Source organism: Pseudoalteromonas sp. MMG013 (genome assembly GCF_018100885.1).
In the GTDB taxonomy this organism is placed as follows: Bacteria; Pseudomonadota; Gammaproteobacteria; order Enterobacterales; family Alteromonadaceae; genus Pseudoalteromonas; species Pseudoalteromonas aurantia.
Genome location: NZ_JAGJEE010000003.1, coordinates 173,015 through 230,685 on the forward strand (window position 1 = coordinate 173,015; position 57,671 = coordinate 230,685).

Genomic DNA, 57,671 nt, shown 5'->3' on the forward strand with positions numbered 1-57,671 from the left:
CATGTTAGTGACGCCTTTAAGCGCTGCCCAGTGACCAAATATAAAGGATGTTTTTGACTTTTTAAAGCGTTTGCAGTCAAACCATGGAACTAATGTTGGGCAATCGTTAGTACCACCTTTATTTAGTAAGTCTAGCTCACCTTGCGTAGATAGATATCGCATTCGTGTAAACGTATTCACGATTGCTGTGAATCGAGCGTGCTTAGAGAGTATACTTAATTCGCCTACAGGATGCTTTGCATACATATTTAGGTAGTATTCTTTGGCATCTTTTCCGCGATAACATTGCTCCACAAAGTGTGCATACTCTAGTGCATCTTGAATTGACCAAGTCGGATGAATGCCGGCATGAGAAATAAAAGAGTTATAATTTGGTAGGTGGACAGCAATAGGTTGAGCGCACAATAAGTCTAAATATTGGGGAAGTTTAGGGCTATCAAAAACCGCTTGTAGTTTATCTTTTGGATTCGGCGAGCGATTTAACGTCGTACAAGCGAGCAAGTGCAGGTCATGGTTACCTAATGTAATAGTGATTGCATCACGATGGTGATATAAAAATTCTAAACAAGCAAGAGAATCAGGACCTCTTGCTACAACATCTCCAACGAGATAAAGGTGATCTTTACTCGGATTAAAAGCCACCATATCCAATAGTCGAGAAAGAGGCGCAAAGCACCCTTGTAAATCACCTACTGCGTATAATGCCATAAGATATCAATGTAACGCTGTTAAACAGGTCAGTCTAAACACAGGAATGGGAGCTTCAAATTCAGTCCCAAATTCATTCCGCATTAAGTAATGCCCTTGCATTGTTCCTAGAGGCGTATCAAGGACAGCACCACTGGTATATTTATAACTGTCGCCAGGGGCAATAGATGGTTTCTCTCCGATAACGCCTTCACCATCGATTTCAGACTCTTTACCATTAGCATCGGTTATAAGCCAGTGGCGGCTCTCAAGTTTCGCACTGCACAAGCTATGGTTTTTAATGGTAACCGTATAGGCGAACACATACTTATTTTTTTCAGGTTGTGATTGAGCTTCCACATAAAAGGTTTCAACAGAAACCTTTATGGGAGAGCCTAGATTACTGCTTATTGTCATAAATCCAGTTTGCTATATCAATAAATTGAGAAAGGGACAGGTTTTCTGCACGTTTAGTCGCATCAATACCAATTTCAGCCATTTCGTCACTTGTTAACAAGTTTGATAGACTGTTTCTTAATGTTTTTCGACGTTGGTTAAACGCTTCTAAACATACCGTGTTTAGAACTTTTGTACTTTTTGCAGATCTTTGCTCTGGTTTTTTAGGTATGAGACGGATCACCGCAGAGTCAACCTTTGGCGCGGGTTTGAAACACTCTGGTGGTACATCTATAACAGGCATGGCGTGACAGTAATATTGTGTCATCACACTCAATCTGCCAAAAGCTTTAGAGTCAGGGCTTGCGACCATGCGCTTTACAACTTCTTTTTGAAGCATGAAGTGCATGTGCTCCACATGGTCCGCAAATTCAAATAAATGAAAAAGTAAAGGAGTTGAAACGTTGTATGGTAAATTACCAAATATTTTCAGTTTTTCACCATCTTGAATAAGCGAAGAAAAATCAAACTTCATAGCATCGCCTTGATGGACTGTTAGCTTGTCACTCATAAATGGATGTTTTATGAGACGCTCAGCTAAATCCTTATCAAGTTCAACAACGGTAAGTTTGTCACTTAATTCCACCACTGGCTCAGTAATAGCACCAAGGCCTGGACCAATTTCGACTAGGTTGTCTGTTGGCTTAGGGTCAATGGCTGTTACTATTTTGTCGATGATCATGTCATCGTTTAAAAAGTTTTGGCCAAAACGTTTTCGGGCACGATGCCCTAAATGTACTTTATCAGTCATTAATTCTGTGCTTTTTTATGGGCGAGCTTAATTGCTTCGCGGATAGCTAAATCAAAACTACCTACCTCAATGTTACCTGTAGCGGCTAAATCTAACGCGGTACCATGGTCAACAGAGGTTCTTATAAAGGGTAGTCCAAGGGTAATATTAACCGAATTACCAAATCCTTTATATTTTAACACAGGTAAGCCTTGATCGTGATACATTGCAAGCACAGCGTCGGCATTATCTAAATATTTTGCTTGAAATAAGGTATCAGCAGGCAGTGGTCCTATGAGGTTCATTCCTTGTGTATTTAATTCTGTGAGGGCTGGAGTAATCGTCTCTATTTCCTCTCGCCCTAAATGACCATCTTCACCAGCATGCGGGTTTAAACCACAAACTAAGACTCGTGGATTATTAATACCAAACTTACTTTTGAGATCATCGTGTAAGATGTTGATAACTTTAGTCAGTCGTTCTGTCGTAACAGCTCTCGATACATATGCTAGGGGTATGTGGGTGGTGACTAACGCAACTCTAAGGCCCTCAGTTGCCAACATCATTACCACATCGGAAGTATTGGATTGCAATGCGAAATATTCAGTATGGCCACTAAAAGAAATGCCTGCACGGTTAATAATGCCTTTATGAACAGGTCCTGTAACCACTGCATCAAATGTACCATCCATATTTTTTTCAGATGCAACTTTTAATGTTTCCAGTACATAATTACCATTTTTTTCATCAAGGACACCCGCTTGTACATTACAGCCTTTTTCTACTTGTAAATAATACAAACAGCCTGCTGGTGCAGGCTGTGCCTCTTCATTCGCATCGAATGGCAGCAATGTGATAGGGATACCTAGCTCAATCGCGCGCTTTTCAATGATAGTACGATCGACGACGGCAATAATTTGCGCGGACCATACTTTTTGAGCCAGTTTAATAACCAGATCGGGTCCAATACCAGCAGGTTCCCCTGGCGTAATTGCAATTCTGAGGCACATATTTATATCCATTTTATTCTGTAGGGAATACATCAATATGTGCTTGTTCCCGAATTTCACGCTGCCACTTAAAGCTTTCTTCTTTGAATTTCCTGTTAAATAGTAGTCCGTGAGCACGGCTTAGCTTCGCTTGGTCTGTTTTGTCAGCTGTGCGTGTATCTAACAATTGAACAATGTGCCAACCAAATGTACTTCTAAATGGTTCACTGATCTCATTTTTATTTAGTGAAAGAAGGGTGTTTTTAAATGCGGGCACGTAAGTTGTTGGATCTGTCCAATCATATTCACCGCCTTTGAGTGCCGAACCTGGATCTTCTGAGTGCTCTTTTGCTAGTTCTGCAAAGTCAGCCTCACCTGCGCGAAGCTTAGTCGCAAAATCAGAAAGCATATCACGGGCTTTTTCTTCACTGAGGATAATCGAAGGCTTAATGAGAATATGACGTGAGCGTACTTCGGTTGTTTCTACAACTTCACGCCCGCGAATATCTTGTACTTTTAGAATGTGGAAACCGGCACCAGAGCGAACGGGCCCAACGATGGCATCTTTTTTCTGGCCTTTAATTGCCTCTGCGAATAACGATGGCATTTCATTAATGCTCATCCAGCCTAATTGTCCGCCTTCAAGCGCTTTTGGACCACTTGAAGAAGCGATTGCAATACGCTTAAACTCTTTACCATCGTTTAAAAACTCCATTACGTTATCAGCACGTTCACGCGCATCTTGAATCTCTTCTGGGGAGGCTTTATTTGGAATTTTAACAAGAATATGACCAACGTCGTACTCTTCAGGGTTTCCTGTTTGTTGCTCTAGAATTTTTTGTAAATTAGCAACTTCTTGTGTACTAATATAAATGCGTCGGTCGACATTTGCTCGGCGAACTTGACCAATGGTGATTTCTTTTCGAAGCTCCTCTCTGTAAGCTTGGAAGCTTTCTCCACTGGCTTCTACTGAGCGTCTGAGATCAGCTATAGTTACATTTTGATCCTTGGCGATATTTGATATCGTTTGATCCAGTTGAGAGTCTGAGATCTCCATACCCATGCGCTCAGCAAGTTGTAGCATTAAGGATTGGTCGACTAGTCGGTCAATAGCTTGTACTCGAAGCGTTTTATCGGAGGGTAATTCCGTACTCTGCTGTTTAGCTTGCTCTTTAACCCGAGCAATAATTTGATTGACCTCACTTTGTAATATGACACCTTCGTTTACAGTGGCAACAATCTTATCCATCTGAACACGTTGAGCCAGTGTTGTGTGACTTATACTGATACCTAATAGGGTAACTAACAATAACTTTTTAAAATTCATAGTATTCTAATATTTATTAATTATTTAAAAAATAAGGTCGACGGTAGCCGAAGATACCTTGTTGTAATCGCTGACTTACAGCATTATTTGATTTGCCACCCAATCCATTTAATACAAAATTAAACCCAATGCTGGTGTCGAATTGTGCATCATCATGTGTAATCGTTTGGTTTAAATCTGTTTCTATGTGTCTTCCACCCGTTATTTGAATAGCCCAACAGCAACTTTCGTATTGTATACCGGCGAAGACTTCGACACTCCGAGAGGCATTTAAGTCTCGGTGATAGCTTGCTATAAATTGCCAATTATCATTGATTGGTAGGCTGCTAAACAGACCAACTTGATCAATTTCATATCCTGAGACACTATTTGCATAACGATGGTTCAATTGTACTAGCTTATTATTGTCTCCTCGGTAGTCTAGTGTCGTATGAGACTGAATTAGCTCTTTAGAGTCTGCGTCATATTGTATTCCAGCCGAGAAATACCAACGACGATGCCAATGTACCATGGTTTCCGCTGCAAACAATGCATTGTAGTTGGTTTCTGAATTATTGGCTTGTTCAGTAGGCTTTACATCGTCACTGAGGTAAATTATTTGGCCGATACTGAAATTGAATCTTTCTGTGTTTTTAGTATCAAAAAGGCGTGTTGTGGCACCTAGAGTAAATTGGTTCGCTTGCGCTATCCTATCAACACCTGAGAATCGTTGTTCACGAAATAAGCCAGCAAAGTCATCTTGCATTTTGGTTGTATCAAAAAGACCTATGCTGTCTTGCTCTCTTTTTGGTGTGTACAAATATTGAATTTGCGGTTCTAAAGTTTGCGTGCCACCTTCACTAAAAAATAGCGTGTCTCTTTCCAAATTCAGCTGTGCATGCATTCTTAATTTTGGCATGGTTCGAGTAACAGTATCTTCATACGGTGTATTGTGTAAATCACCATGCTGCTCGTATCGTGTATGTAATAAGCTAGATTCAGCTAAGAAAGACCAGGCGTACTCTTCAAATGATAGGCTAACTTTTGGTTCTAAGTGCAACCGAGAAGCTTCTGTTATTGTTAGTTCGCCGTTCCGAAAATGACTGAACTCACCCAATATAGATAGTTGCAAGTTATGCCACTGAAAAGGTACTCTGTTTTTCCAAGTTATTTGTGGTAAAGCAGCGTATGACTCTGTGTGGTCGCCTAGTACCTCAAAGCTTTGTAATTTTATATCAGTGATCCAGTCATCGCCGAGGTAGCTGATGATACCAGTACGATACAGTTGAGTATCGGTTTCGTTGGCGTATTTTGAGCCTAAATCGGTTAGATATGCATCATCACTGACATTGGTAATATCAATATTTAGGCGCCATTGGTCGGTTAAGTAACTCTGTTGCTGCCAATGGACTAAATAACGGCTTTCTAGCTGGGGGTCTGCATCGTCTTTATCTATATACTCAACACCTAAAAGGCCTTGATGTTGTTTGGTTAGGTACCTAAATTCAGAAGTAACTTGGAGCCCTTTGTTTGACATATACCTAGGAGTGAAGGTCGCATCATAATTGGGTGCTATATTCCAATAGTAGGGGGTTGCCATTTCAAACCCGTATCGACCAGAACTGGTCAAAGTCGGAGTTAGTAGGCCAGATTTTCGTCGTTCATCTATGGGAAATGTGAAATAGGGAATATAGATGATAGGTGTATCAAGAATCTTCAAAACTGCGTTGTAAGACTCCCCCCACCCATTGTGCTTAGATAATGTGATAGTACTTGCTTCGATTTGCCAAAAAGGAGCTTCGACTGGGCAAGTGGTAAAAGTTGAATTATATAAACTAATTTCAGATTCTGATGCATATAGCTTTTCAGCACCACCACGACCAATTTGTTGTGTTAATTGATAGTCAGCGCCGAGTAAGCTGATATCATTATTATTTAAATCTGCGTATAAACCGGTGCTATTAACGAGAGTAAAAGCATCTTGATAGACAAGTGGGCCTGTTGCATTGAGCAAACCTCGTTCTTTGTCGATTAAGGCTGAGCTTGCTGATAGACGCATTTTCTGGGTGTTGACATCGACGTTACCTGAAAACTCAGCACTGGCTGTGCCTTGCATTTCAACGTCATCTGCCTGAATATCTATAGCATTGGAAGGCAAAGATTTAAGAGGTTGCCAGTTTGTCGGTTGAAAGTACTGACTGCACTGCATCGGTGTAGAATTTGATATTGCTAACGCTGGTGCGCTACTGAGTGTCAGTGCGACGACCCCCCAAGTTTTACTCATTTATTAACCTTGTTGGCCTAGTATAATTATCTAAGCAAGACATAATAAAGTAAAACTCAGTTAAATACAGTAATTAAGAATGGAATTTTGTGACAAATAATAAAGAAAGACAAACCTATATCGAGCAGTTTCTAGTTGGGTTTTTTAATGATGAAGCATATCGCTGTGAAGTTGTAACCGCAGATGCGAGTTTTCGTCGCTATTTAAGGGTATATCATGGTGAGAAAAGCTACATTTTGATGGACTCAGAGCCCAATAAAGTGGATAACCAGCCGTTTGTAGATCTTAATGCAAATTTTGCCCTCGCAGGCATAAAAGTACCTCAAATTTTAGCACAAAATATGCCGCATGGCATATTACTGCTAGAAGACTTAGGCACAGAGCATTTGGCTGATCATATCAGTGGTCCGAGCAGGTTGGAGCACTATATGGCCATTTTAGATATTTTACCATCAATAGCGACAGTCACTAAATCAACGTCTATGAAACCGTATGATGATGGTTTTATAACTCAAGAGTTGGAAATATTTGAAAATTGGTTATTAAATTCTTGGCTTGATTATGAACTCGAAGGCACTGTTAAAGAGCGATGGCAAGAAACGAAACTGTCATTGGTAAATAGCATAGTAGAGCAGCCAAAAGTCACTATGCATCGTGATTTTCACAGTCGTAATATTATGCGATATGATCATCAATGGGCTGTGATAGATTACCAAGATGCTGTTCAAGGGCCTATAACATATGATGCTGTATCCTTATTGCGAGATTGTTATTTTAAGTTACCAGCAGATGACTTTTTAATACTTCAGAAATACAGTTATAAAACACTGAAAAAAGCACAGCTATTGGGAGAAATGACATATCTCGAATATCAGTATTATTTTGATTTAACTGGGTTGCAACGGCATTTGAAAGCCGCTGGTATTTTTGCCCGGTTATTATTAAGAGATAATAAAGCGGGCTATTTGGACAATATAGTACCTACATTACAGTATGTTGTAGAAGTAGCTAAGCGATATGACAATTATCAATGGCTTGCAACTTGGTTAGTGAGTGAGATAATACCTTTAATTAACAGTCAGCTGAATAAGTTTAAATGAAAGCAATGATCCTCGCAGCCGGACGTGGCCAACGAATGATGCCGTTGACAGAAAGTACGCCAAAACCAATGTTGCAAGTCAATGGGCAGCCTTTACTGACTTATCATATCAATAGGTTAAAACTCGCAGGCATTAGTGATATTGTCATTAATTTAGCGTGGTGTGGCGAGGTAATCGAACAGTATTATGGAGATGGAAGTGAGTTTGGGGTCAAGGTCACTTATTGCTATGAACCCGCTGGAGGCTTGGAAACAGCTGGTGGCATTATAAATGCGTTGCCCTTGCTAACGGAGAGTGAGGAGGCATTTATTGTTGTGAATGGCGATGTTTTCACTGATTATGATGTGGCTGCGTTAACACAATTACAGCTATACGCAGGGGAAGCGCATATTGTGTTGGTAGAAAACCCAGAACATAATCTAGATGGGGATTTCTGTTTGACAAATCAAATAATAAATACTCAAAAGTACACCTTTTCAGGTATTGGTTTATATACGCGTGACTTCTTCTCATCCTTGTCGGTAGGTGTTCTTCCTTTAGGTCCATTGTTGAGACGAAATATTGAGACCGGTCGAGTTTCAACGGAGTTATATTTGGGTTTATGGTCGGATATTGGCACTCCGCAGCGGTTAATGGAAATAAATAAAAATCAGGAGCAAAACAGTGTGGGGTAAATTATTAGGGGTTTGTTTCGGGTTTATGTTTGGTCGTTGGCTAGGCGCTATATTCGGTTTCTGGCTTGGGCATATGTTCGATAAAAGCTTAAAGCAGGACTTTGATAAAGTGGGCGGGTTTCAAGGCTTTTTTAAAGGTGATGATTTACACCAGCGTCAAGCATTGTTTTTTTCAAGTTGCTTTGCCGTAATGGGCCATATTGCGAAATCGAATGGGCGAGTGAGCGAAACCCACATTAAAGCTGCAACATTATTTATGGACGAAATGGGACTGCACGGGGAAGATCGTCAAGAAGCCCAAAATGCATTTAGGTATGGCAAAGGTAATGATTTTGAATTAAAAGGCGCGGTTAACGATTTTAAAGAGGTTTTTTCTCGTCGTTACGATTTGCTGCAGCTTTTTTTAGAGATTCAAATTCAAATGGCGTTTTCAGATGGTCATTTAGCGCCTCAGGAAGTGCAATTATTGCAAAAGGTGAGTCAATTACTCGGTATTTCGAATACGCACTTTCGCTTTATTTTGAAACGTTATCAAGCCGAATTTAAGTTTCGAGAACAACGCGCGCAACAAGGTGATTATCAAAGGCAAAAAGGCTCTCAAACAGCTCAGCAGTCAGAAAACATTACTCGAATGCAAGCATTGGCTGTTTTAGGGTTAACTGAACAAGCGACAGATAAAGACGTAAAACGCGCTTATCGAAAATTGATGTCGCAACATCACCCAGATAAGCTGGTATCCCAAGGGTTGCCTCAACATATGATGGAAGTCGCTAAAAAGAAAAGTCAAGATATTCAAGCTGCTTACGAGTTTTTAAAACACCCATCCTAGTGTTAGATAAAAACAAGCAACATAGGTGGTCATAATTGACGAAGAAAACCATCAACTTCTTTTCTCAGCCGCTGATGTTGCCTGGTTTCTGTCGTTAATCCAAAGAGCTGGCGTTGTCGGTAGTCAAATTTACTATTGCGTTTTACCCACCTTATTCTTTCGGGCATGCTGCGAGTGACAGTAGGGTTATCATTGGTATAAAAGATATCAAGTAAAGGTGGGCTGATCACAGATAAGTTTGCAGGTAAATGACGTTGCCTGCTGCTATTTGGTAACTGTGCACTAATGGCCACAAAAGCGTCGAGTTTTATGTTGGGTAAATCAGCAAGGTATTCACTAAACACGCCGGCGCTAGTACCTTGTGCAATGACGACAAGCTGTTCTTTCTCTAACATCGTTAATTGTGAATATAGTGCTTTGAAAATGTCTATGAGTTGTGCTTTATAGTCGTCTAGTGAATTCTCAGGGACTCGCTCAGCCAGAAATTTAGCGGGTTTTTGCATTTTTTTTTCAATGCTTTCTTCGCTGGCTGTTTCTGTATTACTGGAATTACTTGTGTCATCTTTTGGTAGTGTATCATTAAATGCAATGTCTGGAATTTGTATGGCGTAGGTATCAAACCCGTCATCGGTTAACGCGTGGTGGAGGTAATTGAATCCATTATATGAAAGGGGAGGGTGGCCAATATCAGGAATCAAAATGACAATGCCACGTTTGGTTGAGGCCATATATGGAGAATAAATAGCAAAACTATTCCCTTTTGATGTTTCAATATCAATCAATGCATTTTCGTCGATAAATTTCGTTAAATCTCGTTTTTCTACCTCTTGCTTTGCCTCTGGCATGACAAAGTCTGCTGATGAGGCGCTTCTGCATAGTACTAGTGCGCATATTAATAAGAAAAGGTTTATAATTCGCTGAGACATAATACTTCGTTGCTGCTAGGGTTTGATAAGTTATCGGCATAAGTACGTTATTGTTTAGCAGAACACACGAAAAAATAATAATGTACATTGTTGTATATAGATTTATTCTGTGTTTCTATAAGCGGTCCTATTGCAGGGTATATAGGCAAGATAGTCATTATATCTGTATTGTTGAGAGAGTATTTTTTATGTTGTCTGGCCGTATTAAGCCTTTAAAAATCAACTACAGGCAAGAGTTATTCATTCTTTTTGTTGTCAATATTCTTTGCTTTTTCATTTTTTCAAGTTATGACACGTTAGAGTGGCTTTATCACTTTTCAAGGTCTCATGAAGATTTAGAGTTAGACGAGTTTATTCCCTTATGCTTTTCACTGACAGTAACCTTCGCCTTATTTTCTTATCGGCGTTGGAAAGAAGCACAATTGTTTTATGTCGAGATTGAATACCTGTCGTTTCATGATAGCTTGACAGGATTATTAAATCGCAGAGGGGCGCAGTTAAAAATGGCACATATGCCACAAATCTACACTGAAGCCGCTGTTGTATTTATCGATTTTGATAATTTTAAACAGATCAATCAATTGTATGGTTATGAAGTGGGGGATGAAATACTAAAGCAAGTTGGTAATGCGTTAATGCGTAATTATAACCACGCAGTACTCGCGCGTTGGGCCGGTGAGGAGTTATTAATTATTGCTCCATGTATTAGCCGTCAAATGCTCCCAAGCTTTGCTGATGAAGTTTATCGACGTATCACTAAAAGCGTTGCTCTTTCGGCCTATTCAGTCTCCGTAAGTATGGGGGTAGTATGGGGAGATGCTCAGTCTGATAGTCAGCATTTACTTACGTTGGTTGATGAAGCGTTATTGCAAGCTAAGCGCCGAGGCGGTGCTCAAGTTAATGTCTTCGATCATTAATGAGTCGCTCACCTAAAAGTTTGATACATAATTACGTATAGCTTCGCTGTTCGTCGTGCCATAATCAGGATAAGATCTAATTATAATAGTATTTTTCTGAGTTACACTTGCATTTCATTTTATACGGAGAGTTCGTCAGTGACAAAACGGTCTGATTCTAAACGAGACTATATTTTTTTATTTTTAAAAGGCGCAGGCATGGGGGCAGCTGATGTTGTACCAGGAGTGTCGGGTGGGACTGTAGCATTTATTACTGGGATCTATGCTCGGTTTTTAAGTGCGATAAAAAGTGTAAATTTCGAAGCCATCGCATTATTGAGACGGCATGGCGTTAAAGCAAGCTGGGACTATATTGATGGTAGTTTCTTGGTAGCAGTTTTTGCTGGTTTAATAACCAGTGCTGTGTCTTTGGCTAAAGTGATTACTTACTTGTTATCAAATCACCAACTGCTAGTGTGGTCATTCTTTTTTGGCTTGATCTTGGCCTCTTTTATATTTATAGCTAAGCAAGTTAAACAATGGCAGTTAGGTACTATTGTAAGCTGTATTACAGGCGCTATTATTGCTGTGATTATCACATCACTGGCTCCTACCGAAGCAGAGCCACATTGGTGGCTTTATTTTATTGCTGGCGCTATTGCTATTTGTGCCATGATTTTACCTGGAATTTCAGGTAGCTTTATTTTGTTACTATTGGGAATGTATGGCCACGTATTATCAGCCATTACTCATCAAGAAATATTACTAATCGCGCTATTTATGATGGGCTGTGTTGTTGGTTTAATATTATTTTCTCGTGTTCTTTCTTGGTTACTCTCATCATACCAAGAGGTAACGTTTGCGTTATTGGCCGGATTCTTACTAGGGTCCTTAAACTTGTTATGGCCATGGAAGGTGGTAGTCTCAACGTATATCAGCTCAAGTGGTGCAGAAAAGCCCTTAAACCAACAGAATATATCTCCACTTGATTACGCAAATTTGGTGGGGCAGGAACCGCAGACATGGTTATGTGTTGGTTTGGCTATATTGGGCTTAATGCTGATTTTAGGTATTGAGAAACTAACTGCCAAATAATGCATTTTAGGGCCCATCCTAATGGGCTCTGACAAACCCCTACCATTAAACGCAACATTCCTCATGAATTCGATAATAAACCAGTAAATTTAGACTTGTGTACAATTGGCACGATTAAAATTTATGCTATCTTCTGAGCTTTAAAATTTAACATTTTTTCAATATAAAATTTAATAGGTATATAAATGAGGATTTGGGGATTAAAGCTTGGGATGATACTGGCTACCATGTTTGGGGTGTCTAATACCGCGTGGGCTGGTGCTGAGAAACTTGATTTAACTACATCAAATGTAGGGATGCTATGTATAGGCATCTTCATTGCTGCGTACACGTTAGTCATGCTTGAAGAAAAATTACACTTACGTAAGTCGAAGCCCGTATTAGTTGCTGCTGGCCTCATCTGGATTTTAATAGGTGGATTTTATGTTAACCATGGCTCCCCCCATATAACTGAAGAAGCTTTTCGCCATAATTTATTAGAATTTGCAGAGTTGATGCTCTTTTTACTCGTTGCGATGACTTATATCAATGCACTGGAAGAGCGTAAGGTTTTTGATTCTCTCAGAGCGTGGATGATTAGAAAAGGCTTTAGCTATAAAAACTTGTTTTGGATTTCAGGGTTTTTAGCATTTTTCATTTCTCCTATCGCAGACAACTTAACAACGGCGCTATTGATGTGTGCCGTGATCATGAAGGTGGCGGAAGGGGACAAGCGGTTTATTAATTTAAGCTGTATAAATATAGTGATAGCGGCAAACGCTGGTGGTGCATTCAGCCCGTTTGGAGATATTACAACATTGATGGTTTGGCAAGCGGGTTTAGTTCATTTCAATGAGTTTTTAGTATTGTTTTTCCCATCTCTTGTTAACTATTTGGTACCCGCCGCAATTATGAGTTTTTATGTTGAAGATAAGCAGCCTAGTGCCGTTTACGAAGAAGTCGAGTTAAAACGAGGGGCATTGCGGATCTTAACGTTGTTTTTACTAACAGTTGCAACCGCAGTTGCATGTCATACCTTTATACATTTACCGCCTGTATTAGGCATGATGATGGGGCTAGGGTACTTACAATTTTTTGGCTATTTTTTAAGGGTGACTTTGCCAGGTTCTTTAGCTCGTAAAAGAGCGCTTGCAGAGCAAAGCGGAGACAAAGAACGATTAGCAAAATTAGGCAGTGTAGTACCGTTTGATGTGTTCAGCAAAGTATCTAGAGCTGAATGGGACACGTTGTTATTCTTTTATGGCATTGTGATGTGTGTTGGAGGCTTAGGGTTCTTAGGTTATTTAAGCCTTATGTCAGAATTACTTTATGGAGGGTGGTCTGCGACATCAGCGAATGTATTTCTGGGGGTTATATCATCTGTTATTGATAATATTCCTGTTATGTTTGCTGTATTGTCGATGCAGCCTGAGATGTCGCATGGGCAATGGCTGCTCATTACATTAACCGCAGGTGTTGGCGGAAGTTTACTGTCAATAGGATCAGCAGCAGGAGTGGCATTAATGGGACAGGCTCGAGGCTACTATACCTTTTTTGGGCATTTAAAATGGGCTCCAGTTATTTCACTTGGTTATATCGCAAGTATTGCAATGCATTTGTGGCTTAATGCAGATCTTTTCTAATACGCAATTGAATATGGGCTTTGAGGGCCCATCTTTGACTTTTTTATACACGCCAATACTTGATAGCAATAATACGCAGAACTGCATCGACTCTATGTGATTGTTGTATCACACATAAAGAACAACGTTCGTTTTTCCATCGCTTCTTTTAAAAATAATTATGATTTGAAATAAAAAAGTCATTTTTACGGTTAATACTCAAGACACTTATAAAATAAATAGGTTGTTTCAAATGATCTATTTGCCTTTGCATAAGCGTATTTTTGTCGCTAGTTAAGAATAGTGAGTAGGAGAGTATGGAGATTGCCAATTCAAAGATGCAGATATATCAGGATTATGAGTGCGCTATAAATCATGCGCCAACCGTTCAATTAACAAGTGAGATAGAGGTAACGCCCCAGCACTTCTTAAAGTATAATCATACACTAGATAGTGTGCAGACATTATTGTCTGAGATAACTTTTGATCCAAGTTATCGTTTAGTCGCGAGTGAAAATAATGGGCATCTACAAATACAAGTAGCAATGCTCAGCAGCGATAATTATCAAAAAAAGAGTAAAAAGTTATTATTTGGGCGCAGTTGGCCAGTAGAAGTGAACCTTCCGACATCTGAGCTATTACAAACCGCATTCTTGGCTTTATATGTTGCGAGAGAGCATGAGATCAGAGAGCGTTTAACTTTACAGTGTGACGGCGCAACGACTACGCCTTTGAATAATCACCAAGATATGCCTTTAATTACGCAAGCTGCTTACTTGCTGCGCGACACCGTATCTTCTTTAACCGAAACTAAAGTCAAAGAAATTTTAAAAACACTTCACTTTTTGGGGCAGTCTTTCACCCTTGAAAGTTATATGGTAGTGGATGCTGCAAAAGTATTGATAGTGCTATCTTTGTCTGGGAGTGATGATGAATTACCTGAATTTAATGCATGTCAACTATATTTGGTCACATCAAAGCAAGATGCAAATCAGTTTTACTATGACGTAATGGATGGTTTATTAAAAATTTCCAAGAAATATATAACGGAGCACTTTAAATTTAAAGGCGTAGCACGATTCAGTCATTGTCACGATGTGCTTAAACTTGCTAAATTAAATAGGCATGTCAGAGATCCAAAGTTACTGGCTTTGTGTGAACAAACGAGTATTCATGCAGCTCAGCTGAATTATGAAGTTGATTCGACGAGAATGCCGAATGGGTGTGAGCAGCAGATGGAGAATTTCCTAAGGGATAATGGAAATATCGAAATTGCCAATCGACATTTATATACATTTTAAAGAATGAAAAAATGGCCCTCGCAATAGTTGCGAGGGAAACCACGACGTTATCAAAGATTGCTTTAAGATTGAACCATCTTTAATAACGCTTCTTTTTGAGCTGTTGGTAAATTGTCAACTACAATGTCATATGACGTATCAATCATACGACATATTTCAGCTTCAGGAACAGAACCATCGAGTATAATGGTATTCCAAAGCCGCTTATTCATATGATAACCCGGCACAATTGACGGATATTGATCTCGAAGTAATAGTGCTTCGTCGGGATCACATTTTAAGTTCAACCACCAAACAGGCTCCCCGCTTTCATTTACCTGCCCTTCTTTCCCTTCCGAGAGTGTTGCAAACATCTTATGTTGTACTTTGTAGACATCGACATCTTGCGCAAACGGCTGGGTAATAAATGTTGCAGGCTTGTCCTGCAAGTATTTATGTACGCTCTTTTGATCCATAGCTCGTGTCCTTGAAGTAACTAATTATTTAAAACTACATGGTTTAATTTTAGCAGCTATTGTGAGAATACTGTAATTCAGTATCAGTAAAAACTATCAGATAGTTTAGACCAAAATATACTAAAGCAAATAAATGTCTTCTATCTAGCTCATTGAATTTAAATTATTTCAATGAAAGACTAGGCCTTTGTCAGCTAGGTTTGATAACGAATATCATTTATGTACTATTCTTATTACTAAATTTAATCTCGATGCGCCAAAGCTTTTATTACAGGCCATTTAGCACTTTTTAGCCGCTAAAACGGAGAAATACCTCTTCTCTAACCACAACATTATTATCAACTAGAATTGAAAATCCTTACAAAACAGCAATTACTTTAACATTTTCAATGTGTTAAGGTTGAAATTGCATCAGGTATGTAATCGTTCCCAATTAATTGAGTGGCTATTAAATTAAATAATGCCATATTTTGCAACAATTAAAGTTTTTTTGTACAAAAAAAATACCTAAGGTACACTTCGCAATTCTTTCACTCTGGACGTCAGTATGCTGCTTTTTATCATCTCTCTCATTGGGGCGGGTGCCTTGTTTATTGAAACGACTCGTATGGGAATGCCTATAAGGCGGTGGGTGGTTATCGGGGCAATAATAGGCCCATTGGCATGGTGTTTACTACGAGTGCACTACAGAAGAGCTTTTATGCGTTCACAAGGTAGTGCTATTTGTCAGTGGCTGCCGTGAGCGCTAATTAACAACTTTTAAATTAGGCTGTTCTTTTCTTTGCCGTTGTTTTTGCCCTCGTAAGAATTCGCTGAACTCTTCTGGAGATAAAGGTTTGGAATAGTAATACCCTTGTATGGTTTGGCAGTTCAGTTCTTCTAACAGCACCAGCTGCTCTGCTTGCTCGACGCCTTCTGCGACGACATGAAGGTCTAAGTTATGTGCAATGGTGACTATTGAATCTACCATATTACGGCCTCTATCAGTGTTCATATCATCGACAAACGCTTTGTCTACTTTTAGGGTATTGAGCGGAAATTGCTTTAAATATGCCAAAGAGGAATAGCCAGTACCAAAATCATCAATGGCGAGGTGAATACCTCTGGCACTCAATGAGCGCATAATCGAAATAGCTTCTTGAGGGTCATCCATAACGGTGCCTTCCGTTATCTCAAGTTCAAGGAAATAGGAAGGAAGTTGATTTTTTTGCAAGATGACATCAATACGAGTTGTTAAGTCAGGTAAACTGAATTGTTTTGCGGATAAATTTACAGCAACGCGACCATTGAATAAATCTTGGTCAATCCAGTTTTTGACATCCTTACATGCTTTATCCAAAACCACTTCACCAATTTCTATTATTTGCCCTGTTTCTTCAGCTATGGGTATAAAAACGCCAGGGCTGATAATGCCTTTCTTTGGTGTGATAAAACGCACCAGAGCTTCCATTCCAACTAATTCACCTGTTTTTATATCCATTTTTGGTTGGTAGTAAACCACAAAATGATCTTCTTTCAAGCCATAACGCATTAGGTTTTCAATTTGCAATCGTTTGACTGCTTGCTCATTCATTGAGTCATTGAAAAACAAGTAGTGGTTACCTTTTTGTTTTGCATGATACATCGCTGTGTCTGCATTTTTCAGTAATATCTCTGGTGTTGCCCCATCTTCTGGGAATAGAACGATACCCACGGAGGAAGTGATCACGAGCTCGTGATTGGCCATTTTAAAGGGCGTAGCAATGGCCGCTAAAAATTGCTTTGCTGTGCGAGTGATTGTATGAATATCATTGGTGCCAGACATTACTAAAGCGAACTCATCCCCACCAAGTCGATAAAATATATCTTGTTGACGTGAGAGTTTGTTTAAACGCATCGCTAATTTGGCTAAGAGGCTATCTCCTAGTTGATGTCCTAGGGAATCATTGATTTTTTTAAAGTTATCTAAGTCAAATACCAACAATGCATGATGTGTACCTTGCTGGGCTAGTTTTTTTAGATTAGTAAAGAATAGATTCCGGTTAGGGAGTCCTGTCGTTCGGTCTCGGTTGGACAAATTATGTAGTTGAGATTCGGCTTTTTTTCGTTCTGTTAGATCAGAAAAGACCACAACATAATTGGTTATTTGGCTATGGCTATTTTTTATTTCATCAATTGTGATTTCAATTGGTAATAAAATGTCTTTATGATTGCGCAGTTTAATTTCTTCTTGCCAGTGCTCAGTATCTTTTAAGCACGTTTTGATTTCACTGATATATCTATTGTCATACCCTGATAATGAGAATGCTCGCCCAAGATATTGAGCCCGGACACCGCCAAAGAGTTTTAAATAGCTGGGGTTAAGGTCGACCAAGTTGAAATTTCGGTCATAGATAGCAATTGCATCAGTGAGAGACTCAACGCATTTTGCAAAAAGGTTCAGGCGTTCTTCGGTACTTTTTAAGTGGCTAATATCACGGACTGTACCTGTCATTCTGAGGGGGTTTAGATTACCATCCTTTTCTATTATTTTCCCTCTATCAAGTACCCAATGATAATGGTCTAGGCTGTCTTTTATTCGGTAGCTGGCCTCAAAAAAAGCGGTCTTCTCGGCGAAATGCTGTTTTAATAGTCGGTCGACCACAATAATATCTTGGGGATGAATACGATTAGCATTGGGTATAAATTCTCCAGCTTCGCTTTTGTGCATCATGTATTTGTCATTAATGCGTATTATTTCACCTGTTGCTATATTCCAATCCCAAAGAGTATCTCCACTGCCTTCGACAGTACTTTTTAAGCGGTGCTCTGACAGTGACAGAGTGGTATGTGCACGCTGTAATTTTTTATTGTACAAATACTGTAAAATGATAACCAAAAGGAAGACAGCAGAAATTCCTACCAGAAGAGGGCTTAAGGCATAGGCTTGTTCATCGAAGTTTAATGCAAAAACCGAGCTACTATACACGGTACTTAACAGCATCATGACTACGGATATTTTTGTTATTGGCTTTATCATAGATGCATAATCAGTCATTACCCTCCTAATCTAATAGAAGCGTGCTGTAGAGTCAAAAATATCGTATCACCTGTCGCGAGTTATTTCATTAAGTTCAATTACACATTAAGCGTATTTTTGGATGTTCAGCAGAGAAAATGCGCAGTACAAAATCTGTAAACGCTTGTTTGGTTAAATTATCAAGCTCAGTTATTAGCTTTTTCTGCATACTAAAGCTGTGATCGTCATTGGTTATCGCAACCCAAAACCGCTGTGCTCTTAATCTTAAGTTTTTATCTTTTTCTGCAACTTGTAGTCGTAATGCCGCTTTTGCATTTAGCCATTGTTCATGACTCATGTCTGCAATATTTGTTGTAAACGCTTGAATAAATTCATCATGGTGTTGAATTAGAGCATTAGAAGCGTTGTTAGGTGATTGGATGTAAAATGCAACCCCTGCACGGGTGTTAAATGGTGCATAACCCGACCCTACGAGATAACCCAATTGTAACTCAGTTCGTAATTTGTCAAAGTATTCTTGGTTTATGACCTGATTCATAAGCATTAATGTGACTTTCTCACTTATTTCATTACTTAGAGCTTGAATATATTCAACTATGGCGTGATCGGAATCAGGTTTATTTATTTTTAGTGTTTGTGGTTTTTCAAGTACGTTTAATGGTCTTTTCAAGTCCTCAAGAATTTCACTATTTGAGAATAGCCCTCGAACTTTTTTTTGTAGGGATAAAGCATGCTCTTTTTGCCAGTTGCCATGTAAAAAAGCTTTGATGTAGATAGATTCGAAAAATTGTTGACGAAAGCGCCTGAACTCGTTAAAGCATGTGCCTTTTAACGCTTTGGCTAACGCGATTGGGTCAGGGTTCCATGGCATAAGTCGAGCACCTAATAAACCAAATAACTCACTTACAGGTTTGTTGTGATTATGGTTTTTCCAATGACGGATCAATTGTTTTTTATATTCAGCAAAGCGAGTGGCGCTAATCGGTTGCTCTAAAATGGCGGTTAACAACTCCAATGCCAATGTACTTTGGTTGCCAGATAATCCAGCTGTGTGTAGAGTCAAACCTCCTTGGTGAGAGCTGATATGGTAATTTAAGCCAGCTAATTCAGCAGGGTAGAATTGCTCAGCCATACTATCCATGAGTAAATCAGCAAATAACCTAGTAAGCGCCATACTCTTTACATTCGCAACTGCAATGGGGGAATCAATTTCAATATAAAAGTGACCTTTTGTAACACGAAAGGTGACATCTTGCTTGAACCAGAATGAGAAGCCTGGTTTGTCTTTTAGTAGCTCAGGTATATTGTTAGCAGGTTGAATATCATAGAGCGTATTCTCAACCTGTAAATATGGATTTACTTTTGGCAACATCATCTCAGGAAGTGCAATGTCAATGTCAGTTAATGCATTTAGCCATTCAGAAGACAGCATTTCGACACTATAAGGAGTGTTATACCATTTGGCGGTGTTTTTTGCCGTGATATTTGGATGGATCAAAACCATGCGCATATTGTGAGGGACAAGGAAATGACAAAGTTGTTCAAAAATATGATGATTAAAGTCTGTCATAATGTAGTCACCATATAGGTAGTCTTGTGGCTCATAGTGATGCATGTTGACACTGATACTACTCACCCAGTCCAGTAGTCGACTGGGCTCTTGATTGTCAAAAGCAATATCAAGTAGTGTCTTTTTATCATGATATAAAACGGGCAAGTCGTTTAATTGTGATTTAATCAAGGCAATATATTCAAAGGTCATTTCTACGATGTCTTCATAGTAGCCAATGCCTTCATCGGTTAATGCAAAGCTTATATTAAAGTCTTTAAAGTTACTGCCACTGACTCCACCACCAGCTGAAAGTGCGTTGATCCACCCCTGTGCTTTTAAAATTGAATATAAAGAACCTTCTCCTTCATATCCAATAAGGTGTGCCAAAAAGCTCATACTTTTGTGTTTATAGAGACCTTCAATGCAAGGCATTGCAAAGCTAATAATGAGCTTTTGCATGTGCTTTTTTGGGGTTATTTGTAACAGTAAGCCTAGATCTTGTGTTCGGTATAGTGGTGTAGATATGGTCGGCTTTTTGATACCGTTCCCTACGATAGGACTAAATAAATTAGTAGCCCACTGTTCGAGCTCTTTTAAAGGTTGGGGGCCGACTATGACGAGTGTCATCCACTGAGCTTGATAGTTAAGTTCAAAAAAATTGCGAACTTCTTCTGCAATACATACTGCTCTGTTCGCCAATGTATCTTCGTTGCCGACGGAAAACTTTGTAAATGGGTGCTTTGGATTCGATGTTTCTTTATGTACTTGATAAATTCTTCGACCGTCATCTTTGATTTTCATTTTGAACTCGGCGTCTATGGCATTACGTTCATTTTCTGTTTGAGAAGCGTCTAGTAAAGGAGAGATAAAGAATCCACTGAATAATTTGAGCGCTTGGTATAAATGCTGTTGATGACAATCGAAAAAATAACTACTGTGCTCAGTGCCGGTCCAAGCATTACTTTGTCCGCCTGCTTGGCTAATAAATTGTGAAAAGTGGCCTGGCTCAGGGTATTCAACGGTTCCAAGAAATAGCATGTGTTCAAGGAAGTGTGCCATGCCTTGGCGGTCGCTTGGATCATCAAAGTGACCTGTATTTACTGTGAGTGCAGCAGCAGCCTTATCACTTGTTGCGTCGTTCGCAAGGAGTACTTTTAGACCATTGTTTAATGTCAGGCTTTCATAGGTACGATTATCATTGCTGCTTATTTTCAAGTTGGCGCCGCCGATATATAGAGTTAATACTGTTCAAACATAAGTGTTTGAACGCGAATTCATTTCATGTTTATCTAATGTTTGTTTTAATATAGCGAACAAATGAGGTATTTAGCTACTGCGACGGTAGACAAATTTTTATTGACGATACTCAGGAGTGTTATGAAAACAATATTGATAATGCGTCACGGGGAAGCTGTACCAATGCAAGCCATGGATGAACAGCGAGCATTAACTCAAAGAGGGGTAGCACAAGCTCATGAGATGGGCTGGTGGTTAAAAGCTCATTATTCACCTGATGCTCTATTAGTAAGCCCTTATATACGAGCCCAGCAAACTGCTGAGTGTGTCTTAACATTAAACCAGGTTGGCTTTAATGAAACCTGTAAAGATGTGATACCAAGTGGAGATGCGGCGTTTGCAATCGATTATTTAGAAACATTGATAAGTTTACACCCGCAGTACAATACCTGGTTAATCGTGGCGCACATGCCAATTGTGAGCTACCTTGTGGATCAGCTTTGCCCTGGAAAAATGCCAATTTTTAACACGGCGGCTGTTGCTGTAATAGATTATGATGAGCATGCACATAAAGGGTGCTTACTTAAAATTCAATCACCATTAAAATAATATGCATAAGCGGACAGGTGTCCGCATTGTTATTTATATCTAAATGCTAAACTGCTCATATTCCCTGATCGTTTATTATCAAAAAAAGGGAATGCCTCCTCGTGAGTAAAATTTCCTTCGAATTCAACATAGCCAAAATTGTTCCTAATACCTAGAAAATATGATTTTCCAACCATATTAGCGCGCTTATCGGTAAGGACATATGTCCTGTTTTTTTGGGTTTTTGTTGCTAAATGTTGTAAACGTCTGAATTCGTGTGGCGATAATTGCAAAAAAAGTTCAATATTATTAATGTAATTTACAGCAAACATATAAATTGCTGCTATAATTGTGCTCGTCGCATTCAGCCTCATAAAACCGCTTTGCACTCTCGGACTTGAGGTCCGCGTTTATCGTTAAAACGCGAAAAATTGAATGCACCACGCCACCGTGATACGGCGCCCATACATACCGTTGAACAATAAGAGTGCATATTTAAAGGTTAAAACCCAACATGAAAGCAATGAAAAGATCTACGTTAGCTACTGTGATTAATGCAACGTTGTTCTCTGCTGTAGCAGGTACTTCATTTTCTACTATCGCAGCGGAAGAAGCTTCACAAGCGAAAGGTAATCAATTAGAAGTCATACAAATCACTGCGCGTAAGCGTGTTGAAAATGCACAAGAAGTGCCTGTATCTGTATCAGCTTTACAAGGTGATAATTTAGATGCATACAGCTCTGCGGGTATGGATATTCGTTTTATGAATGCAAAGATCCCGAGTTTATCGGTTGAATCTTCATTTGGTCGTACATTCCCACGCTTTTATGTTCGTGGCTTAGGAAATACTGACTTCGATCTGAATGCATCACAGCCAGTGTCTTTGGTTGTGGATGAAGTTGTGCAAGAAAACCCTATTTTAAAAGGTTTCCCTGTTTTTGATATCGAACGTGTAGAGGTATTGAGGGGCCCGCAAGGTACTTTATTTGGTCGTAATACACCAGCCGGCCTTGTTAAGTTTGATTCAGTGAAGCCAAGTCAAGAATTTGATGCCTATGGTGCTTTGTCTTATGGCAGTAAAGGCTCTACCGATTTTGAAGGCGCATTTGGTACGGGCTTAACAGACCGTATTTCAACTCGCGTATCGGTTTTGTGGCAGGATAAAGAAGATTATATCGATGTTAAAGCGCCTGGTTTTGAAAAAGAAAACTCCTTAGGTGGCTACAGTGAGAAAGCGGCTCGCGTGCAATTCTTGTATGAAGGTGACGATTTTACTGGTTTGCTTAACTATCACGTACGTGACTTAGATGGTCGCCCGATAGCGTTTCGTGCCAACTTAATTGAAAAAGGCTCGAATAACATTAATCCACTTTACGATAATGATGTGGTTTATCATGATGCAGCTTCTCGTTCTACACAAGAAGTAGATACGCAAGGGCTAAGCTTAAAACTTGAGTGGGATTTAAAAGAGCACACCATAACCTCAATTACAGCATGGGAAAGTGCCGAGATTTATTCTCGTGCGGATGTTGATGGTGGTTACGGTAATGCATTTGCACCAGTGATGGGACCAGGTGTCATACCATTCTCTTCAGAAACAGCAGATGTTATTCCTGATCATGACCAACTTACTCAAGAGTTACGTTTGTCAAGTAATTTCTCAGGAGATGTAAATTATCAAGTTGGCGTGTTCTTATTTGATGAAGAGCTGACCATTGAAAGTTATAGCTTTGATACAGGGGCATATGATGCCGCGAACCGCAATTATGGATTACAAAATGGTTATGCAGTGCAAAACCAAGATACGTCTGCGTGGGCCGTGTTTGGTTCTGTAGATTACACGTTTACAGATAAGTTAAAGGTCACAGCAGGCCTTCGTTATTCTGACGATGAAAAAGAATTTTATGCTAAGCGTACTAAAACACCGGTACCATTCACAGGTGCATCAGATTTTAAAGAAGGCAGTGCTAACCCAAGTGATAGCCATGTAAGCTGGGACTTAAGTGCGGCATATAAGTACAGTGATGACATTAACTTGTTTGCACGTATTGCCAACGGTTTCCGTGCGCCAAGTGTTCAGGGCCGTATTTTATTTGGTGACGAAGTGACTGTGGCTGAATCTGAGACGATTAACTCGATTGAGGCTGGTATCAAGTCAGATGTATTAGATGGTCAAGGGCGTGTGAACGCAACAGTATTCTACTTCCAGATGGATGATCAGCAACTTACTGCTGTTGGTGGTGGCGCTAACTTTAACCGTTTGATCAATGCTGATAAAACCACAGGTTATGGCTTTGAGCTTGACACCGAGTGGGTGTTAACAGATGAGTTAAATGCAACATTTAATTTAAGCTACAACAACACGGAGTTGAGCGATAAGAACTTAGCTGTTCAAGTGTGTGCACAATGTACCGTAACTAACCCAGTAAATGATTCAGGATTAGCTGTGTTGGATGGTAACAGTTTACCGCATGCACCTGAGTGGATCAGTAATGCCACACTACGTTATTCAAAAGAGTTAGAAGGCGGTGAGTTCTTCGTATACGGTGATGTTTCGTATCGTAGTGAAATTAACTTTTTCTTATATGAATCGGTAGAGTTTAAAGGCGATGCTTTGTTTGAAACCGGTGTTCGTGCAGGATATGCATGGGCCGAAGGTGATAATGAGTATGAAGCGTCGGTATTCGTTCGTAACTTATTCGATGAGCAAACAGTGATTGGTGGTGTTGATTTTAATAACAATACCGGCATGTTGAATGAAGAGCGTTTTGTGGGTGCTGAGTTTAAAGTGCGCTTTTTTTAAGTTCACTGATGTAATTTAGTACTAATATGATTAGTAAAAAAAGCCCGCGCTTCAGCGGGTTTTTTATTATCCGTAATGAAAAAGTGATACAGAGCTGATAAAGTCACGGATATCGCAATATAGAGAGAAAGAGTATGGCTGGTTTTTGGAATTATCGGGTTATTTTTTGTGATTCAACAAAAGATGAACCTGCGTTATATCAAATTCACGAAGTTGAATATAACGTAAATGGTAAAGTAAGTAATTGGTCAGAAACGGGAGCTGCACCGTTTGGACGCTCATTGGTTGAATTACAAGACGATGCAGAGCGTTTAAAATCCGCATTTGATAAGCCTGTACTTAAAGTTGCGCGTAAAGAGCGAGGCTATGAGCTGGTGGAAGTTGAAACGGGAAATCCGGCAAGTGCAGAACCGCCAGCAGGGTTGGCTCAATAGTGTAAAGTGACGATTATCAAGTGGAGTAAGGAGCATATATGGATATTAAAGTAATATTATTTGATTTTGATGGCACTTTGGTTGATTCGGAGGCGTTGCATTATCATAGCTGGATGAAGGTTCTTGCACCATTTGATATAAATTACAGCGAGTTAGAATTTTGTCGTGAATTTTCAGGAGTCCCTACATTAAATAGTGCGGAAGTTTTGAAGAAAAGGCACAGCTTAGCGCCAAGTAGTACATTTCTTGCTGCGCAAAAAAACCGTCTATTTGTTGAGACGGCTGATGAAATAAAGCCAACACTAATGGCCTATGCTGAACAGGTACTAAAATTGGCCAGTGACAAGTTTCAACTGGCTTTGGTGACGGGCAGCACTCGCTCAGAAGCTTTACCCGTACTTGAACATTATGATTTACTAAAGTATTTTAACGCCATTGTTTGCAAAGATGATATTAGTTACCCAAAACCACACCCAGAGCCATATCTGCATGCATTAACCTTAACTGAGCAATTGGCGAAACAGGCAATCGCAATAGAGGATACAAGTACAGGGCTTTCTTCAGCTTATGCAGCGCAGTTACGTACCATAGTCGTACCAAATAAACATTCTCAAGCGCAGAAATTCGATAAAGCAACCTATGTAGAAAAGGATTTATTCAAAGCCTGGCAGCGTATTGAGCTTTTAACTGCTATATAAAATACACTACACTTCAATTTTATTCTCATAAAGTGCAAGGAGCCTAACATGAGTATTAAAAGGATCTTATGGGTTGTTTTATTTCTATCCTTTTCGAGTTTTTCAGCCAGTGAATTACCCACCTCAGTACAGTTGGCAAAGCGTTACCAAGCTGAACTACCGGTTAGCTTTTACCATATAAGTGAAAAGTATGATGGTGTAAGAGCGATTTGGGATGGGAAACAGCTCAAAACACGTGGTGGTAATATTATTTATGCACCACGATGGTTTACTAATCAACTTCCTGAGCGTTGGCTGGATGGTGAGCTTTGGGCTGGTTACAATAATTTTGCTTATGTAAGCTCACTGGTACGCCGTAGAGTTCCTAATAACGAAAATTGGCGCCAAATTACATACATGGTTTTTGATGCACCAAATATAGAACAGCCATTTAGTCAGCGGTATCAAACGTATAGTGATCTAATAGATAAGATTAAACAGCATCATGTAAAAGCAGTGATACAGCATCGATTTGAAATCCACAGTGAATTAGAGCGTTTTTTTAATAAAGTGATTCGTAATGGAGGGGAGGGGGTGATGCTGCATTTGAGCAGTGCTAAGCATAGCCAAGGCCGTAGTGGTAATTTACTAAAGTATAAACCTTATCAAGATGCCGAAGCCAAAGTAATCGCGCATTTGCCAGGTAAGGGCCGCTATAAAGGGAAAACAGGCGCACTGTTGGTCCAAACTGATTCAGGTATTGAGTTTAAAATAGGCTCAGGGTTGAGCGATAATGAAAGAGCACACCCTCCAAAAATAGGCACTATTGTGACCTTTCGTCATCAAGGTTTTACTAAGTATGGTAAACCGCGATTTGCTGTTTTTATAAGGCCAAAAACGACATTTTAATCAGCATATAAGTGTGTTACTCTGCGCGACCTTTTTGTGTTGTGAGATTGTTATGATAGTTGGTTTTGATTACGGTAGTTCAAATTGTGCGATGGGTATAATGGCCAATCATGATGTTAAATTGGTGAACTTAGAATCAAATCGGACGTACTTGCCATCGACTTTATATGCACAACACAATGCATTGGTTATTGATTACGTTGCAAAGCAATTGCAACAACGCAGTGTTAGTGAGGCTGAGCAGTATTGTTTAGAGCGCGCAAATACTTTACGTTCGGTGCCTGCTATTCGACGTGATCTAGGTTTAACCCAAGCAGAATCGGGTTTGGCCATTGGTTCTGCAGCGATTACTGAGTATATTGATTTTCCTGAAGAGGGTTATTTTGTTAAGTCACCGAAATCATTCTTTGGTGCGGTTGGGTTAAAAGCACAGCAAATTGCATTTTTCGAAGATATTGCTACCGCGATGATAATGCAAATTAAACACCGTGCGGAGCAACAGTTAGGCTATGCTCTGACGCATACAGTGATAGGTCGGCCTGTTAATTTTCAAGCTATCGGTGGAGAGCAAAGCAACCAACAAGCGACGGCTATTTTGACGACCGCAGCAAAGCGCGCCGGTTTTTGTGAGGTTGACTTCTTGTTTGAACCTTTGGCCGCTGGCATCGATTATGAAACCTCTCTTACTGAAGATAAAAAAGTATTGGTCGTGGATATTGGCGGCGGGACGAGTGATTGTTCATTTGTCCAAATGGGACCAAGCTACCGAGGGAAAAGTATTCGTGATCAGGACTTTTTGTCACACAGTGGAAAACGTATTGGCGGCAATGATTTAGATATAGCACTGTCTTATCATACATTAATGCCATTGTGTGGGCTTGGAAGTACGCTTAGATCAGGCTTACCTATGCCTAACCAACCTTTTTGGCAAGCATGTAAAATTAATGATTTACACTTGCAAACTGACTTCTATAGCAACGTTAATGCGCGCTCTTTAGAAGCGATGCTTCGAGATGTATCGGAGCCGGACAAGTTGGCTCGATTAATGTCTGTACAACAGCAAAAGCTGGGACATCAAATTGTTAGGCAAGGAGAGCTGGGGAAAATAGCGTTGTCTGAAACGGATCACTTTGAGGCAAACTTAAGTTTTATAGAGCGTGCACTTAGTCAAAAGATATCGGTTAATGAGTTAGCGGAATCGATTGATGATAGTTTATTGCAGATTTGTACGCTTGCAAAACAAGCAATTCGTGATGCAAATACTCAACCTGATGTAATCTACTTAACTGGCGGCAGTGCACAGTCACCTCTTTTGAAAGCGAAGCTTCAACAAGCATTGGGCAATATTCCTATGCTTAATGGTGATAACTTTGGCAGCGTTACAGCGGGCTTAACTAAGTGGGCGGAGCAAATATATCGCTAATCAAGTTTTTGCTCTTGTTATCGTTTGTATTGCTCGTGCAATATAAGCGATAGCACCTTGCAGGCTTTTATGAAGCAATTAAAATACGCCTTTGTTTTATTCTTTTTATTTATGCAATGCGAAATCGTCACGATTACAGCAATAAATTAATGGCTAACGCGATAAAAATGCCCCCTGATACTCTATCAATCCATAGTGGTGCATTAGGGTGGCGACGAAAGTAGCTCGCAATCTTGTCACCACCATAAATGTAAGCACAGTCAATAGGAAATGCCAAGATGGGGTAGAGCAACCCAAAGATAGCCAATTGTAGTGTTGTGGATGATAATGTAGGGTCAACAAACTGCGGGATGAAGGCAATAAAAAATAGTGCAACTTTGGGGTTGAGCACCTCAGTCATCATTGCTTGCAAGAATACATTCTTTGGCTTTTTAGTACTGACATGGGGTTTCTCGCTGGTGTTATCTGTCTTGAGAAATGAATCTTTAATTGTCATAAAACCTAAATAGCATAGATAGGCTGCACCTAAATATTGCACTGTGGCGTACGCGAAAGGCGATGCTTTTAATACTGCTGAGAGTCCTATCACTGCAAATAATGTGTGTATTACTCCACCCATGGCAAAGCCCAAAGCACTTTGCATTCCTGCAGCCCGCCCATTTGTAAATGTTTGCGCCATGAGAAAAGCATTTGATGGGCCGGGGGCGATTGCGATAACGGAACTTGCAACGATAAATGAAATAAGGAAGTCAGGATTTAACATAAGCGTATCTTATTATTGTTATTACGTCATAGTATAAATATCTAGAGGCGAAAATGCAGCTGCTAGTTAGATAAAGATAAAAGCGGGCATGGTGCCCGCTCATAATTAGGTTGGGTTGGGACTGATCTGAGTGAGTGCAAGTGAAGTTGCGTTGAAACGCCCACATATACATATCTGTCTGACGCAATTAAACAATACAACTATGACAATAATATGAATTATGTACTATTGTGGTGTACTTTTTCTTTTAGTTTGCTCGTTAGGGTGAGTAAAAAAGGTGCAGCTATTAACAAGTGCAATGCTAACTGGACTGGAGCATCAAGTAGCAATTGCTGTGAACTAAACGCTAATACGCCCGCCCCACTCATTTGCATAACACCTATCAATGCGGAGGCGGTGCCCGCTTGTTTGGGAAAACCCGAGAGCGCTTTACCTGCTGCCGCGCCAAGGGTAAATGCAAAGCCAATGGAGGCAATATACATTGGGATCATGATTGCACCAGGGTGACGGATGTGTTGCAAGCCTAACATCAGTAACGCGCCTATAATAAATAAACTCAACCCGATGAACAGGGCACCTCGACTGTTTCGTTTTATAAAGTGGGGGGCAATAAAGCTGACGACAATACTAATGATGGCATTAATCGTAAACCAGAATGTAAAAGTACTGACCGTGCCATTTAACTCGTTCATTATCCAGCCAGGGGTGGTGGTGACAAACACTAACATTGCCGCCATTCCAATCATTGTTAGTGCTGAGTTAAACATGAATTCAGTACTTTTTAGCATGGGAAAAAAGCGTCTAAAATCAAGGAGGTGACCTTCGTAAATGGTACTTTTTGGTTTGGTTTCTTTAAAGAGTATTAATGTTAACAATAAGCCTAAAACAGCAAAACCGCTCAAGAAGATAAAATTACTGCGCCAACCAAATTCCACAGTAAGCCAAGCGCCAAGTAAAGGAGCAAAAGCAGGGATGAAGCAGACAATTCCGTTGAGGTATGTGAGCATCTGTCCAGCACCTTTGTGGCCAAAACTGTCTCTGACTATTGCGAATGCAGCAACGAATGTGGCGCATGCTCCTAGTCCTTGCAGTGCTCTAGCAACCATGATGCCTACCCAGTTGGGAGAGAAAACAGCCAAAATTGCGCCTAGCGTAAAAAGCAGTATGCCTGCAATGGCAATTGGCTTTCGGCCAAATTTATCGGCAAGTGGTCCAGCAATAAGTTGACCGAGCCCAACAGTTAGCATGTATATACTAACCGTTTGTTGTATCTGGCTTTCAGCCACATCAAGGCCTTGTTGCATCGCGACAAATGCGGGCAAATAAATATCTATTCCCAACGGACAAAAAATAACAAGTAGAGCAAGGATGAATATTAGAGATTTACTGGTGGACTGTTTCATTACTACATCTTTTGGTTGAGATCCCTGATGGGCGCTATTGTAATCATCATGAAAAAAAAGAACAGGACATAACACCGATCTGAAAAAATATTTTATTCGATTATATTGATAGTGAATGTTTTATCATCTGGTCTGATGTGTTAGGTTTGATGAATTAATACAACGGGGATCATAAAATGACAACTCCACTTCTCAAAATATATAAAAAAATGAAATGGCTACCTTTTGGTAATTGGTTGTTTAGCAAAGCAGTGTGTAGAAAAGCGCCTTATTTTGGATCAATAAAGCCGACTATAACGCAGTTAGAGCCAGGGGTATGTATGGCTACCATCCCTAAACGCAAAGCGGTGTTTAATCATATTGGCACCATTCATGCAATTGCACAGTGTAACCTTGCCGAATTGTGTGCAGGGGTGATGGTGGATGCAACAGTACCGCACAAGACCCATCGTTGGATCCCTAAAGGAATGACGGTGCAGTATCTAAAAAAAGCTGAAACAGACATTAGTGCGGAGGCTAAAATAACACTACCGAGACAGTGGCTGGATAAAGAGGATTTAATTGTACCTGTAGAGGTTTTTGATGCGCATGGAACAAAGGTATTCCATGCGGATATAAATATGTATGTTACCAAGCGCTAGCTATTGTGCATTTGAGTGCTCTGAAATAGAGGTGATGTTGGTCACCTCTGTTTTATGTGCAAGCTTACCTTCAATTAATGCACCAGCCTCTATACTAAGCGTATCGTGAAGCACATCACCATGCACTCTAGCTGACTCTTCTAGCATGACTTGGTCTGCATTTATGCAGCCATCCACAGTTCCCTTTATAAGTACTTGATGTGCTTTTATATTACCTTCAATAACCCCATGCTGGCCAACAATGAGTATATTAACCATAAGATCACCGGTTACCTTACCATCAATTTGGAGTTCCCCCTCGCAGGTAATATTGCCTTCTACATGGGTGTTTGGAGATATTAGAGCTGGAATACCTGAGGCTGTCTCAAGTTGTTTTTTCTTAATTTTACTGAACACGATTAATTACCTTGGCAAGCTTAACAGGGTTGATCTGCTTATTATTTTGCAGTACTTCATAGTGTAGATGAGTACTTGTACTGCGTCCAGTGCTGCCCATAAGTGCAATTGTGTCAGCTTTGTTGACCGGTTGTCCCTTTTTCACTTTGATAGTATGTAAATGACCGAAGCGTGTCGTGATGCCATTTGGGTGCTGTATCTCAATAAATTTACCATAGCCACCATTATTACCCGCTCTCAAAACGACGCCAGCAGCGGGGGCGATAATGGCTGTTTTATGCCAGCCAGCTAAATCAACGCCTTTATGAAATGCTCGCCTGCCAGTCATTGGGTCTTTACGAAAGCCAAATGGGCTTGATATGTAGTAGTCATCTTTAGCGACTGGCATTTCAGACGGTAACTGCGTGATGAGTTGCTGTAACTCGCTGAGCAAAACGAGTTTATCGATTGTATCAATATAATGACTTGGGAGTTGTTCAAGTGGTAATTTATGATAAGGACCACCTTGGGCGGCATTATCACTATCATGATAAGCGATACCAGCTTCATCTAATAAGTTATTAATTGTATGTGTTCTTGTGTCGATTGTTTGGTTTAAGGAAGTGATGAAGTGCTCTTGTAACCAGTGTACTTGCGTGCTATTTTTTTGAAACTGAGCTTGTGGTGAGGCTTCCGGCTGCGTGGGCTCTTCACTTAGTTTAGGTGGTAACGCTTCCATTAAACTCTGTAGCGCGAGTTGTTTTTCAGTTAACTCATTCAATTTACTTTGCTGTAAATTAAGCTGACTTTCTAATTGCAGCCTCTCTTGTTGCCATTGTTGTTGCTTGGTTTCATTGGATAAATTGAGTGTAGCAATGGTCGTTTTTTGTTCAAAAAAAGCACTGCTTACTATTGCTATCCATACCGTCATCGCAGTAAGTATGATGACTATCGTGAATTGTAACCAGCTAGACAGCGTAACCATTCCCACTTCTCCGTTTTGGCGAAGCAGTAATTGGCGCTTTTGAAATAACAGGTCAAATAGGCGATTGATATAATTTAGCATACACATATAAATTTATAATTAACGCTTCACTTTAACAATTTCTATACAAAAATCCAGTTTAAACATTCAAAAAAAGGCGTGCTTATGCACACCTTTGATTTATATGAATTTTTGGAACTGACTATTTTGCTGGTAGGATTGTGCCTTCAACAGAGCCAAATCCAATGCGATTAAAGCCTTCAGCTTCACACCAACCACGCATGATCACGGTATCACCATCTTCTAAGAACTTACGCTCCTCACCATTGGTAAGCGTGATACTTTCTTTGCCACCACGAGATAGCTCAAGTAATGAGCCTGCTTCTTCATGATCTGGGCCTGATTGAGTACCTGAACCAAGCATATCGCCAGGTAAAAAGTTACAACCATTCACTGTGTGATGAGTCACCATTTGTGCAACTGTCCAATAGCTATGCTTGAAGCTAGATTCAGATACCTTACTTGGCGTATGGTTATCAGCACGCATCTTTTGTGTTTCAATAGACACATCCATTTGAATATCAAAAGAGCCTGACTCGCGGTTTTGCGTTGACTCTAAATACTCAAGTGGCTGCGGATCATTTTCATTACGTGTCCACTGCGTACGATAAGGTGCCAGTGCTTCAGTCGTTACTATCCAAGGAGAGACCGTTGATGCGAAGTTTTTCGCTAAGAATGGACCAAGCGGTTGATATTCCCAAGCTTGTAAATCACGTGCTGACCAGTCATTAAATAAACAGAAACCAAATACATGGTTCTCGGCATTTTCTATTGCAATATGATCGCCAAGTTCGTTGCCTTTACCAAGGTAAATACCAAGTTCTAGTTCGTAGTCTAAACGCTTACATGGTCCAAAAGATGGCATATCTGCGTCTGGCGCTTTAGTTTGGCCTTTCGGACGTGGGAATGCTTGGCCAGATACACCTATTGATGATGAGCGACCGTGGTAACCGATTGGTACCCATTTGTAGTTAGGTAAAAGCGGATTGTCAGGTCTAAATAAACTACCAACCGCGGTTGCGTGATAAATTGATGTGTAAAAGTCTGTGTAATCTCCAATATGACATGGCATTGAATACTCAACGTCAGATTGTGAAACCAGTGCGGATTCAAGCGCACTTTGATGCTCAGACCCTTCACGTAATGCACGAGACAGTGCAAGACGAAGTGCAGACCAATATGATTGGCCCATACCCATGAATTCATTTAATGCAGCGGCATTTGCAGCCGTCACAGCCGAGTGAGCTTCGCCTGAGAAAATACCGGCTTCAGCAACAACTGCCAAATCTAAAACTTGATCACCAATGGCGACGCCGCCACGAAATTCTTCGTTGCTGTTTGTACGGCGAAATACGGCAAAAGGTAAATTTTGAATTGGGAAATCAGTACCAGCTAAGTTGGCGCTTGCTACCCAGCTCATTAAGCTATTATCGTGTGTTTCGTTAATAAAAGACATTATCTTTCCTGTTTAACTATCATTGAGACTATTTTGCCTCAACTTAAATAGAAAAGCAGCCTACTTAAGTATAAGTAAGCTGCTTAGACACTTATTTTTATCAGCGGCGTTAAAGTACGCCGCGACGCTCTTGATCTCGTTCAATTGATTCGAATAGAGCTTGGAAATTACCCTCACCAAAACCACCGTCATCAACACGTTGGATCATTTCGATGAAGATTGGGCCAAATAGGTTCTTTGAGAAAATTTGTAGTAAGTAACAGTTCTCACTTTGGCTATCTACAAGAATTTGATGCTCACGAATTTTATCTTTATCTTCTTTTACCCAAGGAACACGGTCAAAAATGGTATCGTAGTATTCAGGGATGATGTCTAATGTTGCAATGGTTGATTGATCAAGTTGGTCAAGTGAACCTACAAGGTCATCGGTTAAGAATGCTAGGTGTTGTACACCTGGACCATTGTACTCATTTAAATACTCATCAATTTGGTTATTATCGTTGCCTTTCCCTTCGTTGATAGGAATAGAGAAAGTACCACAAGGCGATTTAAGTGCATATGAGATCAGTGCCGTCTTTTGACCTTTAATGTCGAAATAACGCACTTCAGTAAAGCCGAATACGTCTTTATAAAAGTTAGCCCATGTTTCCATCGTGCCTTTATAAACATTGTTAGTAAGGTGATCTATACGGATGAATCCTTTATCTTTAACAATGCGCTGTTCTTCTAAATCAACAAAATCGTTGTTGTAGATAGAGCCTTTGTCACCAAATACGTCGATAAAGTAAATCAGGCTGTCACCAATACCGTAAATTGCAGGGTAAGGTAAGTTTTTGTGTGTTGAATCTGTAGCTGGCTTTGCGCCACGCTCAACAGCCACTTCAAATGCTTTTTGTGCGTCTTCTACTCTCCAGCCCATTGAGCATATCGCTGGACCATGACTTTTTGCAAACTCAGCAGAGAAACCTTCACGTTCGTTATTCAATAAAAAGTGAATGTCGTTTTGGTTGTAGTAAGTGATATCTTTATCTTTAAAAGATTTAAGCTTTGAAAAGCCAAAATCAGTAAAGACTTTGTCCATATAATCTGCATCAGGTGTTGCGTATTCCGTAAACTCAATACCAACTAACTTTAGAGGGTTACTTACTTCACTCATTGTCTTACTCCAGCAATTAAGCACATTAGATTGCTTGTTTAGATGTGTTTCTCATTAACTGAATAATTCACCAAAATGAGACAAAGGGAAAGGTTTGGGGTAGATTTCACAAAGTCGTGATTTGTAAATTTACTTGCACAATGAGTCGATAAAGACGCGTGCATGCTGACAGCAATACACGTGGTAATTTTCTAAGCGGATATTCTCCGGTATTAATCGTGGAGGGAATACTTTTTATATGTGATTTTTATGTTTTACTTATTGTAATGTAAGGCATTTTTTATTTTTTCGGGATTCTACATTTGAAAAGCAATAAGTGGGTATAGGGTGAAGGGTACAGTGTTCTTTGTCTTTAGAGTGTAAACCAGCGTATACAGATGTGGCTTTAGGGGCATGTATGAATGAAAAAAAACCACGCTTTATCGGCGTGGTTTTTTTGTAAAACGAATTAAAACTACGATTTAACCGCTGAGATTTCTAACTCTTCCGCTAAAATGTGCTCTTGAGTGTGTGGTTCATGATGTCCTTCTGCGCCGTGCATCCAATCGACTAAGCGGTCGCTGAGCAAGTACATTGCTGCTGCAGACAATAAAGCCGTTGCCCCAAGGCCAATGAAGATGCCCATCGCGTTGTTCATGGCTTCTTGTCCTTCACCTAAGAATGAGCCAACAAAGCCTGCGATTTTATTTGCGATGGCAGTACATAAGAACCAAATACCCATTAGCAATGATGCTAAACGCAAAGGCGCTAATTTACTCACCATAGATAAACCAATCGGCGACAAGCATAGTTCACCTAAAGTATGGAATAGATAAAACAGTACTAACCACATCATACTGATCTGTAATGAACCTTCACCAGAGCCTTCAGTGATTAATGCTAACATCATGGTAAGAAAGCCAAGGGCTAGGAAAACCAATGCAATCGCAAACTTAACAGGGGAGTTTGGTTCTCGTTTATCAAGCTTTAACCAAATCATCGCGACAATCGGTGCGAAGATAATGATGAAAAGTGAGTTTAGAGACTGAAACCAAGAAGCTGGGATTTCAAAGCCCATCAGCATACGGTCAGTATAATCGTTGGCAAAAAGGTTCATCAAGCCGCCTGCTTGTTCAAAGCCCATCCAAAAGATGATACTAAATACACTCATTGTAAAAATAACCTTGATGCGGTCTTTCTCAACACTCGTTAATGGTTCTTTAGTGCCTGTTGCTGACTGTGATTGTGATAACTTAGCTGAAGGAACAACGCCAATATCACCTAAATACTTTTTACTTAGTATAAGCTGCATAACTACTGAAATAACCATGCCGATACCAGCGGCAATGAAGCCTGCTTGCCAGTTTATGACCGCTGCAACATAACCTGCAACAAGTGGCCCTAACGCACCACCTAAGTTGATACCCATATAGAAAATAGTAAATGCGCCATCACGACGTTTGTCGCCGTCATTATATAAATCACCGACCATAGTTGAAATATTTGGCTTGAATAAACCATTACCAATACACAGTAAGGCTAAACCAAGATAAAACACGTTAACTTCCATGCCAATGACTGCGCTGTGCGGAACCCCCATGATAAAATGGCCTAGCGCCATTAAAATACCACCTATGATAATAGCTTTACGCTGGCCTAATACGTTATCAGCTAACCAACCGCCAAACAGTGGGGTTAAATATACGGCCATGGTAAAAGTACCATATAGGCTAAGAGCGTCGGCATTTGACCAGCCAAACCCTCCGTCTTGGGTCATTGCAACAAGATATAAAACTAAAATGGCACGCATGCCATAATAACCAAAGCGTTCCCACATCTCTGTGCCGAACAGCAAGAATAAGCCTTTAGGATGTCCTAAAAACTCTCCTGCTTTAGGTAATGAACTCATATGTACTTCCTAATAAAATCAAATATGTTGTTAGGCCTTATAATAATCGTGACACATAAAAAATTATGCGTTTGAACGGGTGGCCAATGTTTTTGGTGTTTCTGCTAGTTGTGACGAAATAACTGACTAACTATGCAAAAAGGGTGCGTTAGTATAACTAGCTGCTGCGTGTTGGGGAAGCCTAGAAGCGGCTTGTACCTTAAAAGAGGCAATAAAAAACCAGTCATTTGACTGGCTTTTTTAATAAAAAATGACCTATATACGATTAATTGCAATAATCGTCCACAAAAGTCAAATCATTAACGTGAGGGGCAGCATCCATTACATAGGTTGCGACAGCCGTTGCTGGGTTAACAGAGTATATTTTTGCATTTTCACCAGCTACTCGACCTGAAATATACACAGTTCCATTGTCGCCAATGGCCAAACCTGATGCCCAATTGACGCCATGGTCACCAATTTTGTCTAAACTCATGTCACCATCATCTAGAGTATATAAAGACTTTCCTGTCAGTACATATAACGTATTATTGTCCGCAGAATAGGCGATATCACCATGCTTAAAATCATCTCCTGCAAATGTTAATTTACCTAAGACTGTTTTTGCGCCAGTCTGTAAATTAAAATCATACATGTATGTTTTACTTGTTGACCGTAATGACTGGCCGTCAGGTGTTATAGCAGAGCGGTAAATAGGATATGACGTCGCATCTGCGGCCTCAGTTTCAGCATTACTTGCTAAATCCAAAGTCCACACTTTAGACGCTTTGGTGTTACTGTCTTGCTGTTCCATGAAATACAGCACGCCATCTTTGCTCGCAATATTGGATGCAGTGTGAGATACCCCTGTTAATTTACTATATGTGCCAGTATTTACATCGAAGAAGTAAACATATCCAGCTTGCTCAGAACCAAAATCATTAATACCAAATAGGCCAGTTAAGCAGGCTCTATTTGCAATACCAGTTACTGAGACATTGTCAATAAAAGCACCGTATGAGTCAGAGGTACCGGTGCCTGTAAACTTCAATTCAGTTGAAGCCCCAGAAGCTGTTACGCTGACAGAGATATGCTGCCAGCCTCTTGAAGTGCCATTTAGATTTGCCACTTCAGCACCATCCCAATATACCTTTGCTTGGTTGGTATCGCTGTTATTATCAACGCGTGGAGAATAATAAAAGCTCAAGGTGTAGGTTTGGTTAGCTTGAGTAGAAAGCGTTTGCTTTACACTGTAGTTGGCTGTTGAGTCTAGCTCTATGTATTGATTACCTTCTTGTGGCGTGATGATACCAAGTGTGTTTGTTTGAATTTCAAACTTAGCCCCATCTCTTTGCCAACCGGTCATGTTATCAAGTAGAGTCCATTTTTTAGAAACAACATCCTGTTCAAATGAGCCATTCGTCACTAAATTACTCGCAAAAGCGGTGTTAAGCGAAACAAGAGAAGCTAAGCTCAAAGTTAAAAAAGACAGTTTCATATAGAACTCCTAAAAATAAGAAACAGTGGAAGCAGTTAAGCTCAATAGATAAATTTCTAATCTTATTGTCGTACTTTTTAGTGTCGCGGTCAATTAAACGACAAAAATACGCACGATGCTATTATTCCAAGTGATAAGAATAAAGTATTTATAATCCTTTTGGGTTACTTTTCTTTTGGCAATGATAACCACCCAGGTTTTTGACTACGGTTTAGTTGTGCTAAAACTGTAATGGCCTTTTCCATTGTTATCCGTTGTTCAGCAATATCAATATAGACTTGTTGTGCGGTTTTTTTTCGTTTCACAGCAGCGCCAGCGTCTAAAAATGACTCGATAACTTGCAGTAGAAACATCGTTAATTTGGAGTTTTCCCGAGTTGAGCGATTGGCAGTTATCAATTTACGTGATTTAGTGAGTCTGTCTTTTATATGTGTAATTTCTGCTTGGCTAAACTCATTTTGTGCATGAGCAAGTGCAGCTACATTCATTAAAGCGCTATCTAAATAATCAGTTTCTAAAATACTGAACCTGTCTTGTTGTGCAAATTGTGTGAGGAGTGAGCGAAACTCAGCTTGGCTTACTTGTTCGTTTAACAGTTTTTGGCACACTTGATACGTCTTTTGATACTTTTGCCATGTGTAAACATAATTTAAGCCAGCACCTTTAATATTTTGCATGCCAACAATCAGTTGGTGCTGATGATCGCATGCGAGGTGACTGATTGTGGTTGTTAGAGCATCAGGTGTAACTTGTGCATCATCAATTAACAGACAGCGTTCCGTAAATATCTCAACTAAAGGTTTGAGCATTAAGGTGCTGAGCGAGTGTGATCCTTTGATTGTATCCAAAATTAGCTGTATTTGAGTAAACTGCGTAAAACTTGTTGTGAGCAGTTCAGCTTGTTTGTCATTATTATCGAGACGTTTACTTAAGGCGATGTTTAAGGTGTTAACCTCATTGATATCATCGACGCTTAAGGGGTTGTCTACAAGAGAAACATTAGCTCGTTCTAACCATTCAGCGGTGTTGAATGGTATTTTAAATTGCTTTATTAAGTGTTTAAGATCGTCAAAATCTTGATTGCTAATAATTCGTGCAATCCGTGTGTGCAATGCCTGCTCTAAATATGAATAGAAACCATCAACGTTGCTGCCAACCACGACGACAAAATCATAGCTTAAATCTTCAATTACAATTTGCGCGAAGACTTTTGAGCGCGCAACTCTATCATTGCGATTATTGATCAATGCGATAGTTTGTATATGAGGCAAGTCCCCCATATCAAAAAGACCTAACCTGCGCCAGTTTTCCAATGTAGCTAAACGCTCATTTGCCGACATGCTGTTAACAAAGGATTGCTTTATTTTACCAATCGGAGCGGCTTCAAAGTGTTGTAATACGCCAATGTCAGGCACTATACGCTCAGCAGTTTCCTTAAATACAAAGTCTTTTTCAATGCCAATATATTGTGCCATCTTTGCAACTAACGCGATGTTGTCTGGATGCTCATCATATGGGTAGAGAGCACGTATATCAGGTGTAATTTGAAATCCATCTCCCCAATGAACCTGAATTAAGGTTGTGTTATTTATGGTAGCGGCTTCATTGAGGATCGGCATCATGGTTTGTTCTGATGTAAATACTTGCGTATTTTTGCCAATAAAAGCAGACATTTCTCGCGCAACATCTATACCAGTCGGGCCTAGTATATCTTCATGGTCTGGGTAAGCATTGGTGATTGTGGCGAAGTTGTCTTGCATCCATCGGCGCAATATTTTTACGTATCGTGGTGTTAATCCCATACATTCCCATAGAAAGACATCGGCGTTGACTGATTTGGCAAACGAAAGCACATCACTTTGTTCCCAAATACTGGCTTTATCGAATGGTCTAAAAAGTGGTATTTCACATTGTTCACCAGAGCTTTTGGAATAAATCATCATCGCTTCACAGCCCGTAGTTTTGGTGATCACTCGCAATGCTAGAGCGCTGAACAGAGCCGCTTTAAGCCGCTCAGTTCCCGACTTCCCCCGAGTGCCCCAGCCGCCAATACTGACTGGAATATGTTTACGGTTATGCATGATTTTTCGGCTAACATAAATGTGGCGACTCCAAAAATATCCCATAAAGCCAACAACAAAAAAAACCAATTGAGGCAGGGTATTTTGATAAATTGAATACAGGTACTCTTTAAAACTGAGCCAAATATTAAGTATTGGCGCAGACACAGAGAGTCTTTCGAATAACTTTTTAATGCTAGGCTCTACTGGGAAAGTGGCACTTTCAAGTGCCCCATAAGGCTTAAATTGTAAGATAAACCCCATAGAGTTTAATTGTTCTAAAAAACGACGCTGCTCTAGTTCATTGCCTTTTCTAAGCTTGTCTAACGCTTTGAAGTTAATTGATATACGCCAATAAGCAGCAGTTCTTTTCCACAATGTTGTGGGTTTTGTGATCTCTAGAAACCCATCTGGTGTATAGCTTTTCACTGGGCTTGGCAGGTTATCTTGGCTTAAAATTGAAAGTAGGTAATCAAGTAAAGGCAGATGTGGACGAGTACTTAATTCGGATAAATGATATAGCGGTTCTCCAGGGACGTTGGTTTCACTTATTTCTGCGACGGTGCAGCTAGGGACATGAAGTTGAGCATTGGGCTTTTTGGCTAATACATGGCTAAAGCTTTGTCGTTTATCTGTACTCGGGTGAAAAAATTCGTGCCAAATGCGCCATAACCTGCGACCCATTTTATAACCTACTTGAATGGACCAGGCTCCCTTATGTTGCTTACCATTAAACCCATGTTGCTGTTGTGCTCTAAAGCTGAGCGCTCTGCCTAGCGCTTGATGCTCAGTATCTGCCGATAACTTTATAGTGTGAACTGAGGTTATTTGTGCATCTATATTTGCGACTAACGATTGTTGGTAAAAGCTAGCTAGTTGCTCTCTAGTACGTGAGATACACCGTTTTATAGCAATATCTTGAGCAGTTATTAAAGCGTTATTTAGCTGCTCAATAAATTGAATAAATACAGTATCAGGTTTATCACTATTTAATTGCATATTAAGCATAATACGCGCACTTTGCTCTAACGTAATGCGCTTGATGGCCACACTTTCTTGGCCATCAATCACCTTTTTCCAAATTTCATAAGATAATGCGGCATCACAAAAGCGGGTCGCAGATAGCTGTTTAATAATCGTAAATCGAACCGCGTCACAATTTTCTTCTATAAAACGGCTTTGTAATATTGCTTTAGCCAATGAGTCAGAGAAGTTAGCAATTTGTTCAATGAGTGATTGACGGACCCTCGGATAAGGGTGATGACTGCACTGTTCAATTAAACGTTCATCTTGAGTACTGAGGGTGCTTTGCCGACATAATATTTTTGGAATTGCACTTAATATAAACAGTTGATCATTGTTTTTCGGTTTATGGGGATAGCTATTGACGGATTCGTCTAACAACGCCCACATATGGCTGCGAATAAAGGTAGGTCGTTGGTGAATGAGTATTTCAAGGATATCGATGACAGCAAGATAAGGTGTATCTTGATTTTCTAGTTGCTCAATGAGCTTAGAAGTTAACTCTGAGTCTAGATCAGGGTCAGCATTGCACTCATGAATTAGCGCAACTTGATTAACTAAAGCCCGGATCATGCCATGACGAACATGTGCGTTAGGGCTTGCTTCTAACAGCCTCAAGAAAAAGGGTTGTAAATCTAGTTTTGCCCAAGTGTCCGTTAGTAATGCTTCATTATTTCTTAAGTACCGTTTGGTTATAGCACCTAATTTTGAGATCAGAAATTTAAGGCTTTGTTCAATGTCAGCTACTTGACTTTGATAGCGACCAATAACAGCCCCCTCGTCAAACCAACGTGAAAAAGCGGCTTTGTCGGCTTTTAATTGCTCTGAACTGGCGCCCAGTTCTTCTGCATAATTTAAAATATGTAGCTCTTTTTCAGCATCAAAATCGGCTTTTGCAAACCTTTCAATAAAGTTTTTATAACCCGCTTCAAGCCCTTGTAAATTCACATGTAATTGTTCTATTTTGTGGCGTAAAAATGCAATTGTTTGCAATTGTAGCCAGTCGATTTGTTGTTCAGCCTCAGGCTTGTGTTTGATTAACTCCCAGTTTGCAAGTTCATTAACCAAAGTTTGATATTTATGGTGATATAAATTAAGCCAGAACTTCTCTGTATCGGCAAAAAGTAAGTTTTCTAAGTGTTGTTGTATTTTATCAGTGGCCATAAATATCTTGTTCAGCAAAATGAGAGAGCTGGAGTGATTGAAATAAAATTTCATCGTGTGCAAAAGGGGTAAAGCCGGTATTTTGTAAGTTGCCTAAATTAACTTCAAATCCAATAGCATGTTCATTATTAAACCAATCTTGTGTCCAGCTGAGTTTTACCCAACCAGCGGTATTGTTGCTAAAATCATACAATGTTTGCCAGCTTAATTGCGTTAAATATTGCCATGTATCGTTGGGCCTATTTTCATCTGCAAATTTATAAATGCTTTGCAGTTGTGCAGCAAAGATCTGACCTTGATAATATTGTTGTGTGGTGGCGCTAAAGTAGACATTATCAAAAGAGTGCCAATTCTGGTTCGAGATACCGCCCATTCTAAAGCTGAGTTGGTTGTCTACCCAAGGTTGATATCGATATTCATATTCGGCTTGCCAGCCGTTCATATGATCCTGTCTATAAAACCCGAAAATACTAGGGTTAATTTTTAAGTCATCTAAATAAGTTTGTGTGTCTACACTGGTGTAATAGTAAAAGGGCTGCCACCACCATTGATGCCTATCACTTTTATCGTTTCGCCAACTTTCACCAACTCTAAAACGTGCGAGTCCAGCATACTGACTCTGGGTGATATCACTACTGTCTTGCCAACGGTTAAATAGAGCAGTTTCGCTAAACCAGTGACTATTATCATCTTGCCAATTATGGACCGCGTTCATTACATAGGTATCATAATTATGATTACTGAGTGAATAAGCAATTTCTAACCTATACCAATGCTGCTTATTATTATTGCGTAACCTAATACCAAAATCTAAATTATGATTGGCAGGTAGGGGCTCGTTTGTTTCAAATATACCTGAGCGACCATAACGCATAAATCCTTCCACATGCGTTAAATTACCATCCATTTTAAGCGTATTATTAATAAATTCGTTGGCCGTTGGCTGTTGTATCAATTTCGGCTGTACAATGGCTAATGGTGTGACCGGAGGGGAAACGACTAGTGTATGTTTATTGGGCTTTAGCTGCCATGTAAATACACGAGCGAGTTGGGCATGGGTACTGGGTAACGTTAATGTTCCAGCAGGGTGAAAAACTACTTTTTCAGTGCGTTGCATCGCGTTAATTGTTTCTATTTTTAAGAGTTGATCTCTATTTAATTTCAGCGTTGTGGGCTGCTTTTGTGTCGCATAGTAAAACAGTTGTTTGGTGTCTAAATCTACGTCCTGCCAATAACCCTCTCTAAAGACTAACACACTGACATTGAGTAGTTGTGATACATAAGGGTTTACCCAGTTGAGCATGACTTGACTGTCTGAATGCTCGGTGTTGTTTAAAGCATACTCTACTGGACTGTTTGGTGTTACGGGCCACAGAACATGATTATCACCCGTTTCAATCAAAATATTGGCATATTGATTCGGTAACAGCTCTGTTGGAGCAAACGTAAATTTTAGTTTGATGGGGAGCGTTTTTAGTTCGCTCATATCTAGATATAAAGTGTGATGAGGACGAAGCAATACGCCATCCAGTTGAATGTTTTTACTAGAATGACGATTTACTTGCTCAGCCAAGCTTCGTTTTAAAATAGCATCTGTATCAATTAATTGGGTTCCCGCATAATTGCTATAATGTTTACTCGTTTGCCAATGCCCAAAATGTTTCACGCGGCTCATTAGGGTGGCAAGCTCTGTCGGTAAGGTTTCAATTGCTAACCGAGTAAACAACAAAATAAATTCATGTTCAAGGAGTGATTGAGATTCAAGCCGCCACAGAGCATTCGTTAAGAGAGTTTGCAGCGAAAGGCTTGGGTCATTAATTAAGTCATCAAATGGACGAGAAAACAAAAAGGGCACATTGGCAGTTTTAGGAGGTAAAGTCCCCAAACTTTGCTGATGGAGTGTATTGATGCTCACAGAAGTCGGCATATCACTATGAATATACAACTGCTCACCTGCTTGCAAAGTGACAATACTCTCACTGGCAATAGATAACCTTGTGTTCAATGCCGGAATTTGGGCCGTTGAGGCAATATCTGAAAATATGGGGACAATCGATTGTGTTTTTTGTGAATCAAGATGTAGCCACTGTGTGCCGTTTGAATGCGATTCTTGCCAAGGCGCTCTCGCGCGCAGTTGTAATGTTAAATCTCTTTTTGCGGTTAAGGTTAGCCCTTTACCTTTGGAAATATTAAAGGCGCTATAATGGCTAGTTTCACCGAATATTGTGCTGCTGCCATAATGGGAAATTTGATAGTATGGGGGCTCTTGTAAGTGCGCTTTCGACACGCTGCGATAATTACTGACTTGTAACGGTAAGGGATTCAGATGAAGAATATCTTGTTTGTCATGTACTAACCAAAGTGCGTCTAAGTACTTTTGTTGCGATAAAAGCAGCTGCTCAGCGATCGGAGGACATATTTCTAACGCTGTATTAAATACGGCACATAGCCCTTGAAGCTGAAAACTATTTTTGTTCCTCTTATATATTTCAATCAGTTGTGTCGCGGCAAAAAGTTTTAGTTTTTGATCTGATGACAGTAATAGTCCTTCTAAATAACTTTGTGCCAAGCGTTGTTGGTTTAAGCTCTCAAGTGCCTTTATTCTGAGCTGCCATGCATTTTTTTTCACTTCAAAATGTGGACTTGTAACCAAGTGTTTTAAAATTGGTAATGCTTCTAAGGGGTTGCTTTTTAATAGTTGTAATGCATTACCTAATAGCCGGTGTGAGTGTATGATACTTAATTGCGGATCGGGTTCTGAGACTGTTTCTTGGCTGTGATTTGTATAAGAGGTGAGTCCGTTTATGTAAGCGTCTGCAGTGCGTTGAATCTGAGTATTCATATGCGTATAAAGCGCTGGAAGTTTGTCTTTTAATTTGCCTTTTTGGACATATAACAGTTCGTTATTCGGCAAGGTTAGTAAGTCATCAACTTGCAGTGCTAATTCAATGCTATTTTGATGCTGAGTGCTAAATTCGACGGTGCGTATATCTCGGGGCAGCGGCACTGTAAGCTTAATAAAGTGCTGGCTGGCTTTTAATGCGATGGTAAAGTTTTTGTGTGGAGCCTTCATGTTTAAAGTTGTATCGATAGGCGTACGAACGAATAGGGTAATGTAGCTGCGCACACGACTGAGGTGTGACCAATCAAAAGCGAGTTTACCTTTTAAGCGATGTACTAGGGCATCACGAGTTAGTGAACTTGTATAAAGGTGGTTTAGGACTTTACGTTGACCTTGAACTATCGATATTTCTTGTGTTTCAGAGTAACCGGGTTCATTGTTTAGTGTAGGGAAAACAAAGCGTTGAGTGCTTATTGTTTTCATTAAATCTTGATGGCGCCTTTTTTCAATAGGGTTGGCTTTTGCAAAGTTGAAATGCATAAAGTCATCAAATCGTTCATCAAGATAAATATGAGACAGCGTTGTATTTAGGTTGTTTACCCAGTAAGGATTAAAATTCGCCTCTTGGTATTGTTGTGCTGCGTTTGAATCACGGATCCCTCGGTGCATTTGCTCCATCTTAATAAGGGCAGGCCCATGGCTTTTGATTGTTAGATAGCTGTCTTTGGGGAGTGCGATATAGTCTGTATTCGCTGTACTCACTTTTTGTTGAATATATTCACTGGCCTGTGAATTACCTATAGTGAGTATGCTCACCGGTTGTTGATTGACATAAAGACTGATAGTGCCTCTTTTATCTAGGTTATGAAGGGTTTTCCTCACCGTCACCTTGAGCTTTTTTGCATCCGCAAAGTAGGTAGTTATTTGTTCTTTATCTTCCAAATTGTAGTAAGTTTCATGATCTTGAGCAAGCGTGAGCCGCGTGGTTTTCAGAGGCAATTTCAGACTGCGACGAAATGGAGAGCGATGATGATGATATTGCCCTAACCATATCTCATAGCGCTGACTTTGAGTGGAGGTGTTGGTAAATTTGATAAATTGATTGCTCTGCATTGCCGGTAGCTGACAGCGCTCGTTGCGACAAGTCAGCGAAGAGACGTTGATTTTACGCATTGCTAATACGCTAGACCCTTGCCAAAGGTCTATAGCATTTAATAATTGAGCTGGTACTTCTAGCCAATTACCCTCAGGTACAAATACAGTTTGGCTATAGTTTTCTGCAAGTCGCAAATATTGAGTTGGCATAGTTAAAGAGTTTGGTTTATTTTCGTCTAGCCAAAAAGGCGCATTATACAGCGGTGTCTGTGCCGCATATGCTGGAAAAACCCAAAGGAAAATAAGGAAGCTTAAAGAGTACGGCTTAAACATGAGGTAAACTTTCTTAATAGAGGTTGATCTTGGTGTAAACGTACGCGTGTGACTTTGCTTAATTCAATATGCATGAATGAACGAGGTTTTAACCCGAGTTTATGTACTATATTTTTTGTACCGCCTAACTCTTTAACAGACGTGCCGTATAAATACGCGATAAACCCAATGTTTGTGAAGCAAGCAGTGAGTTGTTGACCAGTCAAGTCGGACGTTTTTCCTTGGCTCACAATGATATCTGCATGTTTTGCTATTTTTGAACGCCTTTTTTTGTTACTAAAACCATGAATTTGGAAGATACGTGCGCTGGGATTGTGAGTTTGATATGCAACTAATGCCGCATTATGAATATTGTATGGCCGTTTTGAAAAATCCATTGGATATTTATCGGGACTGTCGACGTAGCGTTGATGAGAATTACTTAGCATAACCTGACAAAGGTGAGTGTAAATATGTTTGCCGATCATCAGCGTGCCCGTATCATAAAATTGATGCGGAACAGACACGACACAGCGTTGATTAATCGGGTTAAAATAAACGTGTCCGCCGCCCTCTTTCGTGGATGTAGCCAGCAATGCAGATTGCGATTCAATTTGTTGAAATTGCCATGGTGCAATGGCCGTAGGAACTTTAAACCATACAACCATATCGTTGTATAATGGTTGAGAGTAATTACTCAACGCACACTGCGAAAATATTATGCAGATTAGATAGAGTGTCAATTTGCTAATTGGCTTCATATAACCACCATTTTGCTTGTTTTTGTTGTTCTGATGTTTCTTCTAGTACACTAACCCAAACATCTTGATCGGTCTTTATTGTAAATTTCTTTAATAATTCTATATCGTTATTAATCGGTATTGTTATTGAAGGATAGCTGAAAAGTGATGTTTGAGCAGGGTGAAGTAAAAATGCTTTATTCTCATTCGCCTTGACGAGTGCATAACGTTTTTTCGAAATTGTGTACTCGTCGGTGAGCTTTTTAGAAAAATGCCCATGTAAATGGGTATCAACGAATAAAGGTGTGTCTTGCTCATTATTTGAATAGAGTTTGATTACAATCGAATCAGGTCTTTTATCAAAGCTTAACTCAAGTGATTGACCTGCTTTTAATTTAAATAAGCGCTGTTTTGCCCAGCTCCGATTAGAACCTAGATTGGTATAAAAGTATGAACGCTTCGATTGTATCCTTAGGGGGGCATCATCAGGTAAGTCATTTAGTGCATATTCAGTATAAAACGGGGCACTTGATGATAACTCTACGACACGTGATTTAGCGAGTAATATCGGGTCGTTAGGGACTGTAATTTCTGACAGGTTTTTTAGCGGCCTAAAATTAAAGTCTTTAGGGGGATCAATAGGATCGAAGTACTTTGGTTCGGTTTTAATTAACGCTGTATTTGAGCGAGGTAAGATATCGATTAGATTTCGACCGTAATGAAAGGTTTGCTTAACTTCAATTTCAGGGGGAGACTCAAAGAGTCTAACATTCAACATCTTTTGTTGTTCAGTAAAGGTAAAGTCATTCTGCGCTTGTTGAGAAAACCACGCATCTATTTCTGTAAATTCAGGTAAATCGACTTGGCATAGAGCTTCGCATAATACCGTTTGGTAATGAAAGTGTGCTTGTCTCGCTTGCATTTTTGCACTAATTGTTTCTTTACTACTTATCGATAAAAACGCAGCATTGCTTGGAAGGCGCAGGTAAAACCTTTCTGAATCTGTAGTTACGCTTCTGAGTGTGTCGGGAGTGATGATGCGGTCAAACAGTGCTTGTTGTCCTTGTAATTTGACTTGATGAGTTTCGATAAGTTGTTTCTGAGTGTTAAATAAGGAAACAGATATGAGAGCGCCTTGTGCCCCTCTAAATTGAAAGTTTATATCACTATTTGGCGCGACTCGATAGTTGGCAGATAAACTCTCATCAATACCATAATAATAACTGTGCAATGGTGAGATCGGGGTTGTATCAGCTAAAAACCAACTAGATTGTGTTATTGTTTTGGACTGAATGACGATAAGACCTGGTTGAGTATTAAGTAATTGATAGGTATTAGGGTTTTCTAATTTTTCCAGTGTTAATTTTTTAGGCTTTTCTCGTTGTTTAAGGTCGTACCAAGTTATGTTGATATCTGCGATGTTTCCCTTGATATTTGCAGTAATATCACCGCCTTCATACACTCGAAATGAAGCCGATAAGTCTTGATCGGTATAGAAACCGTCAAGATCCAATTGTTGCGCACCAAAATCATATGTCAAAACATGGTAAGGGAGAGTTTCATATAGGGTATCGGCTTTGAAATCAATATCAGGTACACCTTGTGGCGCAAGCTTTAGCCAATCAAATGTCACTGCATTATGAATTTCTCGAGTGGTAATCGCATTGGCGCCAATGGTGTGGTAAGCGATTGTACGTTCGCGCCATTCTACCGGGAGCTTTAACCAGGCGCTATTTATGTCATCTGTATCTGTTGGTGTTTTTGCATGTATGCGAACGACCACGCCTTTGAGACTAGAATCTTCAGGTATTACCCGCAATGCAATCCGGCTTGCATTGGTGAGCTGCTCACTATTTATATAAAAAGATTGTCCAGAAGACACTGATAGTGCTGCTTTATTCTCAATAATTTGTTTAACTTGTTGTTGGTCAGCGTCCAGAGCCAGCTTCGAAGCATGATGATACACTTTTTGCATCAGCTGGTTATTGTCTTGATCAAGTAATGTGTATTCTATGGCATAATTAATAGGCTTATCAAACTCGACCTGTTGAGCAAAAATTGCATTCGATAGAATTCGCAAGTTATATGTTCTCGATGGAGAGAAGTTATAAACAAGGGGTTTATCTGAATGTAGCCAATGTACATTCGACCGAGTTTCTTTATCTGAACGTTGTGCCATAGGCTCTGCTGATTGTAGCCAAAAGTAAAAGCGTACCCCAAACCAGAAAACAATGATAAGCAATACTAACCAAAATGTTATTTTCAACAGCCACTTAATATAATACATGCTGACCCCTTCTTATCGCGGCTTCATATACATGGCGGTCTATTAGCTTGTTTCGGGTTGGTAAGTATAGGGCAATCAAGGTACCCCCGTTTTTAATGGCCAATGCGAGCTCATACTCCGGATCAAGTTTGACAGCTTGTAAAGTACAACGTTTTCCGGCTTTGCAATAGTCAGTGAGTAAAGGTAAGTGTTGAGATATTGCATATTCATCAGTGATGTGGCGCAGCTTTTCAATACTGGCTTTATCTACATTAGCCCAGTCATTTGGTGCGAGCGTCGATAGCATTAAACTGGGTAAGTATGCGACATCTGAAATTGCCAATAATCGTTGCAACAGTGCTTGTTCAGATATAGAAAAGTGTTTTTTAAAATCGGAGGCTAACCATAATGTAGCGAGTTCACTATTTGGGGCAAATAACTGATAACCAGTTTGTGGTGATGTGCCGAGCTCTAAGCCCCTTGTTGCAGTTTGACCTTGTACTATTTGATGCTCAACACCTAGTTTTGTTAACGCTAACCGTAAATCCCTTAATACCGTGCTTTGGAATGTGTGCGGATGCGTAAATTGAAATGCAATTGCACTGGGTCTTATATGTGACGGTGCACTATGACTGCGAATTTGCAAGTTCATGATATTTTTATCGTGATCATGACGCAACACACTTTGATGTACTATGTTAAAAAGTGACTTCACATTTGCAGGGGTCATTACATTAGAAAAAGGGCTTGCGTACGGGTGCGCACCTGCAATAGATAGTACTTTACCTTGAATGTGTGTAAATAATTGTGCTGAAAATTTTAAAGTATTACTTTCGAATAAAGGCCTCGGCACTTGAATATTGAGTGATTTTGCTGGGTTTAGGTTGATAAAGAAAATACCTTGACCCTTTTCATAAAACTGCTGTTTAGGAATGGGGGCTATCATGATGTAACGGCCTTGCTCTGACATCATGAGTGTTAGTTCGTAACCCACCATTTGTGCGATATTGTTAATTTGATTGAGCCTGTTTTGGATATTGGCATTAATCGTTTGATTATTTAAACCATCTACTAAAATGTATAGGGGACGGAGTATCTCAAACTCCCATAGTGCCGCTTCATTATCTGACAATAATGCAAAGTGCTCACTGCCTTTTGCACTAATATGTGGGATGTAATGTTCAATTGCATTTTCTACTGAATCAGTCAAATATGTGATTGGAGCTTGATTAATTTGGCCGTCGGCGAGTGCCACTTTTGACATCAAGGAGGTGTAATTTGCGGTGTCTAAAAAGGTTTCTAAAAACTGACCTGAAAACTCTCCCCCAGGTAGGCTAAATGAGCTTGCTAAACCAAACGAACTATTTTTGCAATTAAGCAGTTCTCTTAATTCTTTTTGGCTAATTGCATTCGGTAGTTGATTATAAGCCCACAGTTGACACTGATGTATAAATGGACTGTTGTTTAAGAGACTTTGGCTACGCGTGTTTATTTCTCGTACTTGTAGGATTTGTTCAGCTGACAGTGCATTAATGAACGCAAGGTAGTACTTACTTTGTTGGCTAGATGAACTGGCACTCAAAGATTGTGTTAGTTGCGTGCCAAAGAGTAAAGCGCCGCTATTTAAATGTGATAATAATAACCCTGCGGCATCACTTGCTAAGCGCTCAGATGAGGGGTGTGGTACTGTGATCAGTAGTTCAGAAGTTGGTTGCTTTGTTAATATAAATAAACCGCGCAGAGAAAGCTTTCTTGCATCTTGAATATAAATATAGTGTTCGTCTTGGCGTAGCAAAAAATCTAGTTTCATTAACATAGCACGGGCTTCATCAAAGAGTTGCGTATTTTGCCTGTCTCGATTTAACAACCTAACAGCGGACTGAAATTGTTGTAATTGTTGCCCCTGTTGATATTGGCTAATCTCAATTTGGTTTTTTTTATCCGTATATAAATAGCTTTTGTACTCACTGATCATATGAGTCAGGCCACTCACGGCTTGATGTGTCTGAAGCTCTTTTATATGTGCTGAGCCAAATATGGATGGTACAAACATGATCACAAAGCCAATCGCGATGGCGATAAAACCGCCAACAACAGAGGTTTGAAATGTGGCTCTGATCACCAGTCCAAGCGCATTTTTTTGATAAATTTTTAATGCGAGTAAAGTTGAGAGCATATAACCGAATGCAAAAGTGTCGGTGACTTTTAAACTTGGATAATATTGAACAACGACGTAATTCAATAAGAGCTTATACACAAAACCAATATTAAAGAAAAATAGTAGGAGTCGAGCGCCTTCGAAATTAGCGTGACGTAATCTAGTAAAGTGCAATAACCCACTGCCAATAATAAGAATTACAGCGGTTTCTGCAAATGATGTGAGTAATTTACTTGGCTGCATTAATTGTAAAGCGAGCAATGCAGGGAGCATGATGCCATTAAACTCCCAGCCGTATTTAATATTTGCACGAGATGCGATAAACGCGGTGATGACCAAGATAATGTACGCTTTCGGCGCCGCTATAATTGATGCTGCAACGGCTTCATACATAATAGCAAGGTTAGCAATACTAAAGTTGCTGTAGGGCATTAAGATAAAACGGACAATGACATAGGTGAGTAACAGCTGGATTAGCGTCACTTTTGCACCGTATCTGAACCCTCCATTCCACATGACATTCGCGGTAAGAGCAATAATAACGAGCCCTAAGCTATATAATTGGGCTGCATAATCAAAGGTAATGTCCCATAAAGAGAACAGCGACGCGATAGAGGGCCAGAATAAGGTGTCCATGGTGACCCTTACTAAAATGCTGATCAAAATTATGGCGAAGAACCTATCTCTGCCAAACATTTCAGCAAACCCAAATCGTTCCATCATAGTTTTGGCTGATAATTTCATCACAATGTAAACAATCACCGCCTCAATTAAAATAACAGTGGCAGAGGTGGGACTTACAATAAAGAGTGGAACTAAATACCCAGGGACAACGAGTCCCGTTAAGGGGAATCCAAAGCGTAAATTGAGAAAGCAAACAACCCCAATGCCTACCCAAACCGTAGTAATAACAGATTGACCCAGGCCGCCCCCATTCGGGAATATATTTAATAACCAGTCCATTAATCAGATATCCACTCAGACTGCTTTTGAATTTCTTGCTGTTGGGTCAAAGTGGATAATTGTGATAATAACAAGCTGGGGTCATCTAGATGTGCGACGAGATCTGAAATATTTATAAATTCGAACAAGATCCCACCGACCTCAAATGGGTCACCCGCGCTATTTTTCACCTCAGAAGCCCCAATGGTACGCACAGAAAGAATGTAAACTTGATCATCGAAAGTCACTGGCTGGTACAACTCACCTCTATGAAGTGTTAAATAACGTAACTTACCCTTAGCTACATCATGTTCGAGCTGGCCCACCTTAGCGAGTAAATCTAAAGCTGTCATGTCAAAAATTGATAAACTCTGCTGTCGGGCGAGGGTTTCTAATGCTTGGTTGGTTTGGATAACTTGTCCAAATAAATTAAATAAAACGGTTGCAGAGCCGACTTGATTAAACACGTGTTCAAGTGTGGATAGTTTCTGTTCCATTTCATTGATTGAGAGCTTTATTTTTTGGCTTAGAGGTTTTTCTAAATTTAATGTTAATGCCCGCGTGAGCACACTATTATTGGCACTGTCTTGGGCGCTAAAAATACGATAGTGAAATAATAACTCACCTATTTGGTTAGCAAAGCGGTTTACATTTTTTAAAAAAGCCGCTTCATTAAAATGTTCATCGGTGCGAACGGTCATCGCCCAAAACCCTCTGATATCCCCCGCGTACATAAGAGAGACAATATATTGTGTTTCATCGTCGGTGATATTATCAAAAAATGGCCGTGTAATGCTCACCGCACCAAACTGCTTAATGGCGTCAGAATAGGGGGGACGTTCATAGTCTCGCCGCATTTCATGAATATTTGAGAGCTGGCAGTTAACGGCACGAATTTCGTAAAGTCGATGATCTCCTTCTTGGCGAGCAAGAAATATGCTTCTATCTAAGTCGAGTTGTTGCTTAACGAGTTCAATAATTGCATCCCAAGGATTACTTTGTTCAACAAAAGATTTAGGCAGGTAGCGTCCTAACATACGTTGCTGGATATTGTTAATAATGCGTTGTAAGTCGTCTTCCTCTACCCATTTCTTAGCAAAGAACATCCACACTAATGTTAAAACAGTATAGGTAGTGAGTTGTCCCGCGGGAATTAAAGTATGCCAATAAATGAGTATAAAATATGCACTTATAAACCAGAGTAGGCAAAGACCAAAAGCAATTATCAGGTTTATATTGATACTAAACTTTTGATAAAGCACCATTAATATTAAAACAATAATGACTTGCACAGTTAACGACGGCCAACCATCAAATGTAGCCACTAAACTATTTGTATCTATATTGTGTGCAATGTAGGCATATAAATAGGCGGCATCATGAAATGAGTCGACCTTTGGTGCTTTTAATCTCATTCCATAACCGTGAGTTCGTTGTGTTAATACGATTATTTTATTGTTTAATTGAGATTCTAAAATATCGCCAGATAATACGCGATCGCTATCGAATTTTGGTAGGGCGTGTGGTTGTAATGAAAAATTAATCAGTGCGGTATCAGGTAATTGTTTTTTAGGGAAAATGAGGTGCCAAATGTTATCACATGATTCAGTTGGTAAATTCTTAAAAATGATCGTGTAACCAGCCCAACTTTCAATGGGCGATAAGCATTGATTAGTCTGTGCATGAGGGTACAGTACCGTACTAGCGTGTCCGGTCGAGGTGCTGAAAATAAGGTCTGAAAATACAATGACAGCTTTTGGTGACCCAGCATCTATAATGTGGAGTAGCGCATTATGCTGTCTTTGAAGGTCGCCACTTTCAATGACAACGACGTCTGTATTTTGCTCAGATTGCACTACACTGAGTAAGTGATATATAGGCGCATTTATTTTCTCGATCGTACCACTTAACTCTAAGGCAAGCATGCACCCCACCAAGCTTAACATGAGCCAGAATGTTTTTTGGCGCCGAATGATAAAGTACTGCTGCTTTATCGACATATTACTCCTTGCGCAGAGCCGCTAAAAACTGCGAAAAGAAAGTGTTAATGTGAGTGCCTCATCAGTATTGACTCTAAGAAAATCAAGGCCATGCATTTTACTAGTTTGCCATTGAGATTCGTTAAATTGTAAGGGCCTTTGCCATGAAATCAACGCAATTTCATCTAATTGTAGAGTTGCATTACCGTCAGAGGGAGGAGCGTGCGTTAATGCTAAATTAACACCTCTAGCGGGCAGGTTTTCAGGACCCATAACTTGACTATCATCAGGGAGTTCAAAATGATGGACGAACGGTGTCCAATCATAACTTGATGCAGTCATAAGAGGGACTCTATTGAATGAAAATTCGAACCCATCTTCAGCTGTCGTTACAGTTAATTCAGCATTGAAGTCGCCTGCATTGTCACCTTTAGCATAGCCAAAAAGTGTAAATTCGTGGTATGCATCGGAAACACTTTCCGCTGGGGTGATAGGCATAGTGCGAATTGTTTGTCTAAATGGTAACCGCAAAGGGGTATTGTCGAATTGTGTTCTTGTAAGGCACATACCTTGGCGATGTCTATATACACCTGTTATACAAGGTATTGCATCTTCATCACTGTGTTCCCAGCGAGATATTTCACCAAACTCATCATCGTTATCCCAGTCTTCAAAGTCACCGAATATCATCAAATCTCTGCCGAGTGTGAATTGAGCACTGTTATTTTTGTCAGCAGTAATTTGCGCTAAAAATGCATTGCTTGGCGCGAAAGCTCTTAAATCTACAATTTGTGTTCCAGCCGATATGGTGATTGTTTTTGTGGTTGTTATCGGTGGAGTATTCAGGCCTTGAAAAGTGACTAAGGCATAGCCTGATTTAGGAATAACAGTCACGTTATCGTCTGAAAACTCCGCGAGCCGTCGTGATAAATAATCACTCAAAAAGCCATTTACTAACCGAGGTTGGTAGTCTTCAATATAAATTGGATATGCTTTAGCGCGCTGTATTTTGTGTTCAGCATCATTATCAATGGTTACAGATACAGCCACACCTAACAAAGTCTCCAAGCGGTTTTGGTCGAATATTAAGTTGCCTAAACCTAAAATCGCGGGTGTCGAGTCATAAACAGCGAAGCCTTGGGCAACGTGAGGGTGGTGTGCAATAGCCAAATCAATAGAGCGTCGAGCTGCGAATTCGAAGCGGTTAGTTATGTACTGTGTCGGAGAGAAAGAGTACTCATCGCCACCATGCATTTGTACTATTGCAAAGTCATGATTTGATGCGACATCAGTGAGCGCATTGTTTAACTCTAAATCGTTGGTTAAATCGGCTGCCCCTCCCTTATTTTCTTGTGCGATATAGTTTATAGGATTGGCGTTACCGGTAATTGATGTCGCAGATACCAAGCCTAAATTAATGCCATTCACTCGTGTTGTAAGTGGGCGGTAAGCTTGAGTCGCATTCATGCCTGCACCACTATGGAGAAAACCCGCATCATTCACGTATTTTAACGTATCTATTAGGCCAGGCTCTAAATAGTCGTACACATGATTATTACCCAGTGCAACATAATCAACGCCTATATCTTTTAAACTATTTAATGTATCAGGGAGAGAGAAAAACGAAAACTCTTTGGTGGGGTGGACACTGCTTGGGTTTGATAATACAGGCGATTCTAAGTTTATTGAGCTAAAATCTGCAGTTGCAAACAAAGGTTTGATAAATTTAGTAATGTTTGTGGCACTGGTTGCAGCAGTTTCATTTTGAATGAGTGCTTGTGCAACATTAGGCACATTGTTGGTCATGGTCACTAAGCTGGGGTCCATGAACCTGCGGCCGAACATAGTATCACCACCAAATAACAGTGTAGCCTGCTGTGATGTTTGCGCGATTAAATTAATGGTTGTTGATGTGGTTGATAATAAACGCATATTAGAAATATGTGGCGCATACCCAAGTTTATTTACAACAAGGGTATAGTTTCCGAGTTTTATATTTGTAACTTCTGCTTGGCCTACATTGTTGGTATTTAACACCTTACCTGCAAAAGTGACGAGTGCATTAGCAAGAGGTTGCCCTGAGTGATTAAGTACTTTTAGTGACATATTTGCGGTTTTGTCACTTTGTTGGTTTTGTTGTTGTTGTTCTTGTTGCTGCTGTTCTGTTTCTGGTGCCTCGTAAGCATCTTCTACGGAGCAACCTAAAAGTAAGAGTGTAGTACACAGCGCAATTAATACATCTCTAATTGAAAACCATACTTTTTTTCTATGCATATAGCCTTGGACCTAAAAATAAAACATTATTAATACATAAATCCATCCTTTAGTATTGTAATTTAATTATTGTCATAACAACAGACTGTTTAAATATTTATTCAGATGAAATGAATGACTGTGTGGTGATAGCTGTACAATTTGAATGTTAATTAAGAGTATAGACCTTATTGTGCAAAATAGTTTACATTTTTCTAGTCCAGTGACTATTCTTAGAGTATGATCGCGCTAAATTGATAACACCCCTTTTTGAGGAACGAATGCGTCTTGAAATTCATTGTGCAGACCGTATCGGTATTGCTCAGGAAATACTCAATATATTAGTCAATTACCAAGTTGATTTGAAAGGTATTGAAGTGGATTCTGTTAATTGCAGAATGTACGTTAGCTTTCCACCGATTGAATTTGAACAGTTTCAAAAGATTATGCCTGAGATTCGCCTTATTGATGGGGTCGAAGACGTGAGAACGACGGCGTTTTTACCATCGGAACGTGAACATAATGAGTTAAACACTTTGCTCAGTGCATTGCCTGATGGAGTCATTTCAATTGATGCGAAAGGCTGGGTGAGGCATTGTAATGATGCGGCGAGTAAAGATATTAACCTCCCAGATTCAGATATTATTGGTGAAAACATCAATAATTTATTGAAAGGGTTTAATT

General features: G+C 39.9%; 40 protein-coding genes (2 of these 40 running past the window's edge). 15 read left to right on the forward strand and 25 right to left on the reverse strand.

Going from position 1 to position 57,671, the window contains the following annotated elements; all coding sequences use genetic code 11:
* The 6 genes in view from J8L98_RS04335 to lptD are tightly spaced (at most 16 nt apart) and all read right to left on the reverse strand, a layout consistent with a single transcriptional unit that may run on beyond the window.
* Positions 1–708, reverse strand: partial view of a symmetrical bis(5'-nucleosyl)-tetraphosphatase gene (locus tag J8L98_RS04335; RefSeq protein ID WP_210995457.1) — the 5' portion only. Its footprint begins 93 nt before the window's first position; the window shows 708 of its 801 coding nt (coding positions 1–708); the start codon lies at positions 706–708; its stop codon lies beyond the left edge, outside the window.
* Positions 709–714: 6 nt separating this feature from the next.
* Positions 715–1,104, reverse strand: coding sequence for a Co2+/Mg2+ efflux protein ApaG (apaG, locus tag J8L98_RS04340; RefSeq protein WP_192508346.1), 390 nt, complete (start codon positions 1,102–1,104; stop codon positions 715–717).
* A complete protein-coding gene (gene rsmA, locus J8L98_RS04345; RefSeq protein WP_210995458.1) occupies positions 1,088–1,894 on the reverse strand; it encodes a 16S rRNA (adenine(1518)-N(6)/adenine(1519)-N(6))-dimethyltransferase RsmA in 807 nt (268 codons plus the stop codon). Before rsmA ends, apaG begins: the two co-directional genes overlap by 17 nt.
* Positions 1,894–2,883, reverse strand: a complete 990-nt coding sequence (pdxA, locus tag J8L98_RS04350; RefSeq protein ID WP_210995459.1) for a 4-hydroxythreonine-4-phosphate dehydrogenase PdxA — start codon at positions 2,881–2,883, stop codon at positions 1,894–1,896. The genes rsmA and pdxA overlap by 1 nt, the downstream gene beginning before the upstream one ends.
* A 13-nt stretch (positions 2,884–2,896) precedes the next feature.
* Entirely contained in the window at positions 2,897–4,189 is a 1,293-nt protein-coding gene (gene surA / locus J8L98_RS04355) for a peptidylprolyl isomerase SurA (RefSeq protein WP_192508343.1), read from the reverse strand.
* A 16-nt stretch (positions 4,190–4,205) separates the two neighbouring features.
* Positions 4,206–6,452, reverse strand: a complete 2,247-nt coding sequence (gene lptD / locus J8L98_RS04360; protein ID WP_210995460.1) for an LPS assembly protein LptD — start codon at positions 6,450–6,452, stop codon at positions 4,206–4,208.
* Positions 6,453–6,541: 89 nt separating this feature from the next.
* Between lptD and J8L98_RS04365 the strand changes: the two genes are divergently transcribed.
* The 3 genes from J8L98_RS04365 to djlA are packed head-to-tail and all read left to right on the forward strand — an operon-like array spanning position 6,542 to position 9,055.
* Positions 6,542–7,552, forward strand: coding sequence for a phosphotransferase (locus J8L98_RS04365; RefSeq protein ID WP_210995461.1), 1,011 nt, complete (start codon positions 6,542–6,544; stop codon positions 7,550–7,552).
* Positions 7,549–8,226, forward strand: a complete 678-nt coding sequence (gene murU, locus J8L98_RS04370) for an N-acetylmuramate alpha-1-phosphate uridylyltransferase MurU (RefSeq protein ID WP_210995462.1) — start codon at positions 7,549–7,551, stop codon at positions 8,224–8,226. Before J8L98_RS04365 ends, murU begins: the two co-directional genes overlap by 4 nt.
* Positions 8,216–9,055 carry a co-chaperone DjlA gene (gene djlA / locus J8L98_RS04375; protein ID WP_210995463.1) on the forward strand — a complete coding sequence of 280 codons (840 nt, stop codon included), beginning with the start codon at positions 8,216–8,218 and terminating at the stop codon, positions 9,053–9,055. Before murU ends, djlA begins: the two co-directional genes overlap by 11 nt.
* Positions 9,056–9,084: 29 nt before the next feature.
* On the opposite strand, the gene J8L98_RS04380 is transcribed toward djlA, so the two are convergent.
* Complete coding sequence (locus J8L98_RS04380; protein ID WP_210995464.1) at positions 9,085–9,900, reverse strand: DUF3530 family protein; 816 nt, start codon at positions 9,898–9,900, stop codon at positions 9,085–9,087.
* Between the two features lie 269 nt (positions 9,901–10,169).
* Here J8L98_RS04380 and J8L98_RS04385 point away from each other — a divergent pair, with 269 nt between their 5' ends.
* The 4 genes from J8L98_RS04385 (at position 10,170) to J8L98_RS04400 (ending at position 14,874) form a co-directional block, all read left to right on the forward strand.
* Complete coding sequence (locus tag J8L98_RS04385; RefSeq protein WP_210995465.1) at positions 10,170–10,898, forward strand: GGDEF domain-containing protein; 729 nt, start codon at positions 10,170–10,172, stop codon at positions 10,896–10,898.
* A 138-nt stretch (positions 10,899–11,036) separates the two neighbouring features.
* Positions 11,037–11,972 (forward strand): DUF368 domain-containing protein, encoded by a 936-nt coding sequence (locus J8L98_RS04390; protein WP_348771889.1) that lies wholly within the window; start codon positions 11,037–11,039, stop codon positions 11,970–11,972.
* A 212-nt stretch (positions 11,973–12,184) separates the two neighbouring features.
* The gene (gene nhaD / locus J8L98_RS04395) at positions 12,185–13,594 is read left to right on the forward strand and encodes a sodium:proton antiporter NhaD (RefSeq protein WP_210995585.1); all 1,410 of its coding nucleotides are present in this window, start codon (positions 12,185–12,187) and stop codon (positions 13,592–13,594) included.
* A gap of 296 nt (positions 13,595–13,890) precedes the next feature.
* Positions 13,891–14,874: a hypothetical protein gene (locus J8L98_RS04400; protein ID WP_210995466.1), complete on the forward strand. Its 984-nt coding sequence runs from the start codon at positions 13,891–13,893 to the stop codon at positions 14,872–14,874.
* Between the two features lie 62 nt (positions 14,875–14,936).
* Here the strand turns inward: J8L98_RS04400 and J8L98_RS04405 are convergent, their stop codons facing one another.
* From J8L98_RS04405 to J8L98_RS04415, 3 genes are all read right to left on the reverse strand, one after another.
* On the reverse strand, positions 14,937–15,329 hold the full coding sequence (locus tag J8L98_RS04405) for an MmcQ/YjbR family DNA-binding protein (RefSeq protein WP_210995467.1): 393 nt from the start codon (positions 15,327–15,329) through the stop codon (positions 14,937–14,939).
* Between the two features lie 745 nt (positions 15,330–16,074).
* Positions 16,075–18,327 (reverse strand): bifunctional diguanylate cyclase/phosphodiesterase, encoded by a 2,253-nt coding sequence (locus tag J8L98_RS04410; protein ID WP_210995586.1) that lies wholly within the window; start codon positions 18,325–18,327, stop codon positions 16,075–16,077.
* A 94-nt stretch (positions 18,328–18,421) separates the two neighbouring features.
* Entirely contained in the window at positions 18,422–21,094 is a 2,673-nt protein-coding gene (locus J8L98_RS04415; protein WP_210995468.1) for an insulinase family protein, read from the reverse strand.
* Positions 21,095–21,256: 162 nt separating this feature from the next.
* On the opposite strand from J8L98_RS04415, the gene sixA reads away from it, so the two are divergent.
* From sixA to yegD, 6 genes are all read left to right on the forward strand, one after another.
* Positions 21,257–21,724, forward strand: a complete 468-nt coding sequence (gene sixA, locus J8L98_RS04420; protein ID WP_210995469.1) for a phosphohistidine phosphatase SixA — start codon at positions 21,257–21,259, stop codon at positions 21,722–21,724.
* Positions 21,725–22,217: 493 nt separating this feature from the next.
* Positions 22,218–24,506, forward strand: a complete 2,289-nt coding sequence (locus J8L98_RS04425) for a TonB-dependent receptor (protein WP_210995470.1) — start codon at positions 22,218–22,220, stop codon at positions 24,504–24,506.
* 134 nt (positions 24,507–24,640) lie between these two features.
* On the forward strand, positions 24,641–24,940 hold the full coding sequence (locus J8L98_RS04430; RefSeq protein WP_192508330.1) for a hypothetical protein: 300 nt from the start codon (positions 24,641–24,643) through the stop codon (positions 24,938–24,940).
* Positions 24,941–24,978: 38 nt separating this feature from the next.
* Complete coding sequence (locus J8L98_RS04435) at positions 24,979–25,638, forward strand: HAD family phosphatase (protein ID WP_210995471.1); 660 nt, start codon at positions 24,979–24,981, stop codon at positions 25,636–25,638.
* 48 nt (positions 25,639–25,686) lie between these two features.
* Positions 25,687–26,526, forward strand: a complete 840-nt coding sequence (locus tag J8L98_RS04440) for a DNA ligase (protein ID WP_210995472.1) — start codon at positions 25,687–25,689, stop codon at positions 26,524–26,526.
* A gap of 52 nt (positions 26,527–26,578) precedes the next feature.
* On the forward strand, positions 26,579–27,949 hold the full coding sequence (gene yegD / locus J8L98_RS04445; RefSeq protein ID WP_210995473.1) for a molecular chaperone: 1,371 nt from the start codon (positions 26,579–26,581) through the stop codon (positions 27,947–27,949).
* A gap of 133 nt (positions 27,950–28,082) precedes the next feature.
* On the opposite strand, the gene J8L98_RS04450 is transcribed toward yegD, so the two are convergent.
* Both J8L98_RS04450 and J8L98_RS04455 read right to left on the reverse strand, forming a co-directional pair.
* Positions 28,083–28,712: a LysE family translocator gene (locus J8L98_RS04450; RefSeq protein WP_192508326.1), complete on the reverse strand. Its 630-nt coding sequence runs from the start codon at positions 28,710–28,712 to the stop codon at positions 28,083–28,085.
* A 218-nt stretch (positions 28,713–28,930) separates the two neighbouring features.
* On the reverse strand, positions 28,931–30,115 hold the full coding sequence (locus tag J8L98_RS04455; RefSeq protein ID WP_210995474.1) for a multidrug effflux MFS transporter: 1,185 nt from the start codon (positions 30,113–30,115) through the stop codon (positions 28,931–28,933).
* 176 nt (positions 30,116–30,291) lie between these two features.
* Here J8L98_RS04455 and J8L98_RS04460 point away from each other — a divergent pair, with 176 nt between their 5' ends.
* The gene (locus J8L98_RS04460; protein WP_210995475.1) at positions 30,292–30,756 is read left to right on the forward strand and encodes a hotdog fold domain-containing protein; all 465 of its coding nucleotides are present in this window, start codon (positions 30,292–30,294) and stop codon (positions 30,754–30,756) included.
* Here J8L98_RS04460 and J8L98_RS04465 read toward each other — a convergent pair whose 3' ends face one another.
* From J8L98_RS04465 to J8L98_RS04525, 13 genes are all read right to left on the reverse strand, one after another.
* Positions 30,757–31,152 carry a polymer-forming cytoskeletal protein gene (locus J8L98_RS04465; protein WP_210995476.1) on the reverse strand — a complete coding sequence of 132 codons (396 nt, stop codon included), beginning with the start codon at positions 31,150–31,152 and terminating at the stop codon, positions 30,757–30,759.
* Positions 31,142–32,116, reverse strand: coding sequence for a M23 family metallopeptidase (locus J8L98_RS04470; protein ID WP_210995477.1), 975 nt, complete (start codon positions 32,114–32,116; stop codon positions 31,142–31,144). The genes J8L98_RS04465 and J8L98_RS04470 overlap by 11 nt, the downstream gene beginning before the upstream one ends.
* A gap of 202 nt (positions 32,117–32,318) precedes the next feature.
* Positions 32,319–33,632, reverse strand: a complete 1,314-nt coding sequence (gene fahA / locus J8L98_RS04475; protein WP_210995478.1) for a fumarylacetoacetase — start codon at positions 33,630–33,632, stop codon at positions 32,319–32,321.
* A 109-nt stretch (positions 33,633–33,741) separates the two neighbouring features.
* A complete protein-coding gene (gene hppD / locus J8L98_RS04480; protein ID WP_192508320.1) occupies positions 33,742–34,788 on the reverse strand; it encodes a 4-hydroxyphenylpyruvate dioxygenase in 1,047 nt (348 codons plus the stop codon).
* Between the two features lie 454 nt (positions 34,789–35,242).
* The gene (locus tag J8L98_RS04485; protein ID WP_192508319.1) at positions 35,243–36,676 is read right to left on the reverse strand and encodes a peptide MFS transporter; all 1,434 of its coding nucleotides are present in this window, start codon (positions 36,674–36,676) and stop codon (positions 35,243–35,245) included.
* A gap of 265 nt (positions 36,677–36,941) precedes the next feature.
* The gene (locus J8L98_RS04490; protein WP_210995479.1) at positions 36,942–38,153 is read right to left on the reverse strand and encodes a DUF642 domain-containing protein; all 1,212 of its coding nucleotides are present in this window, start codon (positions 38,151–38,153) and stop codon (positions 36,942–36,944) included.
* Between the two features lie 164 nt (positions 38,154–38,317).
* Complete coding sequence (locus tag J8L98_RS04495) at positions 38,318–42,400, reverse strand: poly-gamma-glutamate synthase PgsB (protein ID WP_210995480.1); 4,083 nt, start codon at positions 42,398–42,400, stop codon at positions 38,318–38,320.
* Complete coding sequence (locus J8L98_RS04500; protein ID WP_210995481.1) at positions 42,390–46,670, reverse strand: hypothetical protein; 4,281 nt, start codon at positions 46,668–46,670, stop codon at positions 42,390–42,392. Before J8L98_RS04500 ends, J8L98_RS04495 begins: the two co-directional genes overlap by 11 nt.
* Complete coding sequence (locus J8L98_RS04505; RefSeq protein WP_210995482.1) at positions 46,649–47,410, reverse strand: hypothetical protein; 762 nt, start codon at positions 47,408–47,410, stop codon at positions 46,649–46,651. Before J8L98_RS04505 ends, J8L98_RS04500 begins: the two co-directional genes overlap by 22 nt.
* Complete coding sequence (locus tag J8L98_RS04510) at positions 47,397–49,676, reverse strand: hypothetical protein (protein WP_210995483.1); 2,280 nt, start codon at positions 49,674–49,676, stop codon at positions 47,397–47,399. The genes J8L98_RS04505 and J8L98_RS04510 overlap by 14 nt, the downstream gene beginning before the upstream one ends.
* A complete protein-coding gene (locus tag J8L98_RS04515; protein WP_210995484.1) occupies positions 49,663–52,776 on the reverse strand; it encodes a poly-gamma-glutamate biosynthesis protein PgsC/CapC in 3,114 nt (1,037 codons plus the stop codon). The genes J8L98_RS04510 and J8L98_RS04515 overlap by 14 nt, the downstream gene beginning before the upstream one ends.
* A complete protein-coding gene (locus tag J8L98_RS04520) occupies positions 52,776–54,755 on the reverse strand; it encodes a hypothetical protein (RefSeq protein WP_210995485.1) in 1,980 nt (659 codons plus the stop codon). The genes J8L98_RS04515 and J8L98_RS04520 overlap by 1 nt, the downstream gene beginning before the upstream one ends.
* Before the next feature lie 21 nt (positions 54,756–54,776).
* Entirely contained in the window at positions 54,777–57,008 is a 2,232-nt protein-coding gene (locus J8L98_RS04525; RefSeq protein WP_210995486.1) for a CapA family protein, read from the reverse strand.
* A gap of 260 nt (positions 57,009–57,268) precedes the next feature.
* On the opposite strand from J8L98_RS04525, the gene tyrR reads away from it, so the two are divergent.
* Positions 57,269–57,671 carry the 5' portion of a transcriptional regulator TyrR gene (gene tyrR / locus J8L98_RS04530; RefSeq protein ID WP_192508310.1) on the forward strand. 1,154 nt of this gene lie beyond the right edge of the window, so 403 of the gene's 1,557 nt are visible here — the first part of the coding sequence; it begins with the start codon at positions 57,269–57,271; the stop codon falls past the right edge of the window.

Excerpts from the sequence above, each read along its gene's own strand:
- apaG (WP_192508346.1), bottom strand. The coding sequence starts at position 1,104 with ATGACAATAAGCAGTAATCTAGGCTCTCCCATAAAGGTTTCTGTTGAA.
- rsmA (WP_210995458.1), bottom strand. The coding sequence starts at position 1,894 with ATGACTGATAAAGTACATTTAGGGCATCGTGCCCGAAAACGTTTTGGC.
- pdxA (WP_210995459.1), bottom strand. The coding sequence starts at position 2,883 with ATGTGCCTCAGAATTGCAATTACGCCAGGGGAACCTGCTGGTATTGGA.
- surA (WP_192508343.1), bottom strand. The coding sequence starts at position 4,189 with ATGAATTTTAAAAAGTTATTGTTAGTTACCCTATTAGGTATCAGTATA.
- lptD (WP_210995460.1), bottom strand. The coding sequence starts at position 6,452 with ATGAGTAAAACTTGGGGGGTCGTCGCACTGACACTCAGTAGCGCACCA.
- murU (WP_210995462.1), top strand. The coding sequence starts at position 7,549 with ATGAAAGCAATGATCCTCGCAGCCGGACGTGGCCAACGAATGATGCCG.
- J8L98_RS04380 (WP_210995464.1), bottom strand. The coding sequence starts at position 9,900 with ATGCCAGAGGCAAAGCAAGAGGTAGAAAAACGAGATTTAACGAAATTT.
- J8L98_RS04385 (WP_210995465.1), top strand. The coding sequence starts at position 10,170 with ATGTTGTCTGGCCGTATTAAGCCTTTAAAAATCAACTACAGGCAAGAG.
- nhaD (WP_210995585.1), top strand. The coding sequence starts at position 12,185 with ATGATACTGGCTACCATGTTTGGGGTGTCTAATACCGCGTGGGCTGGT.
- J8L98_RS04400 (WP_210995466.1), top strand. The coding sequence starts at position 13,891 with ATGGAGATTGCCAATTCAAAGATGCAGATATATCAGGATTATGAGTGC.
- J8L98_RS04405 (WP_210995467.1), bottom strand. The coding sequence starts at position 15,329 with ATGGATCAAAAGAGCGTACATAAATACTTGCAGGACAAGCCTGCAACA.
- J8L98_RS04410 (WP_210995586.1), bottom strand. The coding sequence starts at position 18,327 with ATGATAAAGCCAATAACAAAAATATCCGTAGTCATGATGCTGTTAAGT.
- sixA (WP_210995469.1), top strand. The coding sequence starts at position 21,257 with ATGAAAACAATATTGATAATGCGTCACGGGGAAGCTGTACCAATGCAA.
- J8L98_RS04425 (WP_210995470.1), top strand. The coding sequence starts at position 22,218 with ATGAAAGCAATGAAAAGATCTACGTTAGCTACTGTGATTAATGCAACG.
- J8L98_RS04430 (WP_192508330.1), top strand. The coding sequence starts at position 24,641 with ATGGCTGGTTTTTGGAATTATCGGGTTATTTTTTGTGATTCAACAAAA.
- J8L98_RS04435 (WP_210995471.1), top strand. The coding sequence starts at position 24,979 with ATGGATATTAAAGTAATATTATTTGATTTTGATGGCACTTTGGTTGAT.
- J8L98_RS04440 (WP_210995472.1), top strand. The coding sequence starts at position 25,687 with ATGAGTATTAAAAGGATCTTATGGGTTGTTTTATTTCTATCCTTTTCG.
- yegD (WP_210995473.1), top strand. The coding sequence starts at position 26,579 with ATGATAGTTGGTTTTGATTACGGTAGTTCAAATTGTGCGATGGGTATA.
- J8L98_RS04450 (WP_192508326.1), bottom strand. The coding sequence starts at position 28,712 with ATGTTAAATCCTGACTTCCTTATTTCATTTATCGTTGCAAGTTCCGTT.
- J8L98_RS04455 (WP_210995474.1), bottom strand. The coding sequence starts at position 30,115 with ATGAAACAGTCCACCAGTAAATCTCTAATATTCATCCTTGCTCTACTT.
- J8L98_RS04460 (WP_210995475.1), top strand. The coding sequence starts at position 30,292 with ATGACAACTCCACTTCTCAAAATATATAAAAAAATGAAATGGCTACCT.
- J8L98_RS04470 (WP_210995477.1), bottom strand. The coding sequence starts at position 32,116 with ATGGTTACGCTGTCTAGCTGGTTACAATTCACGATAGTCATCATACTT.
- fahA (WP_210995478.1), bottom strand. The coding sequence starts at position 33,632 with ATGTCTTTTATTAACGAAACACACGATAATAGCTTAATGAGCTGGGTA.
- hppD (WP_192508320.1), bottom strand. The coding sequence starts at position 34,788 with ATGAGTGAAGTAAGTAACCCTCTAAAGTTAGTTGGTATTGAGTTTACG.
- J8L98_RS04485 (WP_192508319.1), bottom strand. The coding sequence starts at position 36,676 with ATGAGTTCATTACCTAAAGCAGGAGAGTTTTTAGGACATCCTAAAGGC.
- J8L98_RS04490 (WP_210995479.1), bottom strand. The coding sequence starts at position 38,153 with ATGAAACTGTCTTTTTTAACTTTGAGCTTAGCTTCTCTTGTTTCGCTT.
- J8L98_RS04495 (WP_210995480.1), bottom strand. The coding sequence starts at position 42,400 with ATGGCCACTGATAAAATACAACAACACTTAGAAAACTTACTTTTTGCC.
- J8L98_RS04500 (WP_210995481.1), bottom strand. The coding sequence starts at position 46,670 with ATGTTTAAGCCGTACTCTTTAAGCTTCCTTATTTTCCTTTGGGTTTTT.
- J8L98_RS04505 (WP_210995482.1), bottom strand. The coding sequence starts at position 47,410 with ATGAAGCCAATTAGCAAATTGACACTCTATCTAATCTGCATAATATTT.
- J8L98_RS04510 (WP_210995483.1), bottom strand. The coding sequence starts at position 49,676 with ATGTATTATATTAAGTGGCTGTTGAAAATAACATTTTGGTTAGTATTG.
- J8L98_RS04515 (WP_210995484.1), bottom strand. The coding sequence starts at position 52,776 with ATGGACTGGTTATTAAATATATTCCCGAATGGGGGCGGCCTGGGTCAA.
- J8L98_RS04520 (WP_210995485.1), bottom strand. The coding sequence starts at position 54,755 with ATGTCGATAAAGCAGCAGTACTTTATCATTCGGCGCCAAAAAACATTC.
- J8L98_RS04525 (WP_210995486.1), bottom strand. The coding sequence starts at position 57,008 with ATGCATAGAAAAAAAGTATGGTTTTCAATTAGAGATGTATTAATTGCG.